We start from the raw sequence: 57,671 nt of genomic DNA, 5'->3' as shown, positions 1-57,671 counted from the left end.
TAAGTGACGAATAGCCTGAGTGCTGACGTCACCGACTCTAATAAAATGCACAGAGCGTCTACCATCCGATGCAATGTGCATTTTTTATTTCTGACAAAAGTTCCTAGTTCCTAATCGCCAGAAGGCGTAAAATTTGACGATTAGGAACTAGATTCTACTAGTAGAAAGACAATTAGGCGGTAGCATGACACAAGCAAATACAAACAATGCTTACGGTAAAGACATCGCAATGACGGTGATTGGCGCAGGTTCATACGGTACCTCTCTGGCGATCTCACTCGCTCGTAACGGCGCGAACGTAGTCCTTTGGGGACACGAGCCTGAGCACATGGCACGCTTAGAAGCGGATCGCGCGAACCACGCTTTCTTACCTGACGTTGATTTCCCTGAAAGCTTGATCATTGAATCGGATTTAGAAAAAGCCGTACAAGCAAGCCGAGATTTATTGGTTGTGGTTCCAAGCCATGTTTTTGGCATCGTGCTGAACAGCTGTAAACCTTTCTTACGTGAAGACTCTCGTATCTGCTGGGCAACCAAAGGTCTTGAGCCAGAAACGGGGCGTCTGCTTAAAGACGTCGCTTATGACATTATCGGTGAAAACTACTCACTGGCTGTATTGTCTGGCCCAACATTCGCCAAAGAGCTCGCGATGGGCATGCCTACTGCAATTTCAGTTGCGTCTCCAGATGCTGAATTTGTCGCTGACCTACAAGAAAAAATCCACTGCAGCAAAACCTTCCGCGTGTACGCCAATAGTGACTTTATCGGGATGCAATTGGGCGGCGCGGTGAAAAACGTTATCGCAATTGGTGCGGGTATGTCTGACGGCATCGGTTTTGGAGCCAACGCGCGTACTGCATTGATTACTCGTGGTTTGGCCGAAATGAGTCGTCTTGGTGCTGCGCTTGGTGCAAAACCAGAAACCTTCATGGGTATGGCTGGTTTGGGCGACCTTGTCCTAACGTGTACCGACAACCAATCACGTAACCGCCGCTTTGGTTTAGCGCTAGGTCAAGGTAAAGACGTCGACACGGCACAAGAAGAAATTGGCCAAGTCGTAGAAGGCTACCGCAACACGAAAGAAGTATGGATGCTCTCTCAACGCATGGGTGTTGAGATGCCAATTGTTGATCAAATTTATCAAGTATTGTATCAAGGTAAGGATGCACGCCTGGCAGCGCAAGATTTACTTGCTCGTGACAAAAAAGCCGAAGGAAAGTAGCACTCTACGCCCCTTCGCACCTCATCTGAGAAGAATAGAAGTTGTCGGGTCACGGAAGAACCACTCAGGATATTGAGAATGAAACACTGCGAAAAACAAAAAGTCTGGAACAGAATTGTCTCAGAAGCCCGCGAAATGTCAGAGCAAGAGCCAATGCTGGCCAGCTTTTACCATGCCACCATCATCAAGCATGAAAGTTTCTGTGCCGCGCTCAGCTACATTTTGGCAAACAAGTTAAACACGGCATCGATGCCAGCAATGGCAGTACGTGAAGTGGTAGAAGAAGCGTTCTCTGCCGACCCAACCATTACCGATTGTGCCGCTTGTGACATTTGTGCCACGGTTAATCGCGACCCTGCAGTTTCGATGTACTCTATGCCGCTGCTGTACTTAAAGGGCTACCACGCTCTGCAAGGCTACCGCGTGGCAAACTGGCTATGGAAGCAAGGGCGCCATGCACTGGCCACCTACCTGCAAAACCAAATTTCGGTTGCGTGTCAGGTAGACATTCACCCGGCAGCACGCATTGGTAGCGGCATAATGCTCGACCACGCAACGGGTATTGTCATCGGTGAAACTGCAGTTATCGATAATGACGTCTCAATTCTACAAGACGTTACCTTAGGCGGTACGGGTAAAGAGTGCGGCGATCGTCACCCGAAAATCCGTGAAGGTGTGATGATTGGTGCAGGTGCAAAAATTCTTGGCAATATCGAAGTGGGCGAAGGCGCGAAAATCGGCTCTTGCTCTGTGGTATTGCAAGCAGTACCACCACACACAACTGTGGCGGGGGTTCCTGCGAAAATCGTCGGTCGTCCAAAAACGGACAAACCTTCTCTCGATATGGATCAAGGCTTTAATGGTAAATCACAAAGCTTTATCCATGGAGATGGTATTTAATCGTCAACAAACCTTTGACAACAACGTGGTAGGTAAATCTCAAGTGCGAAAACAAAATCACCCTGTTCTACGCTCGGCTATTTTATTAACTTGTGCTTTATCTGCCACATATCCCCTCACCTCTTCTGCCGCTAGTCAACAAGAGCTCAAAGGCGTATCAAGTGAGATAAGCCGTCAACGCAAATCTCTCTCTTCCCAAGAAAAGCAACTCAATGAGCTACAAAAATCGCTCAAAGAGCAAGAACTTGGCATTTCTAAACTTGAACGCGAAATAAGACAAACCAAATCTGAGCTAGCACAAGCAGACAAAAACATAGACAAGCTAGAAGATAAAATTGCCTTGCAAGAAGCGCAGCGCCAAGAGCAAGAGGAAGAGCTCAAACAGTTGCTGCAAACGTATTACGTGACCGAACGAGCGAAAGCCAATGGTCACTTGTTGAATCAAGGTGTGGAAGAAGACCGCATGAGTCAATACTTCCAGCACTTAGCCAAAGCGCGTGCGGAAGTGATTGATGCAATCACCAAAACCACTCAAGAATTGGCACACAACAAAAACCAGCTTGAGCTAGAAAAAGAGCAAATCGAGACGTTACTCAAACAGCAATCTGAGAAACGTACGGCGCTGGCAAGTACACAATCCAAACGTAAGCAAACCCTGAATAAAATTCAGAGCAGTATCAAGAACGATAAACGCTACCTTGCTGAACTGCAGCGCAACGAAACACGCCTAAAAGCCGAGATCGCCAAAGCGGCTAAGCGTAATGCCGTGCCAATGGACGGACTGGGCAAACAGCGCGGTAAACTGCCATGGCCACTCAAAGGTCGTGTATTACACAACTTCGGTACTCGCCAAACCGGGCAAGTAAACTGGAAGGGAATGGTGCTTGCGGCCAATTACGGTCAACAAGTGAAAGCCGTTTATCCGGGGACTGTCGTATTTGCTGAGTATTTACGCGGGTATGGCTTAGTGGTATTGCTTGACCACGGCAAAGGCGACATGACGCTCTACGGCTACAACCAAGCGTTGACGAAAAAAGAAGGCGATCGAGTGACCGCAGGCGAAGTGATTGCTCTTGCGGGTGATACTGGCGGGCAAGATCGCGCATCACTCTATTTCGAAATTCGCCGCAACAGTGAAGCACAAAACCCGAAATCTTGGTTGAAGCGCTAATTATCTGACTCATCGACTTATAATAAAAAAGGAGCCACTCGGCTCCTTTTTTGTATTCATATTTTGGCAAATGCTATGCGTAGTACGTTTCTACCGCATCAATAAAAGCACTTACATCATCTTTGCTTAATGCGTTGATGCCTGCCGCCGCTTCTCGGCCGCCACCAGTTGGAAACTGTCCACACACGGCAACGGCGCCTTGTTTGTTGTTCAACGGGGCACGTAGAGAGACCGTGTAAGTGCCATCTGCATTTTCGGTGAGTACTGCATGAGCAGAATCTGGGTTTTGATTTGCCAGCCAGTTGCCATACACACCGCTGATTCGACGTGATGCGGCCGTGTTTGGTAGCTCGAACAGCTTTAGCTTACCGCTCTCATGCGTGGCAGGCACTGCCAGAGCGGCATCCATATCTTGTTGGTAAGCAGACTGCAGTTGGTAGTAAGGCGAAGTTTTATCTTCAATTACATCAAATGGCGACGTGTACTTCAGCAAGGCTTGGTACAAATCCGCAGGATGGAAATGTAAGTCATCCACTTTCGAACCGTAACCGTTGTAATTAATCAAAGTGCCAAGCTCTTTAAGCTGCGCTTTCTGATCGTGTGACAATCCGACCTTGTCAGCCAATTCATCTGCTTTCGCGATCATGTTATCGCCATAAGCCGCCGTAATCGCCCATGTGTGAAAACGTCCATTTAGCAATTGATCGACAATTAAAGCCGTACACATGTTGGCATCGAGATCGATGTGCGCATCCAAGTTGCCATGCTGAGGAATATCACCCGCCTTATGGTGATCGGCGTAAAACACGTGCGCGCCTTGAGCCAATGCTTGCTCTAGGCCTACCATGTTCTTTTCCATCGAAATGTCTAACACCGTTAGCTCATCACCCGCTTGCACGTCTACTTTTTCCACCAGCTTGATATCGCGCTTTACACCAGTAATTAACTGAGCCTCGATAGGATCAGCCAAGCGTAATTGTAGAAGCGCAATGATGCCATCAGCATCGCCATTAAAAATGTCGTAATTCATGGAGCGATAGTTCCTTTATCGAGAGTCATATCCCAGAGAGGGCTGAACGGTATGAGGACTATTGTGCGTGGCATATTTGACAAGTCAACTCGAGCCACGACTCGAAAATGAGAGTGACTCTCGAAATATTAAGCAGTTTGACGTTTAACTGTGTAGATTGCTGACCGCATCTTCCAGTAACAGTAGCTGCTCTAAGCCCTGCTCAGTTGCTAATGGCTTAACGACATTAAGCATCTGCAACATCCCTTGCTTCACCATTTGCTCAGTGATGCTGGTTTTCGAAGCCATTGCAGATTGATACGCCAACCAGCTACACGCAATCAAATGCAACGTACACACCAGTGACTTCAACTGCTGTTGATCAACATTAAGCAGCTTTAGCGATACAAACTCCTGCATGATCGCAATAAGGTTCGCTTGCAGCTTTTCTTGCACATCAATGTACTGCTCATGTAACTGCTCATCTCGTGACAAGATCTCAGGTAGATTCGCGTAGAAAAAGCGGTATTTCCACATTAGCGTAAAGATGGAATCTAGGTAGCTCTTCAGCATAGTCAGGCTTTCTTGTGAGCCTTGAATAGGGGTAAATCTTTCTAAAAGTTCTGCTGAATAAAGCGCAAAGATCTCACGAACGATTTCTTGCTTATTACGGAAGTGGTAATACAGATTACCTGGGCTAATTTCGATGTGATCGGCAATGTGATTGGTGGTGATGTTGCGTTCACCATGTTGGTTGAACAACTCCAGTGCCGCGTAGACGATTTTGTCGCGCGTTTTCATTGTTATCGTGTTCCCTCTTCATTAACGAATCGAGTATAGCGACTTCACCAACCTAGGTCGATAGAGGCTCCAAATACGGTAACATAACAGACCAGTTAGAATACCCGTTGAGTTGGCGACAAGGTCTAACCAAGAGGTTTGTCTTCCAACATACCCTTGTAGCCATTCGATGGCAGCACTAAATAATAAGATACCAATCGCCACCGCCCAACGTTGACGCCAACGCCACACGCAAAAGCAACCTAAAAACGCAAATCCGCTGTACGCCATGGCGTGCTGCATTTTATCAAGATACGCAATGTTGCCCCAGTCTTGCAACTCGCCCGAGCTCAACGATAAGTAAGCGATCAGTATTGCGTAGCTGAGAATGACCAAACGTGCAGCAGCCAAGTTCATTGAATATCCTTATGCGATTGGGAATGGAAAAGCCGTCACTTGATCAATGTGGTCACAGCCGAGCGCTAGCATGATCAAACGATCGATGCCTAACGCAACACCCGCACAATCTGGCAACCCTGCCTCCAATGCGGAAATCAAATGATAGTCGATTGGCTGCGGTTTTAAACCCATGTCGAGACGCTTCGCGTTATCTTGCTCAAAACGCGCCAGTTGCTCTTTCGGGTTATCGAGCTCATGGAACCCATTTGCCAGCTCAATTCCCTTAAAATACACCTCAAAGCGATCCGCAACACGATGGTCTTGAGGATTGATTTTCGCAAGCGCCGCCTGTGATGCCGGGAAGTCGTACACAAAAGCAGGCACATCCTGACCAATTTTGTGTTCGACTCCCACGCTAAATAGCAATTGCAGTAACGTATCGCGATCTTCTTCAGGCTCTGCAATGTCACTCAAACCCAGCTTGCTTGCCGCCGCTTTCAGCTCCGTCATCGAGCCTTCTAGTGGGCACACACCCAACACATCAATGAAGGCTTGTTGATACGTCATGCGCTGCGCTGCGCCACACTTCAATACCAGTTGCAACAGATCATCCATTTCATCCATCAATTTATGATGGTCAAAGCCAACGCGATACCACTCCAACATCGTGAATTCTGGATTGTGGTAACGACCATTTTCTTCGTTACGAAATGCTTTGTTGATTTGATAAATACAACCGCTGCCAGCCGCCAGCAGGCGCTTCATGTGGAATTCAGGGCTGGTCATAAAGAACAGCTTGCTACCATCGGCGTAATCCGGGCCAACAAACTCGGTTTGGAAAGTATGCAAATGAATGTCGGTCACGGTTGCGTGACTCATGGCTGGCGTGTCGACTTCCATCACCTGTCGATCAGCGAAGAATTGGCGAATCGACGCGATTAACGTCGCACGTTGACGAAGTTGGTCAATGGAAGCAGTAGGTTGCCAGTTGGTTTGCATAACAAGTCTCTCAAACTTTAATTCAGCGAGGAAAGTCTCATTCTACATGCTTTTTACTCTTCAAGAAGAGAGGAATATCCCTTCTTATTTTTACTAACGTGCTCGCCTATTTGAGGCAAGCATTACTCGTGCCGCAGCACAAAAAACACTCAGTTAAAATCCTATTATCCATGCGGTTAATGTCACGCAACACAGGTTTAACATCCCTAATGTTAATGCTTGAGGGCCAAAACCTCGATGCCGTGATAGCAGTCACATAACCTATAAATTCTATGCCCTTAAGTGCATTACCGAAGCAAAAACCCAATTACATCAATTTTTCTGCCATGTGGCTCATCTACACTAACCCTACTACTTTTGGGGAGTTCTTTTTAAAGAGCGCCTCGTAATGACAATAACAAGCGGATTTCCGCAATCACACACTGGAGGATAACTGTGCAAATTATCACCACAGATATCGCAGTCATCGGCGCAGGCGGCGCTGGTCTTCGTACTGCTATTGCAGCGGCTGAAGCAAACCCAGACTTAGAAGTCGCTCTGATTTCTAAAGTTTATCCAATGCGCTCCCACACGGTCGCTGCAGAGGGTGGCTCAGCAGCAGTTATCAAGGATGAAGATAGCTTAGACAACCACTTCAACGACACTGTTGGCGGTGGTGACTGGCTATGTGAACAGGACGTTGTTGAATACTTTGTAGAGAACGCGACTCGCGAAATGATCCAAATGGAGCAATGGGGTTGCCCATGGAGTCGTAAAGAGAACGGTGAAGTCAACGTACGCCGCTTTGGTGGTATGAAGGTTGAACGTACTTGGTTCGCTGCAGATAAAACTGGCTTCCACATGCTTCATACGCTATTCCAGACATCCATGAAGTACAGCAACATCAAACGCTTTGATGAGTACTTTGTGGTGGATCTGCTTGTTGATGAAGGCGAAGTTCAAGGTCTGATTGCTATTCACATGTCTGAAGGCGAGCTTGTTACTATCAAAGCAAAATCTGTTGTTCTAGCAACAGGTGGCGCGGGCCGTGTTTACCACTGTAACACCAACGGCGGTATCGTAACGGGCGATGGCATGGCAATGGCTTACCGTCACGGCGTTCCTCTACGTGATATGGAATTCGTTCAATACCACCCAACCGGTCTTCCTGGCACAGGTATCCTGATGACGGAAGGTTGTCGTGGTGAAGGCGGTATCATCGTTAACAAGAACGGCTACCGTTACTTACAAGATTACGGCATGGGCCCTGAAACTCCAGTTGGCCAACCGAAGAACAAATACATGGAACTGGGTCCTCGTGACAAAGTTTCTCAAGCTTTCTGGCACGAACAACAGAAAGGCAACACCATCAAACACCCACTGGGTGACGTGGTGCACCTAGACCTTCGCCACCTTGGTGAAGAGTACCTACAAGAGCGTCTACCGTTCATCTGTGAGCTAGCAAAAGCTTACGTAAACGTAGACCCTGCAAAAGAGCCAATTCCAATTCGTCCAACGGTTCACTACACCATGGGTGGTATCGAGACAAACGGCGGCTGTGAAACTCGCATTAAAGGTCTATTCGCGGTTGGTGAATGTGCGTCTGTTGGTCTTCACGGTGCAAACCGTCTAGGTTCTAACTCATTGGCTGAGTTTGTGGTATTTGGTCGCGTAGCGGGTGAAAACGCAGTGAAACGCGCTGAAGAATTCAAAGGTTGGAACGAGTCTGCAATCGATGCTCAAGTGAAAGCAGTTGAAGAGCGCATCGCCAAACTGATGAACCAAGAAGGTGATGAGAACTGGGCAAACATCCGTACTGAAATGGGTCATACCATGGAAGCGGGTTGTGGTATCTACCGTCAAGAAGATTTGATGCAAGAAACCATTAACAAGATCACCGAACTAAAAGAACGCTACAAACGCATCAGCATTAAAGACAAAGGCAAAGTGTTTAACACTGATCTTCTGTACGCAATTGAAGTGGGTTACGGCCTAGAAGTCGCAGAAGCGATGGTTCACTCTGCGATTCTACGTAAAGAATCTCGCGGTGCGCACCAACGTCTGGACGACGGTTGTACAGAACGTGATGACGTGAACTTCCTAAAACACTCACTTGCTTTCTACAAACCAGATTCAGCGCCAAGTATCGATTACAGCAATGTGACTATCACTAAGTCACAACCAAAAGCTCGTCTATACGGTGAAGCAGCAGAAAAAGCCGCAGCTGAAGAGAAGAACGCAGAGGAGCAAGCATAATGTCAGCAAATCGCATTCAAAAAGTAGACATTCTGCGTTATGACCCAGAAAAAGATGCAGAACCATACAAGCAAACATTCGAAGTGCCATTCGATGAAACCATGTCTGTGCTTGACGCACTGGGCTACATTAAAGATCACCTAGACAAAGATCTGTCTTACCGTTGGTCTTGCCGTATGGCGATCTGTGGTTCTTGCGGCATCATGGTGAACAACGTACCGAAGCTTGCTTGTAAGAGCTTCCTACGTGATTACCCAGACGGTGTGACTATCGAGCCTCTAGCGAACTTCCCAATCGAGAAAGACTTGATTGTTGATATGACGCCGTTCATCGAACGTCTTGAAGCAATCAAACCGTACATCATTGGTAACGACCGTAAACCAGAAGACGGTACGAACTTGCAAACGCCAGAGCAAATGGCGAAATACAAGCAGTTCGCTGGTTGTATCAACTGCGGTCTGTGCTACGCGGCGTGTCCTCAGTTTGGTCTGAACCCTGAGTTCATCGGTCCTGCGGCACTAACGCTAGCGCACCGCTACAATCTAGACAGTCGTGACAACGGTAAAGATGAGCGCATGAAGCTTATCAACGGTGAAAACGGTGCTTGGGGTTGTACGTTTGTTGGTTACTGTTCTGAAGTTTGTCCGAAGAACGTTGACCCAGCAGCGGCAGTAAACCAAGGCAAAGTGGAGTCTTCTATGGACTTCGTGATTGCTATGTTGAAACCTGATGGTTCACCAAAGAAAGTGGAGGCATAAGGATGAGCAATCGTAAACCTTACGTTCGTGAAGTAAAACGCACTTGGTGGAAGAACCATCCTTTCTACCGCTTCTACATGCTACGTGAAGCGACTGTGCTGCCTTTGATCCTATTCACTCTGTTCCTAACTTTCGGTTTAGGTTGCTTGGTGAAAGGCCCTGAAGCATGGCAAGGTTGGTTGGATTTTATGGCAAACCCAATCGTAGTCGCGATCAACATCGTTGCACTACTAGGTAGCCTATTCCACGCTCAAACTTTCTTCAGCATGATGCCGCAAGTAATGCCAATTCGTTTGAAAGGCAAACTGGTGGACAAGAAAATCATCGTATTGACTCAGTGGGCCGCGGTTGCGTTCATCTCACTGATCGTTCTCATCGTGGTGTAAGGAGCTGAGCATGAAACCGAATTATAGTGTAAACACATCACCAAAACGTTCTGATGAGCCAATCTGGTGGGGTCTATTTGGTGCTGGTGGTACTTGGTTCGCGATGATCACGCCAATCACGGTATTGGTGCTAGGTATCTTGGTCCCACTAGGCGTGATTGATGCAGAAGCGATGAGCTACGAGCGTGTCTCCGAATTCGCAACCAGTATCATCGGTGCGCTATTCATCATTGGCACCCTAGCTCTACCAATGTGGCATGCGATGCACCGTGTACACCACGGCATGCACGACCTTAAATTCCACACTGGTGTGATAGGTAAAATTGCATGCTATGCATTTGCAGGCCTCATTACTGCACTAGCCGTTATCTTTATCTTCATGATTTAAGATACTGACTAAAAAGAAAAAGCTGGCTCTATGCCAGCTTTTTTATTGCTTTGGGTTACCCATGATCTTTTTGCTTTTTAAGCTTTTGACCACCCATGATCTTATTGCTGTATGACTTTCTTCGTTTGGTCCATAAGACCCAGGGCGCCAAAGCCAGTAATCACATCTAGGTTTGTTTTCAAGCCCGTTTCTTCGCTACCACCAATGTAGTTTTGTGGCATCTGAACTTGGAAGTTTTGCAAGTTGTTGTACAACGAGTTCGCTACGTCTCGATTCAACTCTGCCAAATAAACTTCACGGTTTGCCCCTAACGCCGAGTACTTCGCTTTTAGGACCTCAGATTCTGCACGACCTTTCGCTAATATCGCTTTCGCTTCAAACTCAGCAGAAAGTGCGTTCGCCTTTTGAATGGCTAAGTTAGCCTCTGCGATAGCTAGCTCTTTCTCCTTCTCGACTTCAGCAAGTCGTTTGGTTTTTTCCACTTCAACGATTTCACGCTCTGCAATCTGACGTGCAACTTCCACTTCTTTTTGCTGAGCAATAATAGCGAGTTCTTTACCACGCTGAGCGTCTTGCACTTCACGTGTTCGCTGAATCTCTTTGCGTAACTGCTCGGTCTCTGCTTGTGCTTTTGACGTTTCTTGCTCCTGAATCGCGCGAATACGATCCGCCACTAAACGCTTTTTATCCGCCAATAGCTGATCCAATTGCTTTTCTGGCTGTGGATCACCAATGGTCACCTGCGTCACTTGAATGCCGTATTGTTGTAACGGGTTGTCTTGACGAATTGGTTGCCCGGTTTTATCTACAACTGGCACCGTTTTCCAAACCAGTTGATTGGTGCGCTGTAGTTGGTTCGCATTGGCCTGATTCGCCCCAACAGGCGCAAGATCCAACTCTTCCACTTCAACCTGACGTCGCTCTGTTAGATAAATCCCCTCTCGCAACTGATCGCCAAGTTTCGATTTGAACTGGTTCAAACCACCTTGGAAAAACTCTTCACCCGTGTATTGGGTAGCAGTAATCACCGTCACGTTACGTGCGTTCTTTACAAGCAGCGCATCAATCAAGTTACTGTTGTTACGGAACTCTTTGTGCATCTTCTTAACCGCTTCAGGGTCATTACTGAGCTTAAAGCGGAATGTTACGGGGATCTGACCAATGTAGGTGTCGGCAAACCGAACCTGAATCGCATCAAGACGTTGATAAAAATCTTCGCCCTTGCTGTTACCGAATGACACAGTGATCACTTGGTCATACTTGGTGATTTTGGACAGAAATGGCATGCGAAAATGAATGCCAGGTTCAGTAAACACATCCAACTCACCAGTGATATTGTTCTGATGCACGTAGCTGTAACCTGCATCGGTCATCAGCACAGAGCTATTAATCGTTAAGCCTATTGCCAACAGCGGTACGCCAAACACCGCAGCTTTCAATCCTTTGTGTAGTAACTGACGTCTTTCTTCCACCTTTAAACCCCTTCCTAAGCCTCTGCTTTCCATTTTGTTCTCCTTTTTGGATTGTTACTGAGTTAAATCGATAAAAATCAGATTGCTATGCAACTCAACAACAAGAACTAATGTATCAAAATGTTACATTAAGGAATAATCGACAGATTCATGAAATAAATAAGATTTTTACGAATAATACAAAATCATCGAAAATTTGCGGAGGATATCGATTTTCTATGCAGGAACATTCAAGAGAGAATTACAGGCAATAAAAAAGGCCGCCGAAGCGACCTTTCTAACAATCAATCTAAAGTGCTTACTTCACACGGCCTACGTATTCAGCCGTACGAGTATCTACGCGAATCACTTCACCAATTGAGATGAACAGAGGAACACGAACAACAGCGCCAGTTGATAGCGTAGCTGGTTTACCACCAGTACCTTGAGTATCACCTTTCAGGCCTGGATCTGTGTCTACCACTTCTAGCTCAACGAAGTTTGGTGGAGTAACAGTAATTGGGTTACCGTTCCAAAGAGTGATCATACAAGTGTTGTTTTCTACCAACCACTTAGCGTTGTCACCTACCGCTTTTGCGTCCGCTGCGATCTGTTCAAACGTTTCACTGTTCATAAAGTGGTAGAATTCGCCGTCTGAATATAGATAATCTAGGTCGATATCCATTACGTCTGCCACTTCACAAGTGTCACCAGACTTGAATGTTTTCTCTAGCACTTTACCAGAAAGAAGTTTACGAATTTTAACGCGGTTGAACGCTTGGCCTTTACCTGGTTTAACGTATTCGTTTTCCAGAATTACACAAGGCTCGTTATCAAGCATTAACTTAAGACCGCCTTTAAATTCATTGGTGCTAACTGTAGCCATTTTTTCCTCTTACATTCTTAGAGCTAAATTCAATGCCGCACATAATAACCCGAAAAGTCGAATCTGTTGAGCAAAACTGGCTCAAACAGTTGGCGAATGGGATCTCTGATCCTGCAAAATTGCTCGAAATACTGGAAATAGATCCTTCACCGTGGCAAGACGGGTTTGCCGCGCGCAAGCTGTTTGCACAGCGTGTACCGCAAAGTTTTGTCGATAGGATGGAGAAAGGCAACCCTAAAGACCCTCTTTTACGTCAGGTTTTACCATTAAGTGACGAATTTGAAGTACATCCGGGCTATTCCAACGATCCGTTAGAAGAGCAGGATAATGAAGTCCCTGGTCTGCTACACAAGTATCGCAACCGCGCCTTAATGATCGTCAAAGGTGGCTGCGCGGTAAATTGCCGTTACTGTTTTCGTCGTCACTTCCCATATCAAGAAAATAAAAGCGGCAAGCAGGCATGGACAAAGTGCTTAGAGTACATGGCGCAGCAACCAGAGTTGAACGAAGTCATCTTCTCAGGTGGTGATCCATTAATGGCAAAAGACGATGAGATTCATTGGCTTTTAGAGCACATTGCTCACATACCTCACATCAAACGTCTGCGTATTCATAGCCGTTTACCTGTGGTGATTCCCGCTCGAGTCACTGATGAACTATGCCAACTGCTGCAAGCATCAAGGTTGCAAATCATCCTCGTGACTCACATCAACCATGCCAACGAAATCAATGACGAATTTGCTGAACAGATGTTCAAGCTCAAAAGAGCAGGCGTTACGCTTCTAAACCAAGGCGTTCTGCTGAAAGGCGTGAATGATTCGGTAGAAGCTCAAGTGGCGTTAAGTGAAGCCTTATTTGACGCGGGTATCTTGCCTTATTACCTCCACGTTCTTGATAAGGTGCAAGGCGCGGCGCACTACTTTATTTCGGACGAAGAAGCAAAAGCCATTATGCGCGGACTCATCACACGTGTATCGGGTTATCTGGTACCAAAACTCACACGAGAAATTGGTGGCAGGCCAAGTAAAACTCCACTAGATTTGCATTTAGAATAGGTCCTGACGCTCAATTAAATTTGTCGTCACGACCGTTCCTTTTTGTTCGCTTTGCACGGTAAGTCTATGCATACTCCGCTCTTTTGGAGGTCAAGATGCATACAGCACTCGAACAAATTTTCGATCTTGGCCCATTCAGCTGGCCTGCCCTACTATGCTGTGCCATTAATGGGCTAATGATCGGTATCGAACGCCAAACTCGTGGTAAACCTGTTGGCATTCGCACGGCAATTCTTATTATTTCAGGCACTTACCTATTTATGTCGATGGCAGTATCGTTATCGCCAAATACACTCGATCAAGCACGCGTGCTTGGTCAGATTATTACTGGCGTCGGCTTCTTGGGTGCAGGGGTGATGATGACACTCGATGGAAAAATCCACGGCGTAACATCCGCAGCGGTTATTTGGGTACTGGCAGGATTAGGGTTGATGATCGGTTTGGGTTATTTAACACAGTCGGTGGTCATTACCCTACTGGCTTTAACGGTGTTGCTGGGCGTGGATAAAGCAGAAAACCACATCAAAGCATTGCGCCGAGGGGTTCACCAAAGAATTCAACAACGCAAAACCTCATCCCGCTTAATTAAATAGTTAACGCGCCGATAAACTCGCTTCACCCCATCAGTAATTAAAAAGCCCTCGACGAATATCGAGGGCTTTCGGTATCTAAAGATTCCGACTTGCTCAGGGATTATTTAGCGAAGTTGATGAGTGGGAAACATTTGAAGAAACCGTTATCCGCACAGTTCAAAAGACCAATTTGTACGCCATCAATTTGATCGGTCATGTTGAAAAAACCAAACTGGAAGTTAGACTTTTTAGAGATACTCGCCAAGCCCACATCCGCCATGGTGTAGCCTTCAGAATAGTTCACCGCGCTCCAGTTCAAGCCTTTTACATTGTTCGTAATGTTGACAGCACCCAAGTTAACACCCGTCGTCTGACCTTGGTTCCAGTTAACTAAGCCTAAAGACGCACCTTTCATTTCTTGGTTTACCTTTGCTGCACCAAAAAACAGACCGAAGTTCACACCTGTCGTACGATCCGTTTCTGACATACCAAGCAGTGAAAAGTCGACACCTTTAACCTCATTCACCTGTCCATGCAACACGGCTAAACGAACACCACCAACTGACGAGTTAGAAGGTGCGTTTGTGTTGTCGATAGTAGAGAACATCACAGGTGTACTGTCAGCAAGAGCAACTGGTGATGCGATAGCGGCTGCAACCGCCAATGACGTCATAAGCTTTTTCATTTTCATCTCCATGATGGGAAGCAACAATTTACAACATAGTGTAATGTTCAGATTTTGCGCTATCCACGTTCAAAAAGTGTTAGCGGTAGGTCAGATTTAACCATCTGACTCAAAAGAAAAAATTTTATCGCTTCTATTTTCATGTTTTTCCACTGACATTTCTTGAACTCGCCTCTCACAATCGAAGCCACATCAGAATGCTATATTTCTCGGATAACGCACATAAAAAAGTCGAGGCAAATGCCTCGACTTTTAAAGGTTTGGTCGGTTATCTTTCCGCTATAAGGATTCCCTTAGAGCAAAGAGATAAGCTGGCTTACATCATGCCACCCATACCGCCCATGCCACCCATGCCGCCCATGTCAGGCATCGCTGGTGCGTCTTTTTGCGGTAGGTCAGTAACCATTGCTTCAGTCGTGATCATCAGACCCGCAACCGATGCTGCGAACTGTAGCGCAGAACGAGTTACTTTCGTTGGGTCTAGGATACCCATTTCTAGCATGTCGCCGTATTCGCCTGTTGCCGCGTTGTAACCGTAAGAGCCTTCACCCGCTTTCACGTTGTTCGCAACCACTGAGTCTTCCTCACCTGCGTTCTTCGTGATTTGACGGATTGGCGCTTCCATTGCACGTAGTGCAACGCGGATACCAACGTTTTGCTCTTCGTTGTCACCCGTTAGGTGAGCAATCTTAGATGCCGCGCGGATAAGTGCAACACCACCACCAGCAACAACACCTTCTTCAACCGCTGCACGAGTTGCGGCTAGCGCATCTTCTACACGGTCTTTCTTCTCTTTCATTTCAACTTCAGTTGCTGCACCAACTTTGATTACTGCAACACCGCCAGCCAGTTTCGCTACGCGCTCTTGTAGTTTCTCTTTGTCGTAGTCTGAAGTTGCGTCTTCGATTTGTTGACGAATTTGAGCTACGCGGCCAGAGATCATCTCTTCTTCACCGATACCATCGATGATAGTCGTGTTTTCTTTCGTGATAGAAACACGCTTCGCTTGACCTAGATCTTCTAGTGCTACTTTTTCAAGCTCTAGACCGATTTCTTCAGAAATCACAGTACCGCCAGTTAGGATAGCGATGTCTTGTAGCATTGCTTTACGACGGTCACCGAAGCCAGGTGCTTTCACTGCTGCAACTTTCACGATGCCACGCATGTTGTTGACAACCAATGTTGCTAGCGCTTCGCCTTCTACATCTTCTGCGATGATAAGCAGTGGACGAGACGCTTTCGCTACAGCTTCTAGCGTTGGAAGAAGTTCACGAATGTTTGAGATCTTCTTATCAACTAGCAAGATGAATGGGTTTTCTAGATCAACACTGCCTGACTCTTGGTTGTTGATGAAGTAAGGAGATAGGTAACCGCGGTCGAACTGCATACCTTCAACTACGTCTAGCTCATCTTGTAGCGCCTGACCTTCTTCAACAGTGATAACGCCATCACGGCCCACACGCTCCATTGCTTCAGCAATGATGTTACCTACGCTTGCGTCTGAGTTTGCAGAGATAGTACCAACCTGTGCGATCGCTTTCGTGTCGTTACATTCAACAGAAAGCTCTTTTAGTTGCTCTACTGCTGCTGCTACTGCTTTGTCGATACCGCGCTTAAGGTCCATTGGGTTCATACCCGCTGCGACTGCTTTTAGACCTTCGTTTACGATAGATTGTGCTAGTACTGTTGCTGTTGTTGTACCGTCACCTGCCGCGTCGTTTGCTTTAGACGCAACTTCTTTAACCATTTGTGCGCCCATGTTCTGGAATTTATCTTCCAGTTCAATTTCACGCGCTACTGATACACCATCTTTCGTGATAGTCGGTGCACCAAAAGATTTGTCTAGAACGACATTACGTCCTTTAGGACCCAGTGTTACTTTTACTGCGTCAGCCAGAACGTTTACACCCTCTAGCATTTTAACTCGTGCGTCATTACCAAATTTAACGTCTTTAGCAGCCATCTTTGATTTCCTTTCTAAAATTCTTTGTGTGTAATTTCGTAATTGAATCTGAGCAAAAAATTACTCAATGATTGCTATTATTCAACGATCGCCATGATGTCGTTTTCAGACATGACAAGCACTTCTTTACCGTCGATTTTTTCAGTTTTTGTACCGTAACCTTCAGCGAAGATAACAGTATCACCAACTTTAACGTCCAGCGGCAGTACTGTGCCGTTTTCTAGGATGCGGCCTTTACCCACAGCTAGAACAACACCGCGAGTTGATTTTTCTGCAGCAGAACCAGTCAGAACGATGCCACCAGCAGACTTAGATTCAACTTCTTTACGTTCAACGATAACTCGGTCATGTAATGGACGAATGTTCATCGGTCGTCTCTCCTGAAAATTTCCATGTTTATTTGATAATTGTCCTTAGGGACTGTAGCCCCAGACACGTGATCCCTATATAAGGGGTCGAAGCAGCGATCCCAAGGGGGTGGCACAAAATTTTTGTGACTTAGTTAAAATAACGAACAACTAAGCAACGGTTTGCGTTCGAAATGCTCACTCGCCCGGCATCTCGCTTTCTTGTATCCTTGCAGTTTGCTCACCACATAGTTGTCATACATGCAGGAAAATAACAAGCTGGAACCCCAAGCGACCGATAAGCATGGTTTGTTGACCGCACCTATTCCTGAAACGCTGCGGAAAATGACCGTCCCCATGACCATGGGCATGATCGCGATTTTGATGTTTAACTTGGTGGACACGTTTTTTATCTCGTTGCTTGGTACTCAAGCACTAGCGGCGATCAGCTATACCTTCCCTGTAACCTTTGCGGTTAACTGCATCACGATGGGAATAGGGATGGGTCTATCGACCAATATTGGTCGCTTACTTGGACAAGGTCACGCCCCACAAGCCGCTCGGTTTACCACTCACGGTTTGTTGTTAGCGGTGTTACTCGTGGCTATCGCCTCTTCGATTGGCTTTGCCACTATTGCACCACTGTTCCGCTTTCTTGGCGCAGCCGACGACCTAATTCCACTCATCGAAGAGTACATGCAGGTGTGGTATCTCACCATTCCATTGTTGGTGATCCCAATGGCGGGCAATAGCGCGATACGAGCATCTGGGGATACAAAAACACCTGCCAAAATCATGATGTTGGCGGGCTTGATTAACGGCATGCTCGATCCACTACTGATCTTCGGACTTGGCCCATTCCCCGAGCTTGGCATCCAAGGGGCGGCAATAGCCAGTGCTTTTAGCTGGTTAGGTGCACTATGTGGCTCATTCTATGTGCTAGTTAAACGCGAAAAGTTGCTCGCTCAACCCCAATGGTCCTTGCTGAAACAAGATTGGCAGCAAACGTTAAAAATCGGCACTCCTGCCGCACTGTCGAACGCGATGAATCCATTGTCCGGTGCCATTCTGATGATGCTGTTATCCAACCACGGTACGGCAGCAGTTGCGGCTTACGGTGCGGCGCAGCGTATTGAGTCTATTTTGATCCTAGTCTTGATGTCTCTGACCTCAGCACTCACGCCATTCATGGCACAAAACTTAGGGGCGAAAAACCCTCAACGCGCCTTTTCCGGCTTATTTATCAGCATGCGTTTTGCGGTGGTGTTCCAAGGGTTTATCTTCTTGATGATGGTGCCATTGAGTATTCCTCTAGCGGCATTGTTCTCGCAGGAAGAAGCAGTTAAAAATCTGCTGTGGCATTACCTGCTTGTGGTGCCGTTCAGTTATGGTTTTCAAGGCATTGTGATGATGTTAATCAGTGGTTTGAATGCGATGCACAAACCATTACGAGCATTCCAATGGAGCTTTATGCGTCTGTTCGTGTTTACCCTGCCATCAGCATGGATCGGAAGCCAGATTTACAGTATTGAAGGCTTGTTTATAGGTATCGCTGTGGGGAATACGTTAGGTGGCCTACTGGGCTATATGTTTGCACTGCGCGAACGTAAATTGACGCTCATTGAACAGAGCGGCGCTTCGTAAGATTCTGTCCGATCCCTCAGCTTCCTTTGGCTGATACTCAAATACAAAAAAACCGCGGAAAGCCGCGGTTTTTCTTTATCTATTTCAAACTTGCTTAGAACAGTTCTTCAGCAACTTTGTATAGATCGTTGCGTACTGGACGCTTCATGTTTTCGATCGCGTCGATGATGTCGTGGTGAACAAGTTGCTCTTTCACGATACCGACACAACGACCACCATGACCTTCGATCAATAGGTGAACAGCGTAGTTACCCATACGAGATGCTAGAACGCGGTCAAATGCCGTTGGACGACCACCACGTTGGATGTGACCAAGTACTGTTGCACGAGTTTCACGACCTGTCGCCGCTTCGATGTCACGAGCCAGTTCATTGGCATCCATCATTAGCTCAGTCAACGCGATGATTGCGTGTTTCTTACCTTTTGCGATGCCGTCTTGGATGTTGCTGATCAGCTTGTCTTTGTCTAGACCAGTTTCTGGAGTGATGATGTACTCACAACCACCCGCGATTGCAGACATCAGAGTTAGGTCACCACAGTGACGACCCATGATTTCTACAATTGAAATACGTTGGTGAGATGAAGAAGTATCACGTAGACGGTCGATTGCATCGATAACTGTGTTTAGTGCACTTAGGTAGCCCACTGTGTAGTCAGTACCAGCGATATCGTTGTCGATTGTGCCTGGTAGACCGATACATGGGTAACCCATTTCAGTCAGTTTCTTCGCACCCATGTACGAACCGTCACCACCGATCACGACTAGCGCATCGATACCATGTTTTTTCAGGTTCTCAATCGCTTTTTCACGCACTTCCACTTCTTTAAATTCAGGGAAACGTGCAGAACCTAGGAACGTACCACCTTTGTTGATCACATCTGAAACGCTAGAACGATCTAGCTTCTCGATGCGGCCTTCGTATAGGCCTAGGTAGCCGTCGTACACACCGAATACTTCCAATCCCTCGGATAGTGCTGTACGTACTACGCCGCGTATCGCCGCGTTCATACCAGGTGCGTCACCGCCACTTGTTAAAACACCGATCTTCTTAATCATGCTCACCCTCGATCTTTGGCAATCAATTATTTAATTTTCTTTTAGGCCCCTTGTTACCAAGCAACCTGCATAATCCAGAACTGTGCGTTATGTTACATTTCCTCTACAGGATTACCAATGAAAACGCACTTTTTTATGTAACTTTTCTACTTATGTAAGAGTATTACAGTTTCTCTATGAAACTTTGTTGATTCACATCAGGATCACGAATCTTAATAAGTATTGATGGAAAGATAGTCAATAAGTGCCTGTTTGTCGTCAGGCACTTATGGATTTTTCGAGCCCTACCAATCTTGCGCTTTTTGCTCTTTCTCTGGCCCAAAAACGACAGACAATGGATCTTGATGGATCAAAACATCCGCATCAGGAAACAAAGCTAAAAGGTTTTCTTCAACTTTATCGGCAATATAGTGCGCTTCGATTAAACGTAAGTTATCGTCTAGCTCCAAGTGCAACTGAATAAAGCGTGTCGGCCCTGACATACGGGTGCGCAGTTGATGAACCCCAAGAACCCCTTTCACATTCAAACATTCATTACGGATTTGCTCCAATTCGGAATCCGGTAGCTTTCGGTCTAATAACGTCTGAATCGCTTCGCTGACCATTTTGAAGGCGCTGTAAAGAATGAAGACACCAATGCCAATCGCAAACACCGCATCCGCTTGCGTCACGCCAAAGTAGCTGAGTCCCAGAGCCACCATGATCGCAGCGTTCATATACAAATCAGTCTGATAATGCAGAGAATCCGCCGCGATTGCTTGGCTCCCTGTCACGCGTACCACATGTTTTTGGAACATCACCAAGCCAAGTGTGACCACAATCGCAAACAGCGATACATAAACACCGAGCTCCGGCGCATGCAGTGCGTGTGGACGGAAAAATCGGTCAATCCCGTTCAGGATCAAAAATACCGCCGACCCCGAAATAAACATCGCCTGAGCCAAGGCCGCTAGAGACTCAGCTTTACCATGCCCAAACGTATGTTCGCGGTCTGCTGGTTGTAAGGCATAACGGACAACAACGAGATTTACCACCGACGCGGCGATATCCAACATTGAGTCGATCAGTGATGCCAATAGGCTAACTGAGCCGGTTACCCACCACGTGATGACTTTTACAATCAAGAGAAGAGTCGCCACAATAGTTGCAGTCCAAGCTGCGGTCGTCACTAAACGTGCATATTGCTGTTTCATAATCAAAGAGTTAACTCAAACCATACGTTGAGTATATTGAATGCCCATGAAATAACCAGATCAAAAAGAGGCAACCAATGGCTGCCTCTTTGTATAACATCAATTCATGACTTAATTATTGCGGTATTTTTCCATGCGCTTATGCATTCTGTCGCCACACTCTTGCATGCGTTCATTTTGCAACTTCACAAACTCTGCTTTTTGTTCTGGCGTTAATACGCTCAGCATTTGGTGCTTTCTTTCTAGCATTTGCACACGGTACTCAGTTTGGCGCTCAACCATTTCTTTTGCTAATGCGGTCGCTTGCGCTTCATCAAAACTATCCGCTAGTAAGAGTGACTGCATTTTTGCGTGGTGTGCTTGTCGCTCAGCCATACGGGCTTCGCGATTTTCAGAATATTTGCCTTTCATCTGTGCGCGGTTTGCTTCACGGAAAGACTTAAGCTGATCTTTTTGAGCATCCGTCAAATTCAAATCACGCATAATGCCGCGGTCCATTCCCATGCCACATTCATCACGCGGGCCTTGATGATGGTTTTTACCACCGTAAGCGAATGCGCTTGCTGCGCCGAGAGTAAGAGGTAGAACAACAGCAGCTAACACAAGTTTTTTTGCAGATTTCATAATTTGATTCCTTACACAGGTGAGTGATTCTTCTGAGCTGTTCTCACAGCGCTTGAGTATAGAATACGACCCACTAGGTAAAGCGACGTATAGGGAGCGTAAAGAATCGTAAAGAGTGATTTTTACCCTCTTCGCAGCACATCATTCCAATGTAATATTAAGCTATCGGTAACTTACTATAGGTGCCCCCATGGCAAACATTCTTTTAATTGATGACGATATCGAGCTAACCAGCTTATTAAAAGAAGTACTCAGTTTCGAAGGATTTGACGTCAGCGAAGCAAATGATGGCGAAGCAGGCTTAGCCGCGGTCAATGATAAGATTGATTTGATTTTGTTGGATGTCATGATGCCGAAGCTAAATGGCATGGAAACCCTTAAACGCTTGCGTGAAAACTGGGAAACTCCTGTCTTGATGCTGACCGCTAAAGGGGAAGAAATTGACCGCGTGATCGGTTTAGAGCTAGGCGCGGATGATTATTTACCGAAACCTTTTAGTGACCGTGAGCTGTTAGCTCGTATCCGTGCGATCTTACGCCGTACCAGCAGCACACAGAAAAACACCAAAAACAGCGATTGCATTGAGTATCAAGAGCTCCGTCTTTACCCAGGTAAACAAGAAGCATACTGCGATCAACAGTTGCTCGATCTCACAGCAACCGAGTTTGCTCTGTTGACCCACTTTGTGCAAAACCCAGGACAAGTGCTAACTAAAGAAACATTGAGCCTAGATGTGCTTGGTAAACGACTCGCTGCTTTTGATCGCGCGATCGATATGCATGTTTCGAACTTACGTAAAAAATTACCAGATCAGAGCAATGGCAAGCCGCGAATCAAAACCCTGCGTGGTCGTGGCTATATGCTGCTTGAGGAGGATTAATGCGCCTATCACGCATCAAACTGCCAAACATCAATAGCTTGTATGGACGCATCTTTGCCATTTTTTGGTTCACTATGTTATTGGTGTTGATAGCCGTGCTATCACTGCCACATTTGGACCCTCGCAAAGCTCGCGACATTCCAGAAGAGCACTATAAACGTATGGTAGAAACGCGTGACGCAATCCAACAAAAATACCGTCAGCAAACTGATTTAGGTCGAATACTATTTCGTATCGAGGGTAACCGTCACGGTAAGCATGACCCTCGTCCGCGCGTATTTTTTTCTGACTACAGCGGTAATGTTCTTACGACAGAAAAACGCAGTAATTTCCAATTACGTGCCATGCAAAACTTTGTCACCAGTATCGAAGATTACAACCAGCCAAAGCAGAAACTGTATGGTCGATACATGATTGCAGGTCCAATCCCGATAACTTTGGCTGGCTCCGATATCTTGATGTATGTGGGCTTCAAGTGGAATGAGCCACCACCACTACTCTTGCGTCTGTTTGATCACCCATTCCAGCTGTTGCTCGCGGTCATGCTGGTTAGTACACCATTGCTGTTATGGCTTGCCTGGGCACTAAGTCAGCCAGCGCGTCGTCTTGAAGCCGCCGCTCAACGTGTGGCGAAAGGCGAATTTGTCACAGACCCAAATTTAGAAAAAGGCACGGCAGAGTTTCGTCAGGCTGGCAGCAGCTTCAACCAGATGGTCGAGGCGGTTAATCAAATGATTTCAGGACAACAACGCCTGCTATCCGATATCTCTCACGAGCTGCGCTCACCTTTAACTCGTCTACGCATGGCAAGCGCATTAGCAACGCGTAAACAAGGCGAAAGCCCAGAACTGACTCGTATCGATACCGAAGCGCAGCGCTTGGAACAGATGATCAGCGAATTGCTTGAACTGTCTCGCATGCAGGCGAACAGCCATATGACTCGCGAAACGCAGCCACTGGAAAGTTTGTGGGAAGAGATCATTAAAGATGCGCAGTTTGAAGCTGAGCAAATGGGTAAGCACCTACACTATTCTGAACTGCCAAAACGAAGTATCTCCGGCAATCCTAAACTGCTGATGAGTGCGGTGGAAAACATCGTTCGTAACGCCATTTATTACGGGAAAGATGAGGTGCAAATCGACATCAAGGCCGATGATGATACGCTGCATATCACGGTTGATGACAATGGCGAGGGCGTTCCTGAAGAAGAATTAGCCGCGATTTTTCGCCCGTTTTATCGCGTTTCGACTGCCCGCGATCGCCACTCCGGCGGCACGGGTCTCGGCCTAACCATTACCGAAAGTGCCATCCGCCAGCACAGTGGAACGATCGTCGCCAGTCGAAGTCCGTTAGGCGGATTGCGCATGAGTATCACCTTACCTATCAATCGTTAACTTCAAGCCGATGAGCTAACAGTAAGCCACACCCTATTTCTAGAGTGAGAGATTCACGGCTTCATCTTCACTTTAGAAATTGGGTGGGAACGCCTTCGAATACCCTTACAAAGATCAAAGTTGATAATAATTATCGTTAGCATTAAAGTGAATTTTCCAATTAAGGAGGATTTACTATGTCACATACATTTCCCACTCTGCCTTACCCGTACGATTCACTAGAGCCGTACATCGACGCGAAAACCATGGAAGTGCATTACAGCAAACATCACAAGACTTATTTCGATAAGTTCGTAAGTGCCGTTGAAGGGAGCGAGCTCGAAACTCAGTCATTAGACGAGATTTTTGGCAATATATCCAAGCTCAGCCCTGCAGTGCGTAATAATGGCGGCGGCTACTACAACCACATTATCTATTGGAATTGCATGTCACCAAACGGTGGCGGTGAACCTCAAGGCGCGCTTGCTCAGGCAATTAACGATAAATTTGGTAGCTTTGCGCAATTTAAAGAAGCGTTTGCCCAAGCCGCGATTAATACCTTTGGGTCTGGCTTTGCATGGCTGATCGTAAAAGATGGAGAGATTCACATTACGTCCACCAGCAATCAAGATAACCCTCTGATGGATGTAGTGGATGTACGCGGCGAGCCAATTCTCGCTCTTGACGTGTGGGAGCACGCGTATTACATCAGCTACCAAAACCGTCGTCCAGAATACATTGATGCATGGTGGAACGTCGTTAATTGGCGAGCGGTTGAAGAAAATTACGCTCACGCTCTATTATAAAGAGCATCGATACTTACGGTATTAGCGTCCGCGCTAATGACTGCTTTCATACCCAGGTCAATCTTGCTGAATCTCGCATATCTTGCTGACTTGGGTATATACTGCCCCTCTATTTGACCAACTCTATTTCAATACCATGTTTGATATCGCTTTATACGAACCAGAAATCGCGCCGAACACCGGCAACATCATTCGACTTTGTGCCAACTGCGGTGCAAACCTTCACTTAATTGAACCTCTAGGTTTCGATCTTGAAGAGAAGAAAGTCCGCCGCGCTGGTTTGGATTACCATGATTTAGCTCGCGTAACGCGTCATAAGAACTATCAAGCATTCTTAGAATATTTAGAGAAAGAGAAACAAGGTAACTACCGATTGTTTGCCTGCACCACCAAAACCACAGGTCACCACGTTGATGCACAATACCAAGCAGGTGACGTATTGATGTTTGGTCCAGAAACTCGTGGCTTGCCTGCTGAAATCATCGATAGCTTGCCAATGGAGCAGCGTATCCGCATTCCAATGATGCCAGATGCGCGCAGCCTAAACCTTTCGAACGCCGTTGCGATCATTGCTTTTGAAGCATGGCGTCAAATGGGGTTTGAAGGCGCGTTGTAAGCACCACGAATTCCAAACACAAAAAAGGGCGCTTAGTGCGCCCTTTTGTTTTCTTTACTCTCTGACTCAATCAGTTGAGCTTGTTGCGATCATCATCGTCTTTACGCTCGTATTCCCCTTCAAAGGTATTGCCATCGTCTGACTGGGAATTAAATGGGTCACGGCGGAACGGGTCTTGCTCAAATGGCCCTTGGTTAGAGAAACCACCTTGGAAGCCACCACCATGCATGGTTTTCACCACCATTTTACTCATCAAGTATTTGGCAATCGCGGCGCGTGGCGCAGGAAGCAACACCAGCATACCAAGAGCATCGGTCATAAAGCCCGGTGTTAACAGCAGCACGCCAGCCACCGCTAGCATTACGCCTTCAAAAATTTGCTGGGCTGGAATTTCACCTTGTTCCAGACGCCCCTGCACCGACATCAGAGTTTGGATGCCTTGGCTGCGCACCAACGATGCACCGACAAATGCCGTGATTAATACTAATGCGATAGTCGGCCATAAACCTAAAAAGCCGCCCACCTGAATAAATAAGCCGATTTCAATGATCGGGACAAAAATAAACGCCAATAATAAGATAGGAAACACACGCCCTCCTTTGTTTAATTCAGTGTAATGGTAAAAGCGGACTAAGCTCAAACGAATCGTTGTAAAAAAGCGTGTTCATACTGGTCTCTTCCTACGCAGAAAAAGTGGTAGTGGAGTGTTTCATTCAATTGCATACCGATTTTTTCGTGCTTTTAAAGTGCTAATTTCGAACTCTAAAAACCCATGTTTGTCGAGGAAAATCGAGTACCCATAAAGGGTTATTAATAACCCGTTCATACTTTGCAAATTATTGACTCATGAAAAACGAAAAAGGTGATCTAGTTACTATTTTTATGCGCTAGGTGCAGTATCATGTGCCACATAAGTCAGGACGGATTTTCCAGCCAAAAATTCTGATGAATGGATTCTAGATTGCAGAAATGGCTAATAAATAACTTTATTATCAGAATTATCATCTAAGGATCCTGCTATGGCTACCCTATCTGATGCTCCAAAAACAGCAAACCCAGCCACTCGTATTGAAGAAGATCTATTAGGTCAACGTCATGTCCCTGCAGATGCGTACTACGGTATTCATACGCTACGTGCGATCGAGAACTTCAACATCTCTAATATGACCATCTCTGACGTACCAGAATTTGTACGCGGTATGGTAATGACCAAAAAAGCAGCGGCGTTGGCAAACAAAGAACTTGGTGCGATTCCAAAAGACGTTGCAAACTACATCATCGAAGCGTGTGATTTGATCCTAGAAACTGGCAAGTGCATGGATCAGTTCCCATCAGACGTATTCCAAGGTGGTGCGGGCACTTCAGTGAACATGAACACGAACGAAGTGATCGCAAACGTTGCGCTTGAGCTAATGGGTAAAGAGAAAGGTCAATACGAATTTGTTAACCCAAATGACCACGTAAACAAGAGCCAATCAACCAACTGTGCGTACCCAACGGGTTTCCGTATCGCGGTTTACAACAGCGTACACAAACTAATGGAAGCAATTGAGTACCTAAAAGGCGCATTCGAACTTAAAGCAATTGAGTTTAAAGATGTACTGAAAATGGGTCGTACTCAGCTACAAGACGCGGTACCAATGACTGTAGGTCAAGAGTTCCACGCTTGGGCAGTAACACTAAACGAAGAGATTCGTGCTCTAGATTACACCTCTAAACTACTCCTAGAAATCAACCTAGGCGCAACCGCAATCGGTACAGGTCTAAATACACCGACTGGCTACCAAGCTCTTGCAGTAAAACACCTAGCGGAAGTAACAGGTCTTGACGTTGTTGCGGCAGAAGACCTTATCGAAGCGACTTCTGACTGTGGCGCATACGTAATGACGCACAGTGCACTAAAACGTCTAGCGGTGAAACTATCGAAGATCTGTAACGACCTTCGTCTACTTTCTTCTGGCCCTCGCGCAGGTCTAAATGAGTTGAACCTACCTGAAATGCAAGCAGGTTCTTCAATCATGCCAGCAAAAGTAAACCCAGTTATCCCAGAAGTAGTAAACCAAGTTTGCTTTAAAGTTCTAGGTAACGACAACACGGTTTCTTTCGCAGCAGAAGGCGGTCAGCTACAGCTAAACGTAATGGAACCAGTTATCGCACAAAGCATGTTTGAGTCTATCTCTCTACTACACAATGCGTGTGTGAACCTACGTGATAAATGTATCGACGGCATCACAGTCAATAAAGAGACTTGTGAAAACTACGTTTACAACTCAATCGGTATCGTCACTTACCTAAACCCATACATCGGCCACCACGAAGGTGACATCGTAGGTAAGATTTGTGCGGAAACCGGTAAGAGTGTTCGCGAAGTTGTGCTAGAGCGCGGTCTGCTAACCGCAGAAGAGCTTGATGAAATCTTGTCAGTAGAAAACTTCATGCATCCAACTTACAAAGCGAAACGCTACGAGTAATAACTAATTCGAAGGGGGCCACTCAGGCCCCTTTTTTAGGCTCTCATACGGTTAACCACATTTTTTATATGCTTTTATTGCCACTAGGCAACTGGGTTCTAATTCTCTGAGCATTTACTCCTGTTCCTGAGTGTTCAAAAAATCAGAATCAAATAAAAACTAAAGAGGTATCAATATGGTCATGGTCGAACTCTTCGTGGTTCTGCTCTTCATCTATTTGGGGGCTAGAATCGGCGGTATCGGCATTGGTTTTGCCGGTGGTGCTGGGGTCATTGCGTTGTCTTTGATCTTGGGCGTACCAACAAGCCAAGCTTACATTCCCGTTGACGTAATTTTAATCATCATGTCGGTCATCACGGCCATCGCAGCAATGCAAGTGGCTGGTGGTTTAGACTGGATGGTGCAAGTTGCTGAAAACTTTTTGCGCAAGCATCCTGAGCGCATCACCTTTTATGCGCCTATCGTAACTTACCTAATGACATTAATGGCGGGTACTGGCCACACGGCATTCTCTACTTTGCCAGTAATTGCAGAAGTCGCGAAAGGTCAAGGTGTACGCCCTTCTCGTCCTCTGTCTATTGCGGTTGTCGCATCGCAAATCGCGATCACTGCCTCGCCAATCTCAGCGGCTGTTGTAGCGTTTGCGGCAATGCTGCACCCATTTGGCGTTGACTACCTAACACTACTAGCAATCTGTATCCCAACGACGTTCATCGCGTGCATGATCGGTGCGTTCGTGGCGAACTTCATGGGCTGTGAGCTAAAAGACGATGCTGAATACCAAGAGCGTCTAGAAAAAGGCTTAATCAAGCTAAATACAGAAGCAAAACGCGAAATCCTACCAACAGCGAAGAAAGCGACGTTCATCTTCCTAGGCGCAATCGCATTCGTAGTGTGTTACGCAGCAGCAATTTCTGGCTCTGTTGGCCTTATCGAGACCCCTGCTCTAGGTCGTAACGAAGCTATCATGACGGTAATGCTAGCAGCCGCGGCAGCTATCGTAATGAGCTGTAAAATCGACGCTGGCAAAATTCCAGCCGCAGCAACATTCCGCTCTGGTATGACAGCGTGTGTGTGTGTTCTTGGTGTGGCATGGTTAGGTTCTACGTTCGTTAACGCGCACGTTGACGGCATCAAAGAAGTCGCTGGAGCACTACTAGCAGACTACCCATGGATGCTAGCGCTTGTTCTATTCTTCGCGTCTATGCTGCTTTACTCGCAAGGTGCAACCACGGTTGCGCTGATGCCAGCAGCACTTGCTATCGGTGTGGCACCACTAACCGCCGTTGCATCTTTCGCAGCAGTAAGTGCGCTATTCGTACTGCCAACTTACCCAACGCTTCTAGCAGCGGTTGAGATGGACGACACGGGTTCAACGCGTATCGGTAAGTACGTATTCAACCACCCATTCTTTGTACCTGGTGTGGTAACCATTGCTTCTGCGGTAGCACTTGGCTTCGCATTCGGTGGTCTACTGATCTAGTGGAAACAGAGTCTTACTCGGGGAGCTTCGGCTCCCTTTTTTATTGCCTGTCGTCTTGAATTATGCTCAATAAATCTTCATTTTCATGAAACTTATTGACTCGCCTCCGGGTCTGATTGAGTTACACTAACGGCAATTATCTAAGATGAATTGACTCTTTTATGCGCGCATTACTTTCCGTTTTACTCTTAGGGCTTATTACCTTTTCCACTCCGTCTTTGGCCTTGTTTGGCAAAGACCAGTTTACCAATAGCCAGAACAACAGTTTTGGTAGCAGCAGCGACAGCTTTGTTCCGGTCGATCAGGCATTTCCGTTTAATTTCTACCAGCAAGACGACAAATTGATGCTCGATTGGCAGGTACGCGATGGTTATTACCTGTATCAAGAGCGTTTATCTGTGTCTGGTGAGAACATCTCACTGGGCGAACTGCAAATGGAAAACGGCACGCCACATAAAGATGAATTCTTTGGTGATGTGCATATCTATACCACACCACTATTTGTCAATATCCCACTGAGTAATTGGCAAGAGGGCGCACGTGTCATTGTGCAATATCAAGGCTGTGCGAAAGCGGGCTTCTGCTACCCACCAGAAACACGTGAGATTCCAATCAGCGCGTTTTCTTCATCCAATTCCGACACCGTAGCACCGACTGGCAAGGCACCGACGACAGAAAAAGTACAGCCAGCAACAAAACCAACCACCACTTCAGTACCAGTCAGTGAGCAAGATAGCTTAGCCGCGAATCTAGCCGACAAGTGGTGGACGCCGTTGTTGTTTTTGGCACTTGGTGTGGGTCTAGCATTTACCCCTTGTGTGCTGCCGATGTACCCAATTTTGACCAGCATCGTGCTTGGCAGTGGCAAGCTGAGCCAACGTCGTGCGCTTGGTTTGTCATTTGTTTACGTACAAGGCATGGCGCTGACTTACACGCTGCTCGGCCTTGTAGTGGCGTCTGCGGGTATGCAGTTCCAAGCGGCGATGCAACACCCTTATGTGCTGATTGGTTTGAGTGTACTGTTCATCGCATTAGCTCTGTCGATGTTTGGTCTGTACTCATTGCAGTTACCAAGCAGCGTGCAAACGTGGCTGAATAACTTAAGTAACAAGCAGCAAGGTGGTAGCAGTGCTGGCGTGTTTGCAATGGGGGCAATATCTGGCTTGGTTTGTTCTCCGTGTACTACCGCCCCACTCTCTGGTGCGCTGCTTTACGTCGCACAAAGTGGCGACTTACTCACTGGTGGGGTCGCCCTTTACGCGCTGGCGATGGGCATGGGGATTCCGTTGATCCTTGTGGCGGTATTTGGCAACAAGTTGCTACCAAAAGCCGGCGGTTGGATGGACCGCGTGAAAACGCTGTTCGGCTTTATTCTGCTTGCTGCGCCTATCTTCTTATTGGAACGCATCATGCCAGAAATGTGGTCAACAATTCTGTGGTCAACACTGGGCATCGCTGCCTTTGGTTGGCTGTATCATGTGAAAAACAGCTTGGAGTTTGGTGGCTGGAAACAAAGCGCCGTTGGCATCATCGCCGTATTGGGTTTGCTCGCGTCAGCACAGCCAGTATTAAATTACTGGTTTGGTAATAACGCAACGCAAGCTCAACAAACTTCCGTAAGCTTTACACGCATTGCCAATGTTGCAGAGTTGGAAGAACAACTAGCGCTAGCCAAAGCAGCTGGCAAACCTGTGATGCTCGACTTCTACGCCGATTGGTGTGTGGCGTGTAAAGAGTTTGAGAAGTACACCTTCCATGATCCAAGCGTCGAAGCCAAGCTAAAAGACTTTGTTCTTTTGCAAGCTGATGTAACCAAGAACCAAGTGCAAGATATTGAGTTACTCAAACACATGAACGTACTTGGCTTGCCAACCATCGAGTTCTGGGATGCGAATGGCGAACACATTTCAAACGCGCGTTTAACCGGCTTTATGCAAGCCGAGCCTTTCTTAGAGCACATCCAACAATTCTGATCATCAGATATTCAAACGCCAGTGATGACCACTGGCGTTTTTTATTACCCAGATTTGAATGAGAAAATTGCGCTTATATGCAATTTTCCTAATAAAAGTCGATTTGGTTCAGACTTTTAGCGAATAAATATTGTCCACTCTCTCAAAGCTGGACAATAATAAATTTAACGAAATAGTCAAAAGTGTTTAACGTCATGGATTCGACCTACACCATCATCATTGCAGACGATCACCCACTCTTCCGTAATGCCTTGTTTCAATCTATCCACATGGCAATCAGTGGGGCAAATTTGCTTGAAGCGGACTCACTCGACGCACTACTGGCTTTGTTAGAGCGAGAAGAAGAGCCAGATTTGGTGCTACTGGATCTCAAAATGCCAGGAGCAAATGGTATGTCTGGCTTGATTCACTTGCGAGCAGAACACCCAGACTTACCAATCGTCGTCGTCTCGGCTAGTGAAGAGCCAGCGATCGTGACACAAGTGAAAAGCCATGGTGCGTTTGGTTTTATTCCGAAATCGAGCGATATGCGCGAATTGGTGAATGCGCTCAATCAAGTGCTCAATGGCGACCCGTATTTTCCTGAAGGGCTGATCACCAATAACGCGGCATGTAATGACTTAGCGGAGAAGATTGCCGCGCTAACGCCACAGCAATATAAGGTGTTGGGGATGTTGTCAGATGGCTTACTGAACAAACAAATCGCCTACGAATTGAATGTTTCAGAAGCCACCATCAAAGCGCATATGACGGCGATTTTCCGCAAGCTCGGTGTAAAAAACCGCACACAAGCCGTCATCATGCTAACGGAGATGAACGACTAGGTTCACTCCTCGTCAGTGAGCAGGCTTTGCTCGCTTGGCAAACGGATACCTACTTTGGTGACTTGTTGGTCAACGACATCGGCAATGATCCATTGCAAGCCTTGCCACTCGAATTGGTCCCCTAACACTGGTGTAGTCCCCAGTTGTTCTTCTACAAGGTGTCTTAAGCTTTTATCGAGTGACTCATCGCCCAAGTTCAAGCCATACATCATCGCGATATCGGCAAGGTTCACTTCAATATCTAGGAAGAAATCACCAAAGAATCGTGCCAATGACGCTTTCTCAGGCGCTTCACTAAATAGCAAGCTCAGGGCATCCAAATCCTTTTCTTGTGCCAACACACACAAGGTATCGTCTTCTTCGAGGCGCGTGCTGCCTGACGGATGCAATAACGCCTTATTGCGAAATACTGCGGCGATGCGCGTTCCATCCGGCATCGAAAGACTACGCAATGGTTCACCAATACACCATTTATCCGCTTTAAGCTTATAGATAAACAGCTCCCACTCACTGGTCGGGTAAATCTCCACACCAGTGCGTGAAATTGGCTCAGGTTTAGAAGGTAGCTCTACCTTCGCCAGAGACATCGCTTTAGTCAATGTGCCACCTTGTACAATCAAAGAGACCATTACCACGAAAAACGCCAAATTGAAGTACAACTGCGCATCTGGCAATCCTGCCATCATTGGAAATACCGCCAGAATAATTGGGACAGCACCGCGCAAGCCCACCCAAGAAACAAACCACTTTTCACGTGGTGTGAAACTCTTGAATGGCAGTAAACCGATCCAAACCGAGATTGGACGGGCAAATAAAATCATCCCAAAGGCCAGCGCCAAACCAGGCAACGCAATAGAGAGCAAGTTGGAAGGCGTAACCAATAAACCAAGCACGAGGAACATACCGATTTGAGCTAGCCACGTCATGCCATCTAGCACATGAAGAATGGAATGGCGGCTGCGTGTTGGACGATTACCTAGCAGTAAACCAACCAGATAAATTGACAGAATACCGCTGCCACCTAATGCATTAGATAAAGCGAAAATCAGCAAGCCACCACTGACGGTTAAAATCGAATATAAGCCATCCGGCAGTTGATTACGATTGATGACCTTCCACAAAATCCAGCCACCAGCAAAACCGAGTAAAGCGCCAATACCAAACTGCTTAAGAAAACTGAGCGCCAAAAAGCCCACACTCAAATCTGCATCTGGGTTCGCTAAAATAGCAATCAGAGTAACAGTCAGAAACACCGCCATAGGATCATTGGTGCCGGATTCAATTTCCAGCGTTGAGCCAACACGTTCGTTAAGACTACGACCTTTGAGTAGAGAAAAAACCGCGGCGGCATCAGTGGAGCCGACAATCGCACCAACTAATATACCTTGCAGCAAGTCTAAGTCGAATAACCACGTTGCCATCAGCCCGGTCAAAATAGTGGTGATTGCAACCCCAAACGTTGCCAAGGACACCGAAGGCCATAATGCCACCCTAAAGCTGGCAACCCGTGTTCTCATACCACCATCGAGCAAAATGATGGCTAATGCGAGGTTACTGACCAAGTAAGCGATCGAAAAATTATCAAATAAAATACCGCCTAAACCGTCTTCCCCCGCCAGCATTCCAACGGCTAAAAATACCAAAAGAATTGGGATTCCCAACTTAGAGGAAACTGGGCTTAAAAGAACGCTAAGTGCGATTAACAACGCACCTATAAGAAAAAAACTATTAATGGTGTCTGCGTCCATTCTCACCCTCCCTTAATGAAAAACGATATGCTTGTGATGAGCTAAGGCGACTTCGTTAATAAGTTAATGCCTTAATCTGCCTCCTCCTTAAACCGTCCCAAAGCGCGAGGTTGTACGAGAATGACTCAGTTATATTACTTTATTGTGCGCTAAAACGGTGATTTGGTACGAAAACTTTATGTAAATAAATTACTTGTGAATTTTTCACGCCAATTTTTTCGCTGATTGATAAAAAGAAGAACGCAGAATGTTTCTGTTAAGGATCGCTAAAATCAATGAAGAAAAAATTAATCACGTCTCTTATTCGTGCTTTTTATCATTTTTCTCCTTAGACCTTTGGCTAATTTAACAGCTTTTTAACATTAACAAATAACCCTAACTATTCTCTAAGCGCCCATATCACGGGAGTTTTTTATTTTTTATACCCCGACTAAAGTTGAAAAGAGTTCTTGCCAACACCTTGCTAATGTACATGTTGAAACATTTTTTTAACAACAATACCAATCGTAAGGAGACGGCAATGGCATTTGAAAGCGAAGAAAGAGCCAAAGCCTATTGGGACAAAAACGTGAAGCTCATGATTGGCCTTATGGTCATCTGGTTCGTAGTGTCTTTCGGCTGCGGCATTTTATTTGTCGACGTACTTAATCAATTTCAATTAGGTGGATACAAACTTGGTTTCTGGTTTGCTCAGCAAGGCTCCATCTACACCTTCCTAGGTATTATTTTCTATTACGCATGGAAGATGCGCCAAATCGACCGTGAATTCGGCGTAGATGAGTAAGGAGTAACTCAGATGGATTTGAAAACTATTACCTACTTGGTTGTTGGTGCAACCTTCGTCCTCTACATCGGTATTGCGATCTGGGCGCGTGCGGGGTCAACCAAAGAGTTCTATGTCGCAGGTGGCGGGGTAAACCCAATCGCTAACGGTATGGCAACCGCTGCTGACTGGATGTCGGCGGCATCGTTCATCTCAATGGCGGGTCTGATTGCCTTTATGGGTTACGGCGGCTCCGTATTCCTAATGGGTTGGACTGGCGGTTACGTACTGCTTGCGCTACTACTCGCCCCTTATCTACGTAAGTTTGGTAAGTTTACGGTGCCAGAGTTTGTTGGTGAACGCTTCTACTCGAACACGGCACGTATCGTGGCGGTTATCTGTCTTATCATCGCATCGGTCACTTATGTTATCGGCCAGATGAAAGGCGTTGGCGTTGCCTTCGGTCGCTTCCTAGAAGTTGATTACTCAACAGGCCTCCTGATTGGTATGTGTATCGTATTCATGTACGCAGTACTTGGCGGCATGAAAGGCATCACTTACACGCAGATTGCTCAATATTGCGTACTCATTCTTGCTTACACTATCCCTGCAATCTTTATCTCTCTGCAACTTACAGGTAACCCGCTACCTCAGATTGGCCTCGGGAGTACCATTCAAGGCACCGATGTTTATCTGCTCGATAGGCTCGACCAAGTGGTGACCGAACTCGGCTTTAGTGAGTACACTACGCAGGTTCGCGGTAGCACACTAAACATGTTCGTTTACACCATGTCATTGATGATCGGTACTGCGGGTCTACCACACGTTATCATCCGTTTCTTTACGGTACCTAAGGTACGTGATGCGCGTACTTCTGCAGGCTGGGCACTTGTGTTCATCGCTATTCTATACACAACAGCGCCAGCAGTTTCAGCAATGGCACGTCTAAACCTAATGGATACCGTCAACCCTGCGCCTGGTCAGCACCTTGCGTATGATGAGCGCCCTGATTGGTTCAAAAACTGGGAAACAACAGGTCTATTAGGCTTTGATGATAAGAATGGCGATGGCCTGATCGAGTACACCTCAAACCCTGACACCAATGAGTTGCGAGTTGACCGTGACATCATGGTACTAGCAAACCCAGAAATCGCTAAGCTACCAAACTGGGTCATTGCACTCGTAGCCGCTGGTGGCCTCGCTGCAGCGCTATCCACAGCAGCGGGTCTGTTGCTTGCTATTTCGTCGGCGATTTCCCATGACTTAATTAAAGGGGTTATAAATCCGAACATATCCGAGAAGAAGGAGCTGCTTGCCAGCCGAATCTCGATGGCGGTGGCAATCGCAGCCGCAGGCTATCTCGGATTGAATCCTCCTGGCTTTGCAGCTGGTACGGTGGCGCTCGCCTTTGGTCTTGCTGCGTCATCCATCTTCCCTGCGTTGATGATGGGTATCTTCAGCAAAGGTATCAATAAAGAAGGCGCAATCGCCGGTATGATTGCCGGTATCAGTATCACACTGTTCTACGTATTCCAGCACAAAGGCATCCTATTCGTTGCTGACTGGAAATATCTAGAAAGCTGGGGAACCAACTGGTTCCTGGGTATTGAGCCAAACGCGTTTGGTGCTATCGGCGCACTATTTAACTTCATCGTGGCATTCGCGGTATCGAAAGTTACGGCGGAAACACCTCAAGAAGTTAAAGATCTTGTTGAACACGTTCGTGTCCCTGTTGGTGCAGGCGATGCCGTGGACCACTAAAATCTAACGCAAGCCACAAAAGCCCCACTTGGGGCTTTTTTATTCACCTAACTTATTCTAATAATTAGATTCCCTGAGCCGTAGCAAGGAAGCACACGAATGGCATTGGTTATACGTTCGGGGAACGCAGAAACAATCGTTTAGAACAAGGCAAAGATTGCAGCAAGCTAGTTGCTCTACCTTCAAAATCATTAACGAAGTTATTAGTGATTTTAGCCAGTTAAAATGAACAGATAATTGATGGAATTAGTATTTTATGTTCAAAAACAAGCACTTCATTATCGCTCTGCTGATTGCGCCGATTCTTTCTTTGATCGCCTACTTCGGCACCGATATGGCACTCAGCGAGAAACCCCACGCGGCACAAGAAGGGGAAACTTACAAACTCGCGAGTAAGTCTAACTGTCGTTACACCAGTGGACTGTGTGATATGGAAAATGGCGACTTTAAAGTGAAGTTTCGCTCAGAACAGCTCACGAAAAATGGCTTAGAATTGTCACTCAATGCCGCCTATCCACTCGAAGGGGTCAAAGTTTCCATCGTTAATGACGAAGAGAAAAATGCTCAGCCGATTGATATGAAGCCCGCCGATCAGGCTGGAAAAAGTTGGTACATTACCTTACCAAGACCAGCATCCGCAGAAAGTTGGTTAAGAGTCGTCATTCAATCTGGAGGCACACTTTATTACGGCGAAACACAAACCGCGTTTGTGAAGTACGAAACTTTATTTACAGAGTAATGGCCACAGATAAAGACACCGATATCCAAAACGTCGATACCTCATTGTCACCTCAGGACTAAATAATTCCCTCTCTGCCGACGCTTTTACGTCGGCTTTTGTTTCCGTAAGTCTTTCTTCAACAACCTCTTACTCTAAAAAGGGTTGCCAACCCACCACTTAATTGATAATAATTATCATTACATTAAACGAGAGGTGGTTATGGACAACAAACGGGACATCTTTAACGCATTTTTTAAAGCACAAGATAGATTCCTTCTCGCCGCACCACACGGCTTTGAGCCAGACGTAATTCATGACTATATTCATTGGGGAATGGTGTTGTCTTCCTGCTATGAACACGGTACCGATGAAGAAAATCTATTGTTGTGTGAGCTGTTTTTGCGTCAGGTTTATTTCCATCTACTAGACGCAATTCAAGACTCCACTCGCAGTCGCATCTTCCGTCGTGTCTGTCTCGACTCTATCCATACGCCATTATTCTGTCTCAAACGCTATTACTATCAGTTTGAACAAGGCGACGTGAAATTTCTCGCATTACAACAACAATTACGCCTGATTCAAATCTCACTCGATTAACCAAAAGGATCCCTACCATGAGCACCGAATTCCGCATAGAAACTGACAGTATGGGCGAAGTGAAAGTCCCAGCAGATGCACTCTACCAAGCCCAAACTCAGCGCGCCGTCGATAACTTCTCATTCAGTCAACATAAGATGCCATCTGGCTTCATCCAAGCGTTGGCACACATCAAGCAGACTGCGGCACTCACCAACGCACAATTGGGGCTGCTTGAAGGTGATATCGCTAATGCGATTGCTGACGCAGCTCAGGCGATTATCGAGGGCAATCATATTGAGCAATTTCCAATTGACGTATTTCAAACCGGATCAGGCACCAGCTCAAATATGAATGCGAATGAAGTGATTGCAACACTGGCCTCCCAGCATCTAGGCGGTACCGTCAGTCCTAATGATCACGTCAACATGGGACAAAGCAGTAACGATGTGGTGCCAACGGCCATTCAAGTTAGCGCAGCATTAGCCATTGAAACACAGCTCTTCCCGGCCCTGTCACACCTCATCCAAACACTAGAGTCTAAGCAACAAGCATTGAAAGATGTTGTAAAAACCGGTCGCACCCACTTAATGGACGCGATGCCAATTACCTTTGCTCAAGAACTTGGCGGTTGGCAGTTCCAAATCGAGCACGCAAAACAAGCGATTGAACAAGCACTGCCAGCGGTAAAAGCCTTAGCCCAAGGTGGTACAGCGGTTGGCACGGGGATCAATGCCGATCCACGCTTTGCAGACTTATTCGCTAGCAACCTAACCCAGTCAACTCGTATTCAGTTCACGGCCAGTGATAACTTCTTTTTCAATTTAAGCAGTCAAGATGCGATCGTCGCCCTATCGGGACAGCTCAAAACAACAGCAGTTGCGATCATGAAGATCGCAAACGATCTTCGCTGGATGAACTCAGGCCCATTGGCTGGTTTAGGTGAGATTGAATTACAAGGCTTGCAACCGGGCTCTTCCATCATGCCTGGCAAAGTAAATCCTGTGATCCCAGAAGCCGCAGCTATGGCCTCAGCGCAAGTCATTGGTAATGACACCACGATTACCGTCGCGGGCCAAGCAGGCAACTTCCAACTAAACGTCATGCTACCTGTCATTGCTCATAACGTATTGGAGAGCATCGATTTACTCGCTAACAGCGCAACGGCTTTAGCTGATAAAGCCATTGCAACATTCGAAGTTCGTCAAGACAACTTGGATGTAGCGCTCGCCAAAAACCCAATTTTGGTCACGGCCCTCAACCCGGTCATTGGCTACCTGAAAGCGGCAGAAGTCGCGAAGAAAGCCTATAAGCAGGGGCGTGCGATTATTGATGTCGCAGAAGAAGAAACCGATTTAGATAGAGCCACGCTAGAACGATTGCTTAATCCCGCAAAACTCACCCAAGGTGGTGTTGCGGAATAAGCGGCAAACTCAGCCTACAAACCAAAATAAGATTACAAACACAGAGACCTCCATTCGGAGGTCTCTTTTATAGCAACGCTAAAACACTCTAAAGCTATGCGACGCGGTTGAGCACCGAACGCAATTTAAGCGGCTTAACTGGCTTCGCAATAAAGCTGAACCCATTTGCCTTGATGCCATCAAGCATATCATCGGTGCGATCCGCGCTGATGATGACACCTTCAAAGCAGCTGCCTAGTCTCAAGCGACATTGCTGTAGCACTTCCAAGCCAGTACGACCATCATCAAGTCGGTAATCGGAAAAAATCACGTCCGGAATCCAACCATCCTCGAGAGCTTGTAGACTTTCGACCAAATCGGTCGCCACTCGCGTATCGCAGCCCCATCGAGACAGTAAGTTTTCCATACCGACTAAAATATCGGGCTCATTATCCACACATAGAATTCTTAGATGACCAAGTTCAGACTGGTTACTTGTCGTGACTTGAACTGGGTGCGGCTGCACATGAGCTGCTTTATCAAGCGTGATAGAAAAGACACTGCCTTTACCAACCCAAGAACGCATCGAAATTTCATGCCCGAGCACTTGAGCAATTCCCTTGGAAATCGCCAAACCAAGCCCGAGACCTTGGTCGGAACGAACTTGAGTTCCGCGATTAAACTCTTCAAAAATCTCTTGCTGCTTCTCTTCTTCAATACCTACACCGTTGTCCCACACATCAATACGCACTCGCCCTTTTACCCGGCGAACACCGAGTGCGACTTTGCCATTCGGGTTATAACGAAACGCATTGGTCAGGAAGTTTTGCACCACACGGCGCAGCAGTTTGGGATCCGATTTCACCATGAGTGAGGATGGAATCATGGTGAATGCTATGCCTTGTTGCTTGGCTAATGCGCTGAACTCCGCATTCAAATTCGACAACACATCGTTTAACGCAAAACCGTGCACATTGACTTCCAGCTTGCCCGACTCCAAGCGCGAAATATCCAGCAAATCTCCTATCAGGTCTTCGGCCGCCTCCAAAGCACTCTCAATGTGTGCCGACAGATTTTTGGCTTCGCTGTCTTTGGCTACTTCCGACAATGAAGAAGCGAACAGGCGCGCAGCGTTGAGTGGCTGCATCAAGTCATGGCTTACTGCCGCCAAGAACCGTGATTTGGACTTCGATTCCAAATCGGAGCGTTGCGTCGCTGCCACCAGCTGCTTGTTAAGTTGTTCTAATTCCCGAGTCCGCAGACGTACCCTTTCTTCCAATGTCTCGTTGGCGTCTTTCAGCGCTTGCTCTGCATCTCGGAATACGGTGATGTCGGTAAAGCTCATCACAAAGCCACCACCTGGCATTGGGTTACCTTGTACCTCTATCACGCGACCATCGGGGCGGACCCGAGAAGAGGTGTGCCGAGTCCCTTGCTCAAGGTGATAAACGCGACGACGGACGTGGTCATCAGGATCGCCTGGTCCACATAAACCTTGCTCTGCATTGTGCCGAATCACATCCGCAATCGGTCGCCCAACTTGGATCAAGCCTGGCGGAAATTCAAAGAGTTCTAAGTAGCGTTGGTTCCAAGCCACCAAGCGTAATTGCTTATCGACCACCGCAATACCTTGGCCGATATGTTCAATCGCCCCTTGAAGTAGGCCTCGGCTAAAATCGTACAGTTCAGAGGCTTCATCGACGATAGTCGCCACCTCTTCAAGCTGCATGTTTCTTCCTTGCAGGGCAGAAGTAAGTACTAACTTAGCAGAAGAAGCACCGAATACCCCGGCTAATACACGTTCGGTATGTCGAATCAGAGAAGATGGCGCTTGCTGATTCGGCATTAGCTCTTCTCGTTGCTGGCTCCAATACGCTTGAAAAGCCGCTTTTACTCGCGTTCGCCCAACAAACCTAGACGCTAGCATTTCTAGTTCAGCAACCGTAACACGACTCTGGTATAGGCTCATGTTTTCGCTTTCAGGCAGTGGCGTACCAACGAATGACGCCGATTGTAAGCGCTCACTTAGGCTTGGTCGTGTAGTCATAGAAACCACGACAAAACACACTGCATTGGCGACCACGCTGAGGATCATCCCCCAATCTGAAATCGCAATGTCAAAGCCAGCCAATACCTCTGGTGGGGTGATCAACCAAATCAAAAAGTTGTTACTGGCATTCCCGGCAAGCATGTCCGTTTGGCTCATTAACGTAATCAGCCAAATGGTAAAGCCTACCGCCAAGCCAACATACACACCTTTCTTATTCCCTTGACGCCAGTACATACCGCCCACCAGCGCAGGCGCGAATTGCGTGATCGCCGCAAAGGAGAGAAAGCCGATCGCTGAGAGTGAGTGAATGGTATCTAACGCTTGATAAAAACCCCAAGCGCCAATTAGTAGGACTAAAATCAGACCACGGCGGATCCGCAGTAATAATTCAGAGAAGTGATGATGGTTACGCTGCGTCAATCGCATGCGACGCAATAGTAGTGGCATAACCAAGTCGTTCGATACCATGATCGCTAAGGCAATCGTCGACACGATAACCATGCCACTGGCCGCCGAAGTGCCACCTAAAAATGCAAGCAAAGCGATTTCACTCGCCCCTACCGACATCGGCACACTGATCACATAAGTATCAGGCGAAGCACCACTCAACAAACCTTGCCCTACCCACGCAATAGGTAAAACAAAAATCCCCATCAAGATCAGATAAATGGGAAACAACCAACGAGCAATATGCAAATCTTGCGCGCGTTCATTTTCCACTACCATCGTATGGAATTGTCGTGGAAGACAAACAATCGCCAGCATCGTGAGTACGGTATGAATCAATATGGTAGGGATGTTTGGTGACTGATACGTCTGTGTGGCAACGTCAACTAAGCTCAAATTCTCGGTGTTCATCGCCAACCAAACAATGAATACACCGACTACTAAAAACGCCAACAGTTTGATAATCGATTCGAAGGCAATCGCCATCATCATCCCACGATGGTGTTCCGTGTTATCAATGTGCCGGGTACCAAATAGCATGGTAAAAATTGCCAGTGCGACCACGACAAACCACGACACGCTATCGTTTTGATAACCAAAATCGGTAGCCAGTTCTGGGGCAATGATTTCTAGCCCCATGGTGATACCACGCAACTGCAAAGCGATGTACGGCAAAATTCCCGCAACCGCAATGAGTGTAACGACTACGGCCAAACCTTGAGATTTGCCGTAACGAGCTCCGATAAAATCAGCAATCGACGTGATGTGTTCCCGTTTAGCAATCAAAATAAGCCGAGCTAAAACGCGCCATCCGATGGTAAACACTAAAATGGGGGCAATATAGATGGGCAAGAAAGACCAAGGGTTAGTGCTGGCCTGCCCGACCGTGCCGTAGAAGGTCCACGATGTACAGTACACCGCAATGGAAAGGCTATAAATCCACGGCCGCCAGCGTGCTAACCACCTTTTCTGAATGTCGCCGTACCACGCGATGATAAATAAGGCTCCCAAATACGCCAAAGAAACGGGAACCACCAGCCATCCTTGCATCCGATATCCTTTCTTGCCTTTCTTGCCGTTTTAAAGCAAGAGAATAAAAAAACCTCTCCATTAGGGAGAGGTTTCATTTAACACTGCTTTCACAACGGAGACAAAGCTTAGTTTTTAACCTTTGTCACAGAAGTCTAATTCTGTGTTTCCAGTGACTTGTCTGATACATCGACCACATGATGTGGCTCTTGTGGTTCGAGCTTGATGAACAATGCCAATAAACCCATCGCGGCCATGCCCCAGAACACAAGTGGTCCCCAGTGCTCATAACCCCAACCGCTCAACACGGTCATCAGTGCGATGAATGCGCCTAGAGGAATCGCGTTATACAATGCTTGCAGCGCCACTATCTTATTCTCTTCCGAGTTTTGGATATATTGAATCGCAGCAATGTGTGCCGTTGCGAATGTCACGCCATGCAATAATTGAACAATCACCAAAGCAACAATCGACGTTGTCGATGCCGTAATGCCCCAACGCATCATCACACCAACGGCAGCAACAACAAATAACGCGCGCATTGACCAACCGACAAATAAACGCTTGCTCAGCGCAAACACTGCCACTTCGGCTGCAACACCCAAGCTCCACAGATAGCCAATCACATCTTCCGAATGACCTGCGGCTTTCCAGTGAATAGCGCTAAAACCGTAGTAAGCCGCATGACTGCCCTGAATTAATGACACCAACACTAAGAATTTAAGTATCGGCTTGTCAGTCAAAAGAGCACTCAGTTTTGGACGCTCCGCGCTTTGCCCACCAAGCGTAACGGGCATCGGGTTAGTCATACGCATTGAAAATAGCAACGAAACTAATACCCCGGCCATCGCCGTGTACAAGATCATATCAGAGCCAAATTCAGCCACCAGATAACCCACGGCCGTCGAACCCGCGATAAAGGCGATCGAGCCCCATAAGCGCGTACGGCCGTAGTCGAGCATTTTCAGACGAGCGTAGTAGTTTGCCATCGCATCCGATAATGGAACAATCGGTCCACAACAGAGGTTAAATAGCACCGTCGCTAACGCCATTAACCAAAAACTGCCACCTGTAAAAAAGTGAAATCCAACAAAAAGGAGGGCAGCGAAACTCAACCAACGTAAAGCAGGCATAAGGTGTTCAACTTTGTGCACTCGTGGGGTGATCACGATATTGGCGACACAACGTGTCGCAAGACCTAACCCAACTAGCAAACCTATGTCGGTCGAAGAGACACCTTGCTCCTTAAACCAAAGTGACCAAAATGGCAGATATACGCCATACGCAAAGAAGAATCCGAGAAAGTACTGGGAAATCCAGCCATACGGAGAAGGTTTCAACATTACTAATATCCTAAAACGGGAACATCAACGTTCGAACCGGGAATTATGGATCGCTATGCGTATTATAAAAAGGGAAGAATAGGCAACTTATCGTTTCCTCGATGGAATACTAACTTTGCGACATTGGCCATCTTAAAGCGAAATCATCGTGATTTAGACCAAAGTCGTCTGGCTTCCGGTAGGAAATTTGTCAGACTTAGAGAGTGTTCCTTCCATCATTGGGTGTTCTCATGCCTGACAAATTTAACATGCAATCTCCACCGTTCGACCGCTTAACTGAAGCACAACAGACACGACTGCGCTCGTCTCTGGACGTTGCCTACTATCGAGCTCGAGATGTAATTTTATCTTGCGGACAGAAGAACCCTCACTTGCATATTCTGATCAAAGGCGCGGTAGAAGAGCGCTCCCAAGATCAGCAGGAAGTGTTCGCGCATTATGCCAACGACGATATGTTTGATGTGCGCTCGTTACTTGAAGACAACGTACGTCATCAATACATCGCACTTGAAGACACACTCTCCTATCTGCTGCCGAAAGACGTCTTTCTGGCGCTTTACAACGAGAATGGTCAGTTTGCGGCCTATTTCGATAACAATTTATCAAAGCGACAAGAGCTCATTGAAGCCGCTCACCAACAACAAAACTTGGCAGAGTTTATCCTCACCAAAGTGGACCGCAGCATTTATCACCCACCGATGATCCTTGAGCCAGACACGCCGATTAACGAGGTGACGCATACCCTAAAAGCAAATGGGATTGATGCTGCACTTGTCAAACTCAATGATGACGATCCGCGATTAGAAAAATGGCCTTCGGCTCATCCATACGCCATCGTGACGCGCACCAACATGCTGCACTCCGTGATGTTAGATGGCTGCGCACTCAATACCCCTGTTGGTGATATCGCCACCTTTCCTGTCTATCACGTTGATGATGGTGATTTTTTATTCAATGCCATGATCACCATGACCCGAAATCGAATGAAACGTCTCATGGTATGTGATGGCAACCAAGCCGTCGGCATGCTGGATATGACCCAAATTCTCAGCGCGTTCTCCACCCACTCTCACGTGTTAACGCTCAGTATTGCCAGAGCAAGCAGTGTGGAAGAGCTCGCATTGGCCTCAAACCGCCAGCGTCAATTGGTCGAGAGTTTATTGAGAAACGGCATCCGCACTCGCTTTATCATGGAGCTGATTTCCGCCGTGAACGAGCAAATTATCGAAAAAGCGTTCGAGTTAGTGGTTCCACCAGCCTTGCACGATCATTGCTGCTTAATCGTACTCGGCTCAGAAGGTCGAGGAGAACAAATTCTCAAGACAGACCAAGACAATGCTCTAATTATTCAAGATGGTTTGGAATGGCCTCATTGCGAACAAGTGATGCAATCCTTCACGCACACTCTACAACAGCTCGGTTATCCACTTTGCCCGGGTAAAGTCATGGTCAACAACCCGAAATGGGTCAAAACGCAGCAAGAGTGGATAAACACCTTAGACCGCTGGATAGCCAAAGCCGAATCACAACAAGTCATGGACTTAGCCATTTTCAGTGACGCCCATGCTGTTGCAGGGAATCGCGAGCTGCTGGCTCCAATCGCGGCCCACCTTCGCGACACAATGAAAGATCGCATGTTGATACTGTCTGATTTTACTCGCCCTGCCTTGCAGTTTTCTGTGCCCCTAACTCTGTTTGGCAACGTAAAAAGTGCTAAGGACGGATTAGATATTAAACGCGGCGGCATTTTCCCAATTGTGCACGGCATTCGCACCTTGTCTTTGGAATATGCCATTGAGGAGAAGAACACGTTTGAGCGCATTGAAGCACTGAGAAATAAGCGCATCTTAGAGCCTGATACGGCAGATAACCTCAACGAAGCACTGAAATTGTTCTTTAAGGTTCGCCTTAATCAACAACTCAAAAAGCAAGAAGCATTGAATAACATTGATATTAAACAACTGGATAGAACCGAGCGTGATTTACTTCGCCACAGCTTACATGTAGTGAAAAAATTTAAGCAATTTTTAGGCTTCCACTATCAAATTCGTGATTAACCATGATTTTCATAAATCATACAGAGGCGTAGGCAATGAACTGGTTACAACGCAAATACTGGCACTACAAACTGAAAGGCTCTCCTTATCAGTCGCTTTTTTGCACGCCCGATAAAACAGAATACGTTTCTCTCGACTGCGAAACCACCAGCCTTGATCCAAATCGCGCCGAGTTGGTGACCATTGCGGCCACGAAGATCATCGACAACCGCATCATCACTAGCCAGCCATTTGAAGTCCGCTTACGCGCGCCGCAATCGCTCGATTCTGGCTCAGTCAAAATTCATCGAATTCGCCACCAAGACTTAGTCGACGGGATTAGCGAAAAAGAGGCGCTGCTCGAGCTGCTCGACTTTATCGGCAACCGACCACTTGTCGGTTATCACATTCGTTACGATAAAAAGATCTTAGATCTTGCTTGTCTGAGGCAACTTGGCTTTCCACTTCCTAACCCGCTCATCGAGGTAAGTCAGATTTATCACGACAAGCTGGAAAGACATTTGCCGAATGCCTATTTCGACTTAAGTCTGGATGCCATTTGTAAACACCTCGAGCTTCCTATCCAAGATAAACACGACGCTTTACAAGATGCGATTTCTGCCGCTTTGGTCTTTGTTCGCTTAACGAAAGGCGATTTGCCCAACCTAACCGCGCCGTATACATAAAAATCAGTTGACCTAGCTCCCAGAAATACTTTTGTTTCAGCGATTTCACGGCGCTTCCCTCACTCTCATCCTAAAGTCTAATTGTGGAAATACGCGCAGTGACTGACAGTTATAAGCACAACGTCGTCATTACCACGACCAAGTTATTTAGAACCAAAAAACAGCCCTACAAAAACATATTCAAAATCTTATCTAGATTGGTGTAAGGCCGAGAAATAAGGCACAAGGAGAGAAGCCATGAGCGAAGCCCACGTTTATCCGGTAAAAGAAAATATTAAAACTCATACACACGCGGATAATGATACTTACTTAGCCATGTATCAGCAGTCGGTAACCGATCCAGAGGGCTTCTGGAACGAACACGGCAAAATCGTTGATTGGATCAAACCTTTCACCAAAGTAAAAAGCACCTCTTTCGATACTGGTCATGTCGACATTCGTTGGTTTGAAGATGGCACACTGAACGTCTCGGCTAACTGTATTGACCGTCATCTCGCAGAACACGGGGATGACGTCGCAATCATCTGGGAAGGCGATGATCCAGCCGACGACAAAACACTCACTTTCAACGAACTGCACAAAGAAGTATGTAAGTTCTCCAACGCATTGAAAGAGCAAGGCGTACGTAAAGGCGACGTGGTGTGTTTATACATGCCAATGGTGCCAGAAGCCGCAGTGGCTATGCTCGCTTGTACCCGCATCGGTGCGGTTCATACCGTTGTATTTGGCGGTTTCTCACCAGAAGCTCTCTCTGGCCGTATCATCGACTCTGACGCTAAAGTCGTGATCACCGCTGATGAAGGCGTGCGCGGCGGGCGTGCCGTTCCACTGAAAAAGAATGTGGACGAAGCACTAACTAACCCAGACGTAAAAACCATCAATAAAGTGTTGGTGCTTAAACGTACAGGTGGTGATGTCGAATGGCATGAACACCGTGATGTTTGGTGGCACGAAGCAACAGCTAACGTTTCTGACGTTTGCCCACCAGAAGAAATGAAAGCCGAAGATCCGCTGTTCATCCTTTACACTTCAGGTTCAACAGGCAAACCTAAAGGTGTACTACACACAACAGGTGGTTACCTCGTCTACGCGGCGATGACCTTCAAATATGTGTTCGATTACCAACCAGGCGAAACCTTCTGGTGTACCGCGGACGTGGGTTGGATTACCGGTCACACTTACCTAATCTACGGTCCACTTGCAAATGGGGCGAAGACCATCTTATTCGAAGGTGTACCAAACTACCCAAGCACAAGCCGAATGAGTGAAGTGGTTGATAAACACCAAGTCAACATTCTATACACCGCCCCAACCGCGATTCGTGCGCTAATGGCAAAAGGTGATGAAGCGGTTGCAGGCACATCTCGTTCAAGCCTGCGCATCATGGGCTCAGTGGGCGAACCAATCAACCCAGAAGCGTGGGAGTGGTACTACAAAACGATTGGTAACGAGAACTCACCTATCGTCGATACTTGGTGGCAAACGGAAACTGGCGGCATCTTGATTGCGCCACTACCGGGGGCAACCGATCTAAAACCAGGCTCTGCGACTCGCCCATTCTTCGGCGTCCAGCCTGCTCTTGTCGATAATATGGGCAACATTCTTGAAGATACCGTTGCTGAAGGTAACTTGGTTATCCTTGATTCTTGGCCAGGCCAGATGCGCACGGTTTACGGCGACCATGAGCGCTTTGAACAGACCTACTTCTCAACCTTTAAGGGGATGTACTTCACCAGTGATGGTGCGCGTCGTGACGAAGACGGCTACTACTGGATCACAGGCCGTGTTGATGACGTACTAAACGTGTCGGGTCACCGTATGGGTACCGCTGAAATTGAATCAGCGCTAGTGGCGCACCACAAGATTGCAGAAGCGGCGATTGTTGGTATTCCACATGACATCAAAGGCCAAGCTATCTACGCTTACATTACATTGAACGATGGTGAATTCCCGTCAGCTGAGCTGCACAAAGAAGTTAAAGATTGGGTGCGTAAAGAGATTGGTCCAATCGCGACACCAGATGTACTGCACTGGACAGATTCCTTACCGAAGACTCGCTCTGGTAAGATCATGCGTCGAATCCTGCGTAAGATTGCAACGGGCGATACAAGCAACCTCGGAGACACGTCAACGCTTGCCGATCCGAGCGTGGTAGACAAACTTATCGCAGAGAAAGCAGAATTGGCATAAATTCAACCAACTGTTTTAAAAGCACTTTAAAAACCGCCATCACTCATGGCGGTTTTTTGCTTTTGCGCACAAATTAGCCACACAAAGAACATGGCAATTATGTTGTTTTTGTTAACTTGGTTACAGAAACGAAGGTGGCTATTAGGAGATTAGACCAGTAAATTGCTGCTAATTGCTATGAATTAGCTATAATCTTGGTCGATTTTTTAAAATTTGCTCGGTTTTAACAAAAAAATCGTGCTGAACTATCGTATATTTGGGAATATAAACGTTCCACTCACGATAAGGGAAGATAGCAACATAATGTCTGCAAAGTCACGGATTCTTGTTCTAAACGGACCAAATCTTAACCTATTGGGTCTGCGCGAACCGACACACTATGGTCACAGCACCTTAGCACAAGTTGTGGATGCTCTTACGAAGCAAGCTCATAACGCTGGGGTGGAACTGGAACACCTACAATCAAATCGTGAGTACGAACTGATTGAAGCCATTCATGCTGCTTATGGCAAGATTGACTTCATCATCATCAATCCAGCGGCTTTCACTCATACCAGTGTGGCACTGCGAGATGCATTACTTGGCGTCGCCATCCCATTTATTGAGGTGCACTTATCAAATGTGCACGCACGTGAACCATTTCGTCATCACTCTTATCTGTCAGATAAAGCAGAAGGCGTGATTTGCGGTCTAGGCGCACAAGGTTATGAATTCGCTCTGTCTGCCGCGATTAATAAGCTACAGGCAAAGTAACCCTAACACTCTGCAACCCCACGAGGGTTGTCTTAATCACAAGATAAAAGAGAAAGAAAAGATGGATATTCGTAAAATCAAGAAGCTAATTGAGTTAGTTGAAGAGTCTGGCATTGCTGAGCTAGAGATTTCTGAAGGTGAAGAGTCAGTACGCATCAGTCGTCACGGCACTGCAGCCCCTCAAGCACCAGTTCACTACGCAGCAGCTCCAGTAGCGGCACCTGCTCCAGCAGCAGCGGCACCAGTAGCAGAAGCGCCAGCAGCAGAAGCTCCAGCAGCTGCAACGCCTGCAGGTCACCAAGTTCTTTCTCCAATGGTTGGTACTTTCTACCGTTCTCCAAGCCCAGACTCTAAAGCATTCGTAGAAGTGGGTCAGAAAGTAAATGCTGGCGATACGCTATGTATTGTTGAAGCAATGAAAATGATGAACCAAATCGAAGCGGACAAATCTGGCGTTGTTACAGCGATCCTAGCTGAAGACGGCCAACCAGTTGAATTCGACCAACCTCTTGTTGTAATCGAATAAGCGGGGCTTGCCTTATGCTAGACAAAGTAGTCATCGCGAACCGAGGTGAAATTGCACTTCGTATTCTTCGCGCTTGTAAAGAATTAGGTATTAAGACCGTCGCTGTTCACTCGACAGCTGACCGCGATCTTAAGCACGTACTACTCGCAGACGAAACCGTATGTATCGGCCCTGCTCGTGGTATCGACAGCTACCTAAATATCCCACGAATTATTTCTGCAGCAGAAGTAACAGGGGCCGTTGCCATTCACCCTGGTTACGGCTTCTTGTCAGAAAACGCAGACTTCGCTGAGCAAGTTGAGCGCAGTGGTTTCATCTTCGTTGGTCCAAAAGCAGACACTATCCGCCTGATGGGTGACAAAGTGTCGGCTATCAACGCAATGAAGAAAGCTGGCGTTCCTTGTGTGCCTGGTTCTGACGGTCCTCTGGACAACGACGAAGAGAAAAACAAGGCGTTTGCTAAACGCATTGGTTATCCAGTCATAATCAAAGCGTCTGGTGGCGGCGGTGGCCGTGGTATGCGTGTCGTTCGCGCAGAAAAAGACCTAATCCAAGCGATTGCAATGACGCGTGCTGAAGCAAAAGCAGCGTTCAACAACGATATGGTTTACATGGAGAAATTCCTAGAAAACCCTCGTCACGTTGAAGTGCAAGTTATCGCTGACGGTCAAGGCGGCGCAATCCACCTTGGTGAGCGTGATTGTTCAATGCAACGTCGTCACCAAAAAGTAGTGGAAGAAGCGCCCGCACCAGGTATCACTGAAGAGATGCGTAAGTACATCGGTGAACGTTGTACTCGTGCATGTATCGAAATTGGTTACCGCGGCGCAGGTACGTTCGAATTCCTATACGAGAACGGTGAATTCTACTTCATCGAAATGAACACCCGTATTCAGGTAGAACACCCAGTAACAGAAATGGTTACCGGCATCGACCTAATCAAAGAACAGCTTCGCGTTGCAGCGGGTCAACCTCTGTCATTCACTCAAGATGACATTAAGATCCGTGGCCATGCGATTGAGTGCCGTATCAACGCAGAAGACCCAGAACGCTTCCTACCATCTCCAGGTAAGATCGAGCGTTTCCACGCGCCTGGCGGTATGGGTGTGCGTTGGGAATCACACATCTATTCTGGTTACACAGTACCACCTCATTACGATTCAATGATTGGTAAGCTAATCACGTACGGTGAAAACCGTGATGTGGCGATTGCGCGCATGAAGAATGCTCTGGGTGAGATGATCATCGAAGGCATCAAAACCAACGTGCCACTGCAATTCTCCATTATGAATGACGAAAACTTCCAGCATGGTGGTGCAAACATCCACTACCTAGAGAAGAAGCTCGGCTTACAATAAGCCTTAGCTAACGTCTTAAAAAATGCCCACACCCGTGGGCATTTTTGTTTTGTATGTACTCTAAGCATTCAACAGATAAGTAGGCTTATTTGGGTATATACTCAAACAAATCGTAGAGTTCTGGTAAACTCTGCGCCACTTCATTCACTTTAAGAGCAAAAACCAATGCCTTGGATTCAAATCAAACTCAACGCGACCAATGAAAACGCTGAGCAAATCGGCGACATGCTAATGGAAGAGACTGGCGCGCTGTCTGTTACATTCTTAGACGCGCAGGATACACCTGTATTCGAACCTCTACCTGGCGAAACTCGCTTATGGGGCGATACTGACATTCTGGCACTGTACGATGCAGAAGCAGACACCAACTTCATCATCAACCAAATTAAAGCGAGCAATATGCTGGCTGACAATTTTGCTTACAAAGTAGAACAGCTTGAAGATAAAGACTGGGAACGCGAATGGATGGAAAACTTCCACCCAATGAAATTTGGTGAACGCCTATGGATTTGTCCAAGCTGGCGCGACATTCCAGATCCTGACGCTGTTAATGTTATGTTGGATCCTGGCCTTGCATTCGGTACGGGTACTCACCCTACAACAGCACTTTGTCTTGAGTGGCTAGAAAGCATGGACTTAAGCGGTAAGACCGTTATCGACTTCGGTTGTGGCTCGGGCATTCTGGCGATCGCGGCGATCAAACTAGGCGCTGAAAAAGTGATAGGGATCGACATTGATCCTCAAGCACTGCTTGCTTCGAAAGACAACGCAGAGCGTAACGGCGTTGCCGACAAACTAGAAGTTTACCTTCCTCAAAACCAACCAGAAGGTCTGATTGCAGACGTGGTTGTTGCTAACATTCTTGCTGGCCCACTGCGTGAACTTGCACCAATCATTAAAGGCCTAGTTAAGCCACATGGCGACCTCGCTATGTCTGGCGTATTAGACACTCAAGCCGAAGATGTTGCGAACTATTACCGTGACGAGCTTCACATTGACCCGATTGTTGAGCAAAGTGAATGGTGTCGCATCTCTGGTCGTAAGCAAGGCTAGACAAGGTTTTCAGAGCTAATTGTTTGAAATTCATACAATTTACAAAAACAATTTGTAAATGCTCAAATATTAGTCTTTTCACGCAGTGAAAAAATGCGTAAAATGCGCGCCCTTGCTGGTACAGAACTGTGATGACGTTTTGAAAATCGGAAACTATCAACTTAAGAACAATCTAATCGTAGCCCCTATGGCTGGTGTAACGGATAGACCGTTTCGCGAGTTGTGTCTTCGCTATGGTGCGGGAATGGCCGTCAGTGAAATGATGTCTGCTAACCCAAAACTATGGGGAACGTCAAAGTCGAAACAGCGCATGGTACACGAGGGCGAATCGGGCATTCGCTCTGTACAGATTGCGGGTTCCGATCCACAGCTTATGGCGGACGCAGCTCAATTCAGTGTTGAGAACGGTGCACAAATCATCGACATCAACATGGGCTGCCCGGCAAAAAAAGTGAATAAGAAGCTAGCGGGCTCTGCTCTGCTTCAATACCCAAACATTATCGAAGAGATTTTGAAAGCGGTCGTGAATGCAGTGGACGTTCCTGTAACGTTAAAGACTCGAACTGGCTGGGATACAGACAACAAGAACTGTGTCCAGATCGCTAAATTAGCCGAAAACTGCGGCATACAAGCTCTTGCTCTGCATGGCAGAACGAAAGCATGTATGTACAAAGGTGAGGCCGAATATGACAGCATTAAAGCGGTAAAAGAGGCGATTTCAATTCCGGTTATCGCGAACGGTGATATCGATAGCCCGGAGAAAGCCAAATTTGTACTGGAGTACACCGGTGCGGACGCTTTAATGATTGGACGCCCTGCCCAGGGTCGTCCTTGGATTTTCCAGGAAATCCATCACTATTTGGAAAACGGCACCACAATGGAGGAGCTTCCAACTGAGGAAGTGAAAACCATTATGCTTGGTCATGTAAATGCTCTGCATGAATTTTATGGGGAGTTCTTAGGTCCACGTATCGCGCGCAAGCACGTTGGGTGGTACCTGAAAGAGCATGAACAGGCAAGTGAGTTTCGCCGTACCTTCAACGCTATCGACGCAGCTCCGCTGCAAATTGAGGCGTTAGAAGGTTATTTTGATAACGTTGCATCATAATTAAGAGAAGAGCTAGACCGAATATGTTCGAACAAAATCTGACTTCAGAAGCATTAACAGTAACTACAGTAACGTCACAAGACCAGATTACTCAGAAGCCTTTACGTGACTCTGTTAAAGCGTCTCTTAAAAACTACCTTGCTCAACTAAACGGCCAGGAAGTAACAGAACTATACGAATTAGTTCTAGCTGAAGTTGAACAGCCACTATTAGATACTATCATGCAGTACACTCGCGGTAACCAAACTCGCGCGGCAACTATGATGGGTATCAACCGCGGTACTCTTCGCAAAAAACTTAAGAAATACGGCATGAACTAAGACCGGCTTTCAAAAAGTATTTGGAACAAGCCGTTACCTTTTTAGGTAACGGCTTTTCTTTATCTACTAAAACACTACGAATAACGCTCACTTTGTTCAGCATTACCAACTGGCTTTAATATAACTACCGCTGAGCCAAACAATAACAAAGCCACGACACCGACCCATTCACTACCTACAGAATAAGCAAAGCCCGCCAAGGCAGACCAAATCGCGACACCAAAGTGCATCATACTCATTCCAGAAGACATCAGCACACCTCGATGTTCATCAGATAAGCTTGCTATATGTGCTTGTAACGCCGGAGAGCCTACCCCTCCAGCAAGAGACCAGAGCACTAGAGCTGGAAGATAAGCGGTCACCGTACTCATCTCATTTGAGAACACCCATGCACTGCAAGGTATGCACACCATTAAAGCCACTCGCATAACGGCTCGAGAGCTACCAAGCCAACGGCAAGCTCTCCCCACGCACATATTTCCAACCACACTCACGATCCCTAGAGCAGCATAAATAGCGCCCACCCAACCGAGCGCCAACTCGCTGGTATCTCGAATATGAAGGCCTATCAGGTTAAATACACCAATACCTCCCCCTAGGCCTAAACACATCGCTAGAATAGCCCTCAGCGCGCCTGGAAGATGAATGACGTCTGTGATAGGTGGCAGAGTATCTGACTTCTTGGACTCATTATGCTTGTTGTTCATGAACACTACGCTCATGGCACCGACAAGAAGAGCCGCAACGCCCAAAATAATAAAAGCGGCACGCCATGATAAAAGCTGGGTCAGCAATGCTCCGATCGCTGGGCTGGTTATCATACCCAGCGTTAATCCCGCCTGAACCATCACAATTTGACGCATCGCTCTATTACCCTTCGCGTCTCCCGCCAACGCAAATGCAATTGGCAACATGCCTGCACTTGCAATACCTGTGATCACTCGACTTGCAATCGCAAGTTCAAAATCATGAACTATGCCCGTCGTAATAGACGCAACCCCAAATACGAAGCAAGCAGGCAACATGATACGAATACGCCCAACCCGGTCTGATAAACGTCCCAGGTAAGGAGCGCAAATTGCTATAGCTAAACTATATGCCGTAATAAATAACGTAACCTGACTCGGTTGAACACTTAAATCATTTCCGATAGGTTCAAGAATAGATCCAAGCATCAACTCATCAGCACCAACAAGAAAAGCAACAAGAAATAGGATCATGGACTGCATCATAGCTCCACCTCCTGTTCTGTTTCCGATTCAGCATAAGTGAGCAACGAAATATCTAAAACTCTATCAGGCCAAGATTGTAAAAACGCCTTCTCATGAGATACCACAATCACACTACCAGAAAAGCGCTGGAGAGCCTCTTTAAGCGCATTTTTACTGCTGCTATCCAAATGTGTCGTTGGCTCGTCCAACAGCAAAACATTGCATTTCTGGACTGATAAACAACAAAGTTTCACGCGAGTTTGCTCACCTCCACTTAATGTATCTAGGTGGCGCTGCGTCTTATCTCCGGTGACCCCAAAGCGAGCTAATATCTTGCGTGATTCTTTGCTTGATATCGTTGGATCACAAGAGCATAGCTCCTGCTCAGGCGTGTGCTGAGGGTGACGCCAAGACAAATCTTGAGAAAAATACCCAATCATTGCACCTTTTGCCAATACCACCTCACCAGAGAGCGGCTCGATCTCCCCCATAAGGGTTTTAAGCAAAGTCGACTTACCTACGCCGTTAAAACCAGAAACGACCAACTTCTCCCCGCGCGCTAACGTGATATCAAGCGCAGGAAGCAGAGGCTGCTGATAACCTATCTTCAACGCTTTTGCGTCAATCACATACTGTTGCCCAATAGGCTGGTGAGCAAAGTCAAACATCGATACTTTCTCTATATGATTCAGTTGAATACGTTCGATTTTATCCAGTTTTTTCTTGCGTCCCTTAGCAAGACTCGCGTTAACTCCAGCGCCATTTTTGGCAATAAATTGCTCTAACTTTCGAATTTCATTTTGCTGAGCCTTATATTGCTTTTCTAACAAAGCACCGTCGTGATGCTTTTGCTGCATTGCTTTGACATAAGTGCCGCTGTATTTTCGGACCGTTTGATAATCAATATCACAAATACTGGTCGCTACTTGATTAAGGAAGTCAATATCATGAGAAACCAGTAAAACAGTGCCAGTGTACTCGTTGAGAAACGTGACCAACCATTCAATGTGCAGAGCATCAAGATAGTTTGTCGGCTCGTCGAGAATTAACACATCGGGGTTGCGGAGTAACAACCTCCCTAAAAGGACCTTGTGTCTTTGACCCCCACTTAGCGAGACAAGCGGTGTATCTAAGCCAAATTGATAAATGCCAAGACCTACAGCAACTTGTTCAATTTTGGTATCAATTGCATAGAAGTCTTCATCTTCTAAATATGCCTGTAGTCGGGCGACTTGGCTTAAAAGAGATGTAGAGTGAGACTCGGTCATCGCCTGATACAAAGTCCAAAGCTTCTGCTCGGCAGCGTATAAGTTCTCAAAAGCACTCTTTAAGCATTCATAAACCGTCAGCGCATTATCCATCTTAAAATGTTGCTCTAAATACCCCACCTCAAGGTTTGGTAACCAGTCAATGCAGCCCTTATCTGCAGATAATTCACCGATAAGCAGTTTTAATAAGGTGCTTTTTCCAACGCCATTCGCTCCAGTGATACCTATTTTCTCTCCCACGTTAATTCGAAATGTCGCGTTGCTATATAAACTCTTATCAGCGATCTGATAAGACAAATTTTTAACTTGTAAAATACTCATGTTTTTAACCAAATAAAAAGGGCCGGTGATCAATACCGGCCCTTACTTCAATACTGGATAATGCTTTGTAGCTGCTTAACAGATACAAAAAGGCCGATGATGAAATATCACCGGCCATCTCTTCTCTTTTATCAGGTGTACAGACCCCTGCGTATAACTTAAGCGAAGTTACTCACGCATAAAACACCTGATGAAGATTAATTTAAGACTCCGAGCAACACTTCATCGCGTTTTTTGCACGGAGTTCAGCCTTCTTACAAAGCTTTTAAACAAGAGATATAACATGGTTTACTGTCGAAAAAATATTCGATGTGAAGCGTACACCTTTATAATAAAAAGTACCAGATAATTATTAAAACTATCGTGACTTACACGAAGGTCCACTGAAAGAAGACCTTTCCTCAGTCAATGTGCCAGGTGAACGACTTACTCAGCAAACACAGCTATGAGAGCACCTATACCGCTCACGTTATACGTACGTAGTGGTGGCTTTATCGGTTGGAGACGGTTAGAGGGGAAGAAGTAGCAAATATCCTTTAAGGCAGGCACTGGCTTAAATAGATCTACAAACAAAATCCATGTTCGGAAAGTTTTAAATGCGCTGAGTTTATTTTCATGAGCGCCTATGGCTAAATCAAAACATCTAAAGCAGAGAAATCTCCCCCGAAAATAACATAACCTAGTGAATAAACTTTCCAGGTAATAATAAAGGGGAGCTTTGGTAAGTAAGCACAAGGGCTCAAAACTAGCGCTCGATACTGGGACCCGGTTCAGCAGAAACCACACAGAACTGCGCAACACCTCACTCATGACAGGGCTTAGAAAGCATAGCGAAGAGGGAAGCCTGCCT

50 protein-coding genes are annotated in these 57,671 nt (G+C 46.6%); 32 read left to right on the top strand and 18 right to left on the bottom strand.

All coding sequences use genetic code 11. The features are described from left to right. Nucleotides 1–184: 184 nt before the first annotated feature. The 3 genes from gpsA to R2S67_RS20460 all read left to right on the top strand — a co-directional run bounded on the left by gpsA (nucleotide 185) and on the right by R2S67_RS20460 (nucleotide 3,293). The gene (gene gpsA, locus R2S67_RS20470; protein WP_005395404.1) at nucleotides 185–1,222 is read left to right on the top strand and encodes an NAD(P)H-dependent glycerol-3-phosphate dehydrogenase; all 1,038 of its coding nucleotides are present in this window, start codon (nucleotides 185–187) and stop codon (nucleotides 1,220–1,222) included. Between the two features lie 78 nt (nucleotides 1,223–1,300). After that, nucleotides 1,301–2,122: a serine O-acetyltransferase gene (cysE, locus tag R2S67_RS20465; RefSeq protein ID WP_005395410.1), complete on the top strand. Its 822-nt coding sequence runs from the start codon at nucleotides 1,301–1,303 to the stop codon at nucleotides 2,120–2,122. A 25-nt stretch (nucleotides 2,123–2,147) separates the two neighbouring features. Next, on the top strand, nucleotides 2,148–3,293 hold the full coding sequence (locus tag R2S67_RS20460) for a murein hydrolase activator EnvC family protein (protein WP_167394182.1): 1,146 nt from the start codon (nucleotides 2,148–2,150) through the stop codon (nucleotides 3,291–3,293). 73 nt (nucleotides 3,294–3,366) lie between these two features. Here the strand turns inward: R2S67_RS20460 and R2S67_RS20455 are convergent, their stop codons facing one another. The 4 genes from R2S67_RS20455 to epmA all read right to left on the bottom strand — a co-directional run bounded on the left by R2S67_RS20455 (nucleotide 3,367) and on the right by epmA (nucleotide 6,480). After that, nucleotides 3,367–4,323 (bottom strand): DHH family phosphoesterase, encoded by a 957-nt coding sequence (locus R2S67_RS20455; protein ID WP_258622089.1) that lies wholly within the window; start codon nucleotides 4,321–4,323, stop codon nucleotides 3,367–3,369. A 144-nt stretch (nucleotides 4,324–4,467) separates the two neighbouring features. Further along, a complete protein-coding gene (locus R2S67_RS20450; protein ID WP_005395413.1) occupies nucleotides 4,468–5,103 on the bottom strand; it encodes a TetR/AcrR family transcriptional regulator in 636 nt (211 codons plus the stop codon). A gap of 21 nt (nucleotides 5,104–5,124) precedes the next feature. Then, nucleotides 5,125–5,499 (bottom strand): VanZ family protein, encoded by a 375-nt coding sequence (locus R2S67_RS20445; RefSeq protein WP_005395414.1) that lies wholly within the window; start codon nucleotides 5,497–5,499, stop codon nucleotides 5,125–5,127. 9 nt (nucleotides 5,500–5,508) lie between these two features. Then, complete coding sequence (gene epmA / locus R2S67_RS20440) at nucleotides 5,509–6,480, bottom strand: elongation factor P--(R)-beta-lysine ligase (RefSeq protein WP_152815358.1); 972 nt, start codon at nucleotides 6,478–6,480, stop codon at nucleotides 5,509–5,511. Nucleotides 6,481–6,915: 435 nt separating this feature from the next. On the opposite strand from epmA, the gene frdA reads away from it, so the two are divergent. From frdA to frdD, 4 genes are read left to right on the top strand one after another with little or no spacing between them, the layout of a single operon-like run. Further along, nucleotides 6,916–8,715 carry a fumarate reductase (quinol) flavoprotein subunit gene (gene frdA / locus R2S67_RS20435; RefSeq protein WP_047010259.1) on the top strand — a complete coding sequence of 600 codons (1,800 nt, stop codon included), beginning with the start codon at nucleotides 6,916–6,918 and terminating at the stop codon, nucleotides 8,713–8,715. Further along, nucleotides 8,715–9,473: a succinate dehydrogenase/fumarate reductase iron-sulfur subunit gene (locus tag R2S67_RS20430; RefSeq protein WP_005381489.1), complete on the top strand. Its 759-nt coding sequence runs from the start codon at nucleotides 8,715–8,717 to the stop codon at nucleotides 9,471–9,473. The genes frdA and R2S67_RS20430 overlap by 1 nt, the downstream gene beginning before the upstream one ends. A 2-nt stretch (nucleotides 9,474–9,475) precedes the next feature. Then, entirely contained in the window at nucleotides 9,476–9,859 is a 384-nt protein-coding gene (gene frdC / locus R2S67_RS20425) for a fumarate reductase subunit FrdC (protein WP_005395419.1), read from the top strand. A gap of 10 nt (nucleotides 9,860–9,869) precedes the next feature. Next, complete coding sequence (gene frdD / locus R2S67_RS20420; protein ID WP_005395421.1) at nucleotides 9,870–10,247, top strand: fumarate reductase subunit FrdD; 378 nt, start codon at nucleotides 9,870–9,872, stop codon at nucleotides 10,245–10,247. Nucleotides 10,248–10,348: 101 nt separating this feature from the next. Here the strand turns inward: frdD and R2S67_RS20415 are convergent, their stop codons facing one another. Then, a complete protein-coding gene (locus R2S67_RS20415) occupies nucleotides 10,349–11,752 on the bottom strand; it encodes an SPFH domain-containing protein (RefSeq protein WP_005395423.1) in 1,404 nt (467 codons plus the stop codon). A 265-nt stretch (nucleotides 11,753–12,017) separates the two neighbouring features. Then, nucleotides 12,018–12,584, bottom strand: a complete 567-nt coding sequence (efp, locus tag R2S67_RS20410) for an elongation factor P (RefSeq protein WP_005395425.1) — start codon at nucleotides 12,582–12,584, stop codon at nucleotides 12,018–12,020. A 32-nt stretch (nucleotides 12,585–12,616) separates the two neighbouring features. Here efp and epmB point away from each other — a divergent pair, with 32 nt between their 5' ends. Continuing rightward, nucleotides 12,617–13,639, top strand: coding sequence for an EF-P beta-lysylation protein EpmB (epmB, locus tag R2S67_RS20405; protein ID WP_005381502.1), 1,023 nt, complete (start codon nucleotides 12,617–12,619; stop codon nucleotides 13,637–13,639). Nucleotides 13,640–13,734: 95 nt separating this feature from the next. Next, complete coding sequence (locus R2S67_RS20400) at nucleotides 13,735–14,232, top strand: MgtC/SapB family protein (protein WP_005395427.1); 498 nt, start codon at nucleotides 13,735–13,737, stop codon at nucleotides 14,230–14,232. Nucleotides 14,233–14,332: 100 nt separating this feature from the next. Here the strand turns inward: R2S67_RS20400 and R2S67_RS20395 are convergent, their stop codons facing one another. The 3 genes from R2S67_RS20395 to R2S67_RS20385 all read right to left on the bottom strand — a co-directional run bounded on the left by R2S67_RS20395 (nucleotide 14,333) and on the right by R2S67_RS20385 (nucleotide 17,227). Further along, nucleotides 14,333–14,896 carry a VC2662 family protein gene (locus tag R2S67_RS20395; RefSeq protein WP_005395435.1) on the bottom strand — a complete coding sequence of 188 codons (564 nt, stop codon included), beginning with the start codon at nucleotides 14,894–14,896 and terminating at the stop codon, nucleotides 14,333–14,335. Nucleotides 14,897–15,212: 316 nt separating this feature from the next. Further along, nucleotides 15,213–16,859, bottom strand: coding sequence for a chaperonin GroEL (gene groL, locus R2S67_RS20390; RefSeq protein ID WP_005381509.1), 1,647 nt, complete (start codon nucleotides 16,857–16,859; stop codon nucleotides 15,213–15,215). 77 nt (nucleotides 16,860–16,936) lie between these two features. Next, a complete protein-coding gene (locus R2S67_RS20385) occupies nucleotides 16,937–17,227 on the bottom strand; it encodes a co-chaperone GroES (RefSeq protein ID WP_005381516.1) in 291 nt (96 codons plus the stop codon). 240 nt (nucleotides 17,228–17,467) lie between these two features. Here R2S67_RS20385 and R2S67_RS20380 point away from each other — a divergent pair, with 240 nt between their 5' ends. Further along, nucleotides 17,468–18,850, top strand: a complete 1,383-nt coding sequence (locus R2S67_RS20380) for an MATE family efflux transporter (RefSeq protein ID WP_046874656.1) — start codon at nucleotides 17,468–17,470, stop codon at nucleotides 18,848–18,850. Between the two features lie 94 nt (nucleotides 18,851–18,944). On the opposite strand, the gene pfkA is transcribed toward R2S67_RS20380, so the two are convergent. The 3 genes from pfkA to R2S67_RS20365 form a co-directional block, all read right to left on the bottom strand. After that, the gene (gene pfkA / locus R2S67_RS20375) at nucleotides 18,945–19,907 is read right to left on the bottom strand and encodes a 6-phosphofructokinase (protein ID WP_005397529.1); all 963 of its coding nucleotides are present in this window, start codon (nucleotides 19,905–19,907) and stop codon (nucleotides 18,945–18,947) included. A 284-nt stretch (nucleotides 19,908–20,191) separates the two neighbouring features. Beyond that, entirely contained in the window at nucleotides 20,192–21,100 is a 909-nt protein-coding gene (gene fieF, locus R2S67_RS20370) for a CDF family cation-efflux transporter FieF (protein ID WP_005397530.1), read from the bottom strand. A 111-nt stretch (nucleotides 21,101–21,211) separates the two neighbouring features. Further along, nucleotides 21,212–21,724, bottom strand: coding sequence for a CpxP family protein (locus tag R2S67_RS20365; RefSeq protein ID WP_164667055.1), 513 nt, complete (start codon nucleotides 21,722–21,724; stop codon nucleotides 21,212–21,214). A 190-nt stretch (nucleotides 21,725–21,914) separates the two neighbouring features. Between R2S67_RS20365 and R2S67_RS20360 the strand changes: the two genes are divergently transcribed. The 4 genes from R2S67_RS20360 to trmL all read left to right on the top strand — a co-directional run bounded on the left by R2S67_RS20360 (nucleotide 21,915) and on the right by trmL (nucleotide 25,399). Further along, complete coding sequence (locus tag R2S67_RS20360; protein ID WP_005397534.1) at nucleotides 21,915–22,604, top strand: response regulator; 690 nt, start codon at nucleotides 21,915–21,917, stop codon at nucleotides 22,602–22,604. Continuing rightward, complete coding sequence (gene cpxA / locus R2S67_RS20355; protein ID WP_053807755.1) at nucleotides 22,604–23,998, top strand: envelope stress sensor histidine kinase CpxA; 1,395 nt, start codon at nucleotides 22,604–22,606, stop codon at nucleotides 23,996–23,998. The genes R2S67_RS20360 and cpxA overlap by 1 nt, the downstream gene beginning before the upstream one ends. Nucleotides 23,999–24,174: 176 nt before the next feature. Then, complete coding sequence (locus R2S67_RS20350; protein ID WP_317346833.1) at nucleotides 24,175–24,783, top strand: superoxide dismutase; 609 nt, start codon at nucleotides 24,175–24,177, stop codon at nucleotides 24,781–24,783. 136 nt (nucleotides 24,784–24,919) lie between these two features. Next, nucleotides 24,920–25,399, top strand: coding sequence for a tRNA (uridine(34)/cytosine(34)/5-carboxymethylaminomethyluridine(34)-2'-O)-methyltransferase TrmL (gene trmL / locus R2S67_RS20345; RefSeq protein ID WP_005382381.1), 480 nt, complete (start codon nucleotides 24,920–24,922; stop codon nucleotides 25,397–25,399). 70 nt (nucleotides 25,400–25,469) lie between these two features. On the opposite strand, the gene R2S67_RS20340 is transcribed toward trmL, so the two are convergent. Next, nucleotides 25,470–25,988 (bottom strand): FxsA family protein, encoded by a 519-nt coding sequence (locus R2S67_RS20340; protein WP_053807754.1) that lies wholly within the window; start codon nucleotides 25,986–25,988, stop codon nucleotides 25,470–25,472. Nucleotides 25,989–26,418: 430 nt separating this feature from the next. Between R2S67_RS20340 and aspA the strand changes: the two genes are divergently transcribed. The 4 genes from aspA (at nucleotide 26,419) to R2S67_RS20320 (ending at nucleotide 32,150) form a co-directional block, all read left to right on the top strand. Further along, nucleotides 26,419–27,870, top strand: coding sequence for an aspartate ammonia-lyase (aspA, locus tag R2S67_RS20335; RefSeq protein WP_005397540.1), 1,452 nt, complete (start codon nucleotides 26,419–26,421; stop codon nucleotides 27,868–27,870). 175 nt (nucleotides 27,871–28,045) lie between these two features. Continuing rightward, nucleotides 28,046–29,353 carry an anaerobic C4-dicarboxylate transporter gene (locus R2S67_RS20330; RefSeq protein ID WP_317346832.1) on the top strand — a complete coding sequence of 436 codons (1,308 nt, stop codon included), beginning with the start codon at nucleotides 28,046–28,048 and terminating at the stop codon, nucleotides 29,351–29,353. Between the two features lie 161 nt (nucleotides 29,354–29,514). Further along, nucleotides 29,515–31,326 carry a protein-disulfide reductase DsbD gene (locus tag R2S67_RS20325; RefSeq protein ID WP_317346831.1) on the top strand — a complete coding sequence of 604 codons (1,812 nt, stop codon included), beginning with the start codon at nucleotides 29,515–29,517 and terminating at the stop codon, nucleotides 31,324–31,326. Nucleotides 31,327–31,520: 194 nt separating this feature from the next. Then, nucleotides 31,521–32,150: a response regulator gene (locus tag R2S67_RS20320; RefSeq protein ID WP_005397542.1), complete on the top strand. Its 630-nt coding sequence runs from the start codon at nucleotides 31,521–31,523 to the stop codon at nucleotides 32,148–32,150. A 2-nt stretch (nucleotides 32,151–32,152) separates the two neighbouring features. Here R2S67_RS20320 and R2S67_RS20315 read toward each other — a convergent pair whose 3' ends face one another. Further along, nucleotides 32,153–33,898 carry a potassium/proton antiporter gene (locus tag R2S67_RS20315; protein ID WP_317346830.1) on the bottom strand — a complete coding sequence of 582 codons (1,746 nt, stop codon included), beginning with the start codon at nucleotides 33,896–33,898 and terminating at the stop codon, nucleotides 32,153–32,155. Nucleotides 33,899–34,418: 520 nt separating this feature from the next. Between R2S67_RS20315 and R2S67_RS20310 the strand changes: the two genes are divergently transcribed. The 5 genes from R2S67_RS20310 (at nucleotide 34,419) to R2S67_RS20290 (ending at nucleotide 39,143) form a co-directional block, all read left to right on the top strand. Further along, nucleotides 34,419–34,682, top strand: coding sequence for a DUF4212 domain-containing protein (locus R2S67_RS20310; protein ID WP_005397548.1), 264 nt, complete (start codon nucleotides 34,419–34,421; stop codon nucleotides 34,680–34,682). A gap of 12 nt (nucleotides 34,683–34,694) precedes the next feature. Then, a complete protein-coding gene (locus R2S67_RS20305; RefSeq protein ID WP_005397550.1) occupies nucleotides 34,695–36,422 on the top strand; it encodes a sodium:solute symporter family protein in 1,728 nt (575 codons plus the stop codon). A 256-nt stretch (nucleotides 36,423–36,678) separates the two neighbouring features. Further along, the gene (locus R2S67_RS20300) at nucleotides 36,679–37,161 is read left to right on the top strand and encodes a hypothetical protein (protein WP_085344387.1); all 483 of its coding nucleotides are present in this window, start codon (nucleotides 36,679–36,681) and stop codon (nucleotides 37,159–37,161) included. A 201-nt stretch (nucleotides 37,162–37,362) separates the two neighbouring features. Then, the gene (locus R2S67_RS20295) at nucleotides 37,363–37,740 is read left to right on the top strand and encodes a hypothetical protein (protein WP_317346829.1); all 378 of its coding nucleotides are present in this window, start codon (nucleotides 37,363–37,365) and stop codon (nucleotides 37,738–37,740) included. A 17-nt stretch (nucleotides 37,741–37,757) separates the two neighbouring features. Beyond that, nucleotides 37,758–39,143, top strand: coding sequence for a class II fumarate hydratase (locus R2S67_RS20290; RefSeq protein ID WP_317346828.1), 1,386 nt, complete (start codon nucleotides 37,758–37,760; stop codon nucleotides 39,141–39,143). Between the two features lie 94 nt (nucleotides 39,144–39,237). On the opposite strand, the gene R2S67_RS20285 is transcribed toward R2S67_RS20290, so the two are convergent. Both R2S67_RS20285 and R2S67_RS20280 read right to left on the bottom strand, forming a co-directional pair. Continuing rightward, entirely contained in the window at nucleotides 39,238–42,669 is a 3,432-nt protein-coding gene (locus tag R2S67_RS20285; protein WP_317346827.1) for a PAS-domain containing protein, read from the bottom strand. 134 nt (nucleotides 42,670–42,803) lie between these two features. After that, a complete protein-coding gene (locus tag R2S67_RS20280; RefSeq protein ID WP_005397849.1) occupies nucleotides 42,804–43,991 on the bottom strand; it encodes a 3-phenylpropionate MFS transporter in 1,188 nt (395 codons plus the stop codon). Nucleotides 43,992–44,221: 230 nt separating this feature from the next. On the opposite strand from R2S67_RS20280, the gene R2S67_RS20275 reads away from it, so the two are divergent. From R2S67_RS20275 to fis, 9 genes are all read left to right on the top strand, one after another. Beyond that, entirely contained in the window at nucleotides 44,222–46,048 is a 1,827-nt protein-coding gene (locus R2S67_RS20275) for a DUF294 nucleotidyltransferase-like domain-containing protein (RefSeq protein ID WP_317346826.1), read from the top strand. A 35-nt stretch (nucleotides 46,049–46,083) separates the two neighbouring features. Then, nucleotides 46,084–46,713 (top strand): 3'-5' exonuclease, encoded by a 630-nt coding sequence (locus R2S67_RS20270; RefSeq protein WP_005382363.1) that lies wholly within the window; start codon nucleotides 46,084–46,086, stop codon nucleotides 46,711–46,713. Nucleotides 46,714–46,950: 237 nt separating this feature from the next. Beyond that, nucleotides 46,951–48,903, top strand: a complete 1,953-nt coding sequence (gene acs / locus R2S67_RS20265) for an acetate--CoA ligase (protein ID WP_006742998.1) — start codon at nucleotides 46,951–46,953, stop codon at nucleotides 48,901–48,903. Between the two features lie 303 nt (nucleotides 48,904–49,206). Continuing rightward, the gene (aroQ, locus tag R2S67_RS20260; RefSeq protein WP_005397842.1) at nucleotides 49,207–49,656 is read left to right on the top strand and encodes a type II 3-dehydroquinate dehydratase; all 450 of its coding nucleotides are present in this window, start codon (nucleotides 49,207–49,209) and stop codon (nucleotides 49,654–49,656) included. A gap of 61 nt (nucleotides 49,657–49,717) precedes the next feature. After that, on the top strand, nucleotides 49,718–50,182 hold the full coding sequence (accB, locus tag R2S67_RS20255) for an acetyl-CoA carboxylase biotin carboxyl carrier protein (protein WP_005397840.1): 465 nt from the start codon (nucleotides 49,718–49,720) through the stop codon (nucleotides 50,180–50,182). Between the two features lie 14 nt (nucleotides 50,183–50,196). After that, a complete protein-coding gene (gene accC, locus R2S67_RS20250) occupies nucleotides 50,197–51,540 on the top strand; it encodes an acetyl-CoA carboxylase biotin carboxylase subunit (protein WP_005397839.1) in 1,344 nt (447 codons plus the stop codon). 165 nt (nucleotides 51,541–51,705) lie between these two features. Then, nucleotides 51,706–52,593, top strand: coding sequence for a 50S ribosomal protein L11 methyltransferase (prmA, locus tag R2S67_RS20245; RefSeq protein WP_164667064.1), 888 nt, complete (start codon nucleotides 51,706–51,708; stop codon nucleotides 52,591–52,593). A gap of 139 nt (nucleotides 52,594–52,732) precedes the next feature. Then, entirely contained in the window at nucleotides 52,733–53,701 is a 969-nt protein-coding gene (dusB, locus tag R2S67_RS20240) for a tRNA dihydrouridine synthase DusB (protein ID WP_005382505.1), read from the top strand. 23 nt (nucleotides 53,702–53,724) lie between these two features. Beyond that, nucleotides 53,725–54,021 carry a DNA-binding transcriptional regulator Fis gene (fis, locus tag R2S67_RS20235; RefSeq protein WP_000462885.1) on the top strand — a complete coding sequence of 99 codons (297 nt, stop codon included), beginning with the start codon at nucleotides 53,725–53,727 and terminating at the stop codon, nucleotides 54,019–54,021. Between the two features lie 74 nt (nucleotides 54,022–54,095). Here fis and R2S67_RS20230 read toward each other — a convergent pair whose 3' ends face one another. Continuing rightward, nucleotides 54,096–55,253: an MFS transporter gene (locus R2S67_RS20230; protein ID WP_317346767.1), complete on the bottom strand. Its 1,158-nt coding sequence runs from the start codon at nucleotides 55,251–55,253 to the stop codon at nucleotides 54,096–54,098. Beyond that, the gene (locus R2S67_RS20225) at nucleotides 55,250–56,821 is read right to left on the bottom strand and encodes an ABC-F family ATP-binding cassette domain-containing protein (protein ID WP_317346765.1); all 1,572 of its coding nucleotides are present in this window, start codon (nucleotides 56,819–56,821) and stop codon (nucleotides 55,250–55,252) included. The genes R2S67_RS20230 and R2S67_RS20225 overlap by 4 nt, the downstream gene beginning before the upstream one ends. Between the last annotated feature and the right edge of the window lie 850 nt (nucleotides 56,822–57,671).

It is taken from the genome of Vibrio sp. T13N, from assembly GCF_032970445.1.
GTDB lineage: Bacteria > Pseudomonadota > Gammaproteobacteria > Enterobacterales > Vibrionaceae > Vibrio > Vibrio diabolicus.
Note: the sequence above shows the minus strand (reverse complement) of the source record. Positions and strands in the feature narration are given on the sequence as shown.

Coding starts and splice junctions, on each gene's coding strand:
- frdD (WP_005395421.1), top strand. CDS start 9,870: ATGAAACCGAATTATAGTGTAAACACATCACCAAAACGTTCTGATGAG.
- R2S67_RS20380 (WP_046874656.1), top strand. CDS start 17,468: ATGCAGGAAAATAACAAGCTGGAACCCCAAGCGACCGATAAGCATGGT.
- R2S67_RS20350 (WP_317346833.1), top strand. CDS start 24,175: ATGTCACATACATTTCCCACTCTGCCTTACCCGTACGATTCACTAGAG.
- cysE (WP_005395410.1), top strand. CDS start 1,301: ATGAAACACTGCGAAAAACAAAAAGTCTGGAACAGAATTGTCTCAGAA.
- prmA (WP_164667064.1), top strand. CDS start 51,706: ATGCCTTGGATTCAAATCAAACTCAACGCGACCAATGAAAACGCTGAG.
- efp (WP_005395425.1), bottom strand. CDS start 12,584: ATGGCTACAGTTAGCACCAATGAATTTAAAGGCGGTCTTAAGTTAATG.
- cpxA (WP_053807755.1), top strand. CDS start 22,604: ATGCGCCTATCACGCATCAAACTGCCAAACATCAATAGCTTGTATGGA.
- R2S67_RS20455 (WP_258622089.1), bottom strand. CDS start 4,323: ATGAATTACGACATTTTTAATGGCGATGCTGATGGCATCATTGCGCTT.
- R2S67_RS20290 (WP_317346828.1), top strand. CDS start 37,758: ATGAGCACCGAATTCCGCATAGAAACTGACAGTATGGGCGAAGTGAAA.
- aroQ (WP_005397842.1), top strand. CDS start 49,207: ATGTCTGCAAAGTCACGGATTCTTGTTCTAAACGGACCAAATCTTAAC.
- fieF (WP_005397530.1), bottom strand. CDS start 21,100: ATGAAACAGCAATATGCACGTTTAGTGACGACCGCAGCTTGGACTGCA.
- R2S67_RS20275 (WP_317346826.1), top strand. CDS start 44,222: ATGCCTGACAAATTTAACATGCAATCTCCACCGTTCGACCGCTTAACT.
- epmA (WP_152815358.1), bottom strand. CDS start 6,480: ATGCAAACCAACTGGCAACCTACTGCTTCCATTGACCAACTTCGTCAA.
- R2S67_RS20320 (WP_005397542.1), top strand. CDS start 31,521: ATGGATTCGACCTACACCATCATCATTGCAGACGATCACCCACTCTTC.
- R2S67_RS20445 (WP_005395414.1), bottom strand. CDS start 5,499: ATGAACTTGGCTGCTGCACGTTTGGTCATTCTCAGCTACGCAATACTG.
- groL (WP_005381509.1), bottom strand. CDS start 16,859: ATGGCTGCTAAAGACGTTAAATTTGGTAATGACGCACGAGTTAAAATG.
- frdC (WP_005395419.1), top strand. CDS start 9,476: ATGAGCAATCGTAAACCTTACGTTCGTGAAGTAAAACGCACTTGGTGG.
- fis (WP_000462885.1), top strand. CDS start 53,725: ATGTTCGAACAAAATCTGACTTCAGAAGCATTAACAGTAACTACAGTA.
- R2S67_RS20415 (WP_005395423.1), bottom strand. CDS start 11,752: ATGGAAAGCAGAGGCTTAGGAAGGGGTTTAAAGGTGGAAGAAAGACGT.
- R2S67_RS20280 (WP_005397849.1), bottom strand. CDS start 43,991: ATGTTGAAACCTTCTCCGTATGGCTGGATTTCCCAGTACTTTCTCGGA.
- aspA (WP_005397540.1), top strand. CDS start 26,419: ATGGCTACCCTATCTGATGCTCCAAAAACAGCAAACCCAGCCACTCGT.
- R2S67_RS20300 (WP_085344387.1), top strand. CDS start 36,679: ATGTTCAAAAACAAGCACTTCATTATCGCTCTGCTGATTGCGCCGATT.
- R2S67_RS20330 (WP_317346832.1), top strand. CDS start 28,046: ATGGTCATGGTCGAACTCTTCGTGGTTCTGCTCTTCATCTATTTGGGG.
- R2S67_RS20450 (WP_005395413.1), bottom strand. CDS start 5,103: ATGAAAACGCGCGACAAAATCGTCTACGCGGCACTGGAGTTGTTCAAC.
- R2S67_RS20225 (WP_317346765.1), bottom strand. CDS start 56,821: ATGAGTATTTTACAAGTTAAAAATTTGTCTTATCAGATCGCTGATAAG.
- acs (WP_006742998.1), top strand. CDS start 46,951: ATGAGCGAAGCCCACGTTTATCCGGTAAAAGAAAATATTAAAACTCAT.
- R2S67_RS20285 (WP_317346827.1), bottom strand. CDS start 42,669: ATGCAAGGATGGCTGGTGGTTCCCGTTTCTTTGGCGTATTTGGGAGCC.
- R2S67_RS20400 (WP_005395427.1), top strand. CDS start 13,735: ATGCATACAGCACTCGAACAAATTTTCGATCTTGGCCCATTCAGCTGG.
- accB (WP_005397840.1), top strand. CDS start 49,718: ATGGATATTCGTAAAATCAAGAAGCTAATTGAGTTAGTTGAAGAGTCT.
- R2S67_RS20395 (WP_005395435.1), bottom strand. CDS start 14,896: ATGAAAAAGCTTATGACGTCATTGGCGGTTGCAGCCGCTATCGCATCA.
- R2S67_RS20385 (WP_005381516.1), bottom strand. CDS start 17,227: ATGAACATTCGTCCATTACATGACCGAGTTATCGTTGAACGTAAAGAA.
- trmL (WP_005382381.1), top strand. CDS start 24,920: ATGTTTGATATCGCTTTATACGAACCAGAAATCGCGCCGAACACCGGC.
- R2S67_RS20325 (WP_317346831.1), top strand. CDS start 29,515: ATGCGCGCATTACTTTCCGTTTTACTCTTAGGGCTTATTACCTTTTCC.
- R2S67_RS20360 (WP_005397534.1), top strand. CDS start 21,915: ATGGCAAACATTCTTTTAATTGATGACGATATCGAGCTAACCAGCTTA.
- pfkA (WP_005397529.1), bottom strand. CDS start 19,907: ATGATTAAGAAGATCGGTGTTTTAACAAGTGGCGGTGACGCACCTGGT.
- epmB (WP_005381502.1), top strand. CDS start 12,617: ATGCCGCACATAATAACCCGAAAAGTCGAATCTGTTGAGCAAAACTGG.
- R2S67_RS20305 (WP_005397550.1), top strand. CDS start 34,695: ATGGATTTGAAAACTATTACCTACTTGGTTGTTGGTGCAACCTTCGTC.
- R2S67_RS20365 (WP_164667055.1), bottom strand. CDS start 21,724: ATGAAATCTGCAAAAAAACTTGTGTTAGCTGCTGTTGTTCTACCTCTT.
- R2S67_RS20430 (WP_005381489.1), top strand. CDS start 8,715: ATGTCAGCAAATCGCATTCAAAAAGTAGACATTCTGCGTTATGACCCA.
- R2S67_RS20310 (WP_005397548.1), top strand. CDS start 34,419: ATGGCATTTGAAAGCGAAGAAAGAGCCAAAGCCTATTGGGACAAAAAC.
- R2S67_RS20315 (WP_317346830.1), bottom strand. CDS start 33,898: ATGGACGCAGACACCATTAATAGTTTTTTTCTTATAGGTGCGTTGTTA.
- R2S67_RS20230 (WP_317346767.1), bottom strand. CDS start 55,253: ATGATGCAGTCCATGATCCTATTTCTTGTTGCTTTTCTTGTTGGTGCT.
- R2S67_RS20295 (WP_317346829.1), top strand. CDS start 37,363: ATGGACAACAAACGGGACATCTTTAACGCATTTTTTAAAGCACAAGAT.
- gpsA (WP_005395404.1), top strand. CDS start 185: ATGACACAAGCAAATACAAACAATGCTTACGGTAAAGACATCGCAATG.
- R2S67_RS20270 (WP_005382363.1), top strand. CDS start 46,084: ATGAACTGGTTACAACGCAAATACTGGCACTACAAACTGAAAGGCTCT.
- accC (WP_005397839.1), top strand. CDS start 50,197: ATGCTAGACAAAGTAGTCATCGCGAACCGAGGTGAAATTGCACTTCGT.